This window comes from Pseudomonas sp. PD9R, assembly GCF_019200975.1.
GTDB lineage: Bacteria > Pseudomonadota > Gammaproteobacteria > Pseudomonadales > Pseudomonadaceae > Aquipseudomonas.
In genome coordinates this window covers 457,237-513,667 of record NZ_JAHTMR010000002.1, presented here as the reverse complement: position 1 = coordinate 513,667, position 56,431 = coordinate 457,237, and the positions used below count along the sequence as shown (strand labels likewise).

Annotated in this window: 54 protein-coding genes and 1 tRNA gene (2 of these 55 running past the window's edge); 26 read left to right on the top strand and 29 right to left on the bottom strand. The window is 59.2% G+C overall.

Annotated features, from left to right (window positions below; translation table 11 throughout):
- The 12 genes from uca to KUF73_RS06765 form a co-directional block, all read left to right on the top strand.
- A protein-coding gene (gene uca / locus KUF73_RS06820; RefSeq protein WP_218437283.1) for an urea carboxylase crosses the window boundary here: on the top strand, positions 1–1,311 show its 3' portion. 2,337 nt of this gene lie to the left of the window's left edge; the window shows 1,311 of its 3,648 coding nt (coding positions 2,338–3,648); its start codon lies off the left edge, out of view; the stop codon is at positions 1,309–1,311.
- Between the two features lie 24 nt (positions 1,312–1,335).
- Positions 1,336–3,114, top strand: a complete 1,779-nt coding sequence (atzF, locus tag KUF73_RS06815; RefSeq protein ID WP_218437282.1) for an allophanate hydrolase — start codon at positions 1,336–1,338, stop codon at positions 3,112–3,114.
- A 199-nt stretch (positions 3,115–3,313) separates the two neighbouring features.
- Positions 3,314–4,807, top strand: a complete 1,494-nt coding sequence (locus tag KUF73_RS06810; RefSeq protein WP_218437281.1) for a sensor domain-containing diguanylate cyclase — start codon at positions 3,314–3,316, stop codon at positions 4,805–4,807.
- Complete coding sequence (locus KUF73_RS06805) at positions 4,794–5,012, top strand: cysteine-rich CWC family protein (protein WP_218437280.1); 219 nt, start codon at positions 4,794–4,796, stop codon at positions 5,010–5,012. The genes KUF73_RS06810 and KUF73_RS06805 overlap by 14 nt, the downstream gene beginning before the upstream one ends.
- 33 nt (positions 5,013–5,045) lie before the next feature.
- A complete protein-coding gene (locus KUF73_RS06800) occupies positions 5,046–5,738 on the top strand; it encodes a pseudouridine synthase (protein WP_218437279.1) in 693 nt (230 codons plus the stop codon).
- A gap of 312 nt (positions 5,739–6,050) precedes the next feature.
- Positions 6,051–6,935 carry an alpha/beta fold hydrolase gene (locus tag KUF73_RS06795; protein WP_218437278.1) on the top strand — a complete coding sequence of 295 codons (885 nt, stop codon included), beginning with the start codon at positions 6,051–6,053 and terminating at the stop codon, positions 6,933–6,935.
- Positions 6,936–7,098: 163 nt separating this feature from the next.
- Positions 7,099–7,172, top strand: a tRNA-Gly gene (locus KUF73_RS06790).
- 357 nt (positions 7,173–7,529) lie between these two features.
- The gene (locus tag KUF73_RS06785) at positions 7,530–9,125 is read left to right on the top strand and encodes a glycosyltransferase family 39 protein (protein WP_218437277.1); all 1,596 of its coding nucleotides are present in this window, start codon (positions 7,530–7,532) and stop codon (positions 9,123–9,125) included.
- A gap of 229 nt (positions 9,126–9,354) precedes the next feature.
- Positions 9,355–9,534 carry a type II toxin-antitoxin system HicA family toxin gene (locus tag KUF73_RS06780; RefSeq protein WP_218437276.1) on the top strand — a complete coding sequence of 60 codons (180 nt, stop codon included), beginning with the start codon at positions 9,355–9,357 and terminating at the stop codon, positions 9,532–9,534.
- A 37-nt stretch (positions 9,535–9,571) separates the two neighbouring features.
- Complete coding sequence (locus tag KUF73_RS06775) at positions 9,572–9,979, top strand: type II toxin-antitoxin system HicB family antitoxin (RefSeq protein WP_218437275.1); 408 nt, start codon at positions 9,572–9,574, stop codon at positions 9,977–9,979.
- 432 nt (positions 9,980–10,411) lie between these two features.
- Positions 10,412–10,681 (top strand): short-chain dehydrogenase, encoded by a 270-nt coding sequence (locus KUF73_RS06770; RefSeq protein ID WP_218437274.1) that lies wholly within the window; start codon positions 10,412–10,414, stop codon positions 10,679–10,681.
- Positions 10,682–10,858: 177 nt separating this feature from the next.
- Entirely contained in the window at positions 10,859–11,587 is a 729-nt protein-coding gene (locus KUF73_RS06765) for a bifunctional 2-polyprenyl-6-hydroxyphenol methylase/3-demethylubiquinol 3-O-methyltransferase UbiG (RefSeq protein WP_218437273.1), read from the top strand.
- Positions 11,588–11,876: 289 nt separating this feature from the next.
- On the opposite strand, the gene tam is transcribed toward KUF73_RS06765, so the two are convergent.
- On the bottom strand, positions 11,877–12,647 hold the full coding sequence (gene tam / locus KUF73_RS06760; protein WP_218437272.1) for a trans-aconitate 2-methyltransferase: 771 nt from the start codon (positions 12,645–12,647) through the stop codon (positions 11,877–11,879).
- 239 nt (positions 12,648–12,886) lie between these two features.
- Between tam and KUF73_RS06755 the strand changes: the two genes are divergently transcribed.
- Positions 12,887–13,297, top strand: a complete 411-nt coding sequence (locus KUF73_RS06755) for a low affinity iron permease family protein (RefSeq protein ID WP_218437271.1) — start codon at positions 12,887–12,889, stop codon at positions 13,295–13,297.
- A gap of 36 nt (positions 13,298–13,333) precedes the next feature.
- Here KUF73_RS06755 and KUF73_RS06750 read toward each other — a convergent pair whose 3' ends face one another.
- The 5 genes from KUF73_RS06750 to KUF73_RS06730 all read right to left on the bottom strand — a co-directional run bounded on the left by KUF73_RS06750 (position 13,334) and on the right by KUF73_RS06730 (position 17,310).
- A complete protein-coding gene (locus KUF73_RS06750) occupies positions 13,334–13,837 on the bottom strand; it encodes a DUF4142 domain-containing protein (RefSeq protein WP_218437270.1) in 504 nt (167 codons plus the stop codon).
- A gap of 74 nt (positions 13,838–13,911) precedes the next feature.
- Positions 13,912–14,064: a KGG domain-containing protein gene (locus KUF73_RS06745; RefSeq protein ID WP_218437269.1), complete on the bottom strand. Its 153-nt coding sequence runs from the start codon at positions 14,062–14,064 to the stop codon at positions 13,912–13,914.
- A gap of 116 nt (positions 14,065–14,180) precedes the next feature.
- Positions 14,181–15,527 (bottom strand): sensor domain-containing diguanylate cyclase, encoded by a 1,347-nt coding sequence (locus tag KUF73_RS06740; RefSeq protein ID WP_218437268.1) that lies wholly within the window; start codon positions 15,525–15,527, stop codon positions 14,181–14,183.
- A gap of 90 nt (positions 15,528–15,617) precedes the next feature.
- The gene (locus tag KUF73_RS06735) at positions 15,618–16,256 is read right to left on the bottom strand and encodes a LysE family translocator (protein WP_218437267.1); all 639 of its coding nucleotides are present in this window, start codon (positions 16,254–16,256) and stop codon (positions 15,618–15,620) included.
- 115 nt (positions 16,257–16,371) lie between these two features.
- On the bottom strand, positions 16,372–17,310 hold the full coding sequence (locus KUF73_RS06730; RefSeq protein ID WP_218437266.1) for a LysR substrate-binding domain-containing protein: 939 nt from the start codon (positions 17,308–17,310) through the stop codon (positions 16,372–16,374).
- Between the two features lie 77 nt (positions 17,311–17,387).
- Here KUF73_RS06730 and KUF73_RS06725 point away from each other — a divergent pair, with 77 nt between their 5' ends.
- Positions 17,388–17,876, top strand: a complete 489-nt coding sequence (locus KUF73_RS06725) for a DMT family transporter (protein WP_218437265.1) — start codon at positions 17,388–17,390, stop codon at positions 17,874–17,876.
- Between the two features lie 78 nt (positions 17,877–17,954).
- Here the strand turns inward: KUF73_RS06725 and KUF73_RS06720 are convergent, their stop codons facing one another.
- The 4 genes from KUF73_RS06720 to KUF73_RS06705 all read right to left on the bottom strand — a co-directional run bounded on the left by KUF73_RS06720 (position 17,955) and on the right by KUF73_RS06705 (position 22,692).
- Positions 17,955–19,286: an MFS transporter gene (locus KUF73_RS06720; RefSeq protein WP_218437264.1), complete on the bottom strand. Its 1,332-nt coding sequence runs from the start codon at positions 19,284–19,286 to the stop codon at positions 17,955–17,957.
- A gap of 181 nt (positions 19,287–19,467) precedes the next feature.
- A complete protein-coding gene (locus KUF73_RS06715; RefSeq protein WP_218437263.1) occupies positions 19,468–20,394 on the bottom strand; it encodes a hydroxymethylglutaryl-CoA lyase in 927 nt (308 codons plus the stop codon).
- A complete protein-coding gene (locus tag KUF73_RS06710; protein ID WP_218437262.1) occupies positions 20,391–21,584 on the bottom strand; it encodes a CaiB/BaiF CoA-transferase family protein in 1,194 nt (397 codons plus the stop codon). Before KUF73_RS06710 ends, KUF73_RS06715 begins: the two co-directional genes overlap by 4 nt.
- Positions 21,585–21,771: 187 nt before the next feature.
- Entirely contained in the window at positions 21,772–22,692 is a 921-nt protein-coding gene (locus KUF73_RS06705; RefSeq protein WP_218437261.1) for a LysR family transcriptional regulator, read from the bottom strand.
- Positions 22,693–22,846: 154 nt separating this feature from the next.
- Between KUF73_RS06705 and KUF73_RS06700 the strand changes: the two genes are divergently transcribed.
- Positions 22,847–23,866 carry a DUF4917 family protein gene (locus KUF73_RS06700; RefSeq protein ID WP_218437260.1) on the top strand — a complete coding sequence of 340 codons (1,020 nt, stop codon included), beginning with the start codon at positions 22,847–22,849 and terminating at the stop codon, positions 23,864–23,866.
- Between the two features lie 70 nt (positions 23,867–23,936).
- Here the strand turns inward: KUF73_RS06700 and KUF73_RS06695 are convergent, their stop codons facing one another.
- The 3 genes from KUF73_RS06695 to KUF73_RS06685 all read right to left on the bottom strand — a co-directional run bounded on the left by KUF73_RS06695 (position 23,937) and on the right by KUF73_RS06685 (position 25,281).
- The gene (locus KUF73_RS06695; protein WP_218437259.1) at positions 23,937–24,281 is read right to left on the bottom strand and encodes a YegP family protein; all 345 of its coding nucleotides are present in this window, start codon (positions 24,279–24,281) and stop codon (positions 23,937–23,939) included.
- Between the two features lie 105 nt (positions 24,282–24,386).
- Complete coding sequence (locus tag KUF73_RS06690; protein ID WP_218437258.1) at positions 24,387–24,686, bottom strand: ribbon-helix-helix domain-containing protein; 300 nt, start codon at positions 24,684–24,686, stop codon at positions 24,387–24,389.
- A 13-nt stretch (positions 24,687–24,699) separates the two neighbouring features.
- A complete protein-coding gene (locus KUF73_RS06685; protein WP_218437257.1) occupies positions 24,700–25,281 on the bottom strand; it encodes a DJ-1/PfpI family protein in 582 nt (193 codons plus the stop codon).
- Positions 25,282–25,558: 277 nt separating this feature from the next.
- Between KUF73_RS06685 and KUF73_RS06680 the strand changes: the two genes are divergently transcribed.
- Positions 25,559–26,449, top strand: a complete 891-nt coding sequence (locus KUF73_RS06680) for a DMT family transporter (protein WP_218437256.1) — start codon at positions 25,559–25,561, stop codon at positions 26,447–26,449.
- 30 nt (positions 26,450–26,479) lie between these two features.
- Here the strand turns inward: KUF73_RS06680 and KUF73_RS06675 are convergent, their stop codons facing one another.
- From KUF73_RS06675 to KUF73_RS06660, 4 genes are all read right to left on the bottom strand, one after another.
- Positions 26,480–27,697 (bottom strand): SAM-dependent methyltransferase, encoded by a 1,218-nt coding sequence (locus tag KUF73_RS06675; protein ID WP_218437255.1) that lies wholly within the window; start codon positions 27,695–27,697, stop codon positions 26,480–26,482.
- Between the two features lie 153 nt (positions 27,698–27,850).
- Complete coding sequence (locus tag KUF73_RS06670) at positions 27,851–28,468, bottom strand: TPM domain-containing protein (RefSeq protein ID WP_218437254.1); 618 nt, start codon at positions 28,466–28,468, stop codon at positions 27,851–27,853.
- 32 nt (positions 28,469–28,500) lie between these two features.
- Positions 28,501–29,253 carry a YgcG family protein gene (locus KUF73_RS06665; RefSeq protein ID WP_218437253.1) on the bottom strand — a complete coding sequence of 251 codons (753 nt, stop codon included), beginning with the start codon at positions 29,251–29,253 and terminating at the stop codon, positions 28,501–28,503.
- Positions 29,254–29,393: 140 nt separating this feature from the next.
- Positions 29,394–29,999, bottom strand: a complete 606-nt coding sequence (locus KUF73_RS06660) for a LemA family protein (RefSeq protein WP_218437252.1) — start codon at positions 29,997–29,999, stop codon at positions 29,394–29,396.
- 259 nt (positions 30,000–30,258) lie between these two features.
- Between KUF73_RS06660 and bglX the strand changes: the two genes are divergently transcribed.
- On the top strand, positions 30,259–32,550 hold the full coding sequence (bglX, locus tag KUF73_RS06655; RefSeq protein ID WP_218437251.1) for a beta-glucosidase BglX: 2,292 nt from the start codon (positions 30,259–30,261) through the stop codon (positions 32,548–32,550).
- Positions 32,551–32,638: 88 nt separating this feature from the next.
- Here the strand turns inward: bglX and KUF73_RS06650 are convergent, their stop codons facing one another.
- The 9 genes from KUF73_RS06650 to KUF73_RS06610 form a co-directional block, all read right to left on the bottom strand.
- The gene (locus KUF73_RS06650) at positions 32,639–33,796 is read right to left on the bottom strand and encodes a phosphatidylserine/phosphatidylglycerophosphate/cardiolipin synthase family protein (protein ID WP_218437250.1); all 1,158 of its coding nucleotides are present in this window, start codon (positions 33,794–33,796) and stop codon (positions 32,639–32,641) included.
- Between the two features lies 1 nt (position 33,797).
- On the bottom strand, positions 33,798–34,388 hold the full coding sequence (locus tag KUF73_RS06645) for a YceI family protein (protein ID WP_218437249.1): 591 nt from the start codon (positions 34,386–34,388) through the stop codon (positions 33,798–33,800).
- 178 nt (positions 34,389–34,566) lie between these two features.
- Positions 34,567–35,334, bottom strand: a complete 768-nt coding sequence (locus tag KUF73_RS06640; protein ID WP_218437248.1) for an IclR family transcriptional regulator — start codon at positions 35,332–35,334, stop codon at positions 34,567–34,569.
- Between the two features lie 82 nt (positions 35,335–35,416).
- Positions 35,417–36,868 (bottom strand): amidase, encoded by a 1,452-nt coding sequence (locus KUF73_RS06635; protein WP_256345466.1) that lies wholly within the window; start codon positions 36,866–36,868, stop codon positions 35,417–35,419.
- Positions 36,862–38,172 (bottom strand): citrate-proton symporter, encoded by a 1,311-nt coding sequence (locus KUF73_RS06630; RefSeq protein WP_218437247.1) that lies wholly within the window; start codon positions 38,170–38,172, stop codon positions 36,862–36,864. Before KUF73_RS06630 ends, KUF73_RS06635 begins: the two co-directional genes overlap by 7 nt.
- A 158-nt stretch (positions 38,173–38,330) precedes the next feature.
- On the bottom strand, positions 38,331–39,506 hold the full coding sequence (locus KUF73_RS06625) for a M20 aminoacylase family protein (protein WP_218437246.1): 1,176 nt from the start codon (positions 39,504–39,506) through the stop codon (positions 38,331–38,333).
- 329 nt (positions 39,507–39,835) lie between these two features.
- Complete coding sequence (locus KUF73_RS06620) at positions 39,836–40,165, bottom strand: amidase (RefSeq protein ID WP_218437245.1); 330 nt, start codon at positions 40,163–40,165, stop codon at positions 39,836–39,838.
- Positions 40,162–41,256, bottom strand: coding sequence for a serine hydrolase (locus tag KUF73_RS06615; protein WP_218437244.1), 1,095 nt, complete (start codon positions 41,254–41,256; stop codon positions 40,162–40,164). The genes KUF73_RS06620 and KUF73_RS06615 overlap by 4 nt, the downstream gene beginning before the upstream one ends.
- A gap of 189 nt (positions 41,257–41,445) precedes the next feature.
- On the bottom strand, positions 41,446–42,324 hold the full coding sequence (locus tag KUF73_RS06610; protein WP_218437243.1) for an acyl-CoA dehydrogenase family protein: 879 nt from the start codon (positions 42,322–42,324) through the stop codon (positions 41,446–41,448).
- A 155-nt stretch (positions 42,325–42,479) separates the two neighbouring features.
- Here KUF73_RS06610 and olsB point away from each other — a divergent pair, with 155 nt between their 5' ends.
- Positions 42,480–43,235, top strand: coding sequence for an L-ornithine N(alpha)-acyltransferase (olsB, locus tag KUF73_RS06605; protein ID WP_218437242.1), 756 nt, complete (start codon positions 42,480–42,482; stop codon positions 43,233–43,235).
- On the top strand, positions 43,235–44,029 hold the full coding sequence (locus tag KUF73_RS06600; RefSeq protein ID WP_218437241.1) for a lysophospholipid acyltransferase family protein: 795 nt from the start codon (positions 43,235–43,237) through the stop codon (positions 44,027–44,029). The genes olsB and KUF73_RS06600 overlap by 1 nt, the downstream gene beginning before the upstream one ends.
- Positions 44,030–44,134: 105 nt before the next feature.
- On the opposite strand, the gene KUF73_RS06595 is transcribed toward KUF73_RS06600, so the two are convergent.
- The gene (locus KUF73_RS06595) at positions 44,135–44,704 is read right to left on the bottom strand and encodes an ACP phosphodiesterase (protein WP_218437240.1); all 570 of its coding nucleotides are present in this window, start codon (positions 44,702–44,704) and stop codon (positions 44,135–44,137) included.
- Positions 44,705–44,874: 170 nt separating this feature from the next.
- Between KUF73_RS06595 and KUF73_RS06590 the strand changes: the two genes are divergently transcribed.
- The 3 genes from KUF73_RS06590 to KUF73_RS06580 are packed head-to-tail and all read left to right on the top strand — an operon-like array spanning position 44,875 to position 47,457.
- A complete protein-coding gene (locus KUF73_RS06590) occupies positions 44,875–45,177 on the top strand; it encodes a helix-turn-helix transcriptional regulator (protein ID WP_218437239.1) in 303 nt (100 codons plus the stop codon).
- Between the two features lie 35 nt (positions 45,178–45,212).
- On the top strand, positions 45,213–46,379 hold the full coding sequence (locus tag KUF73_RS06585; RefSeq protein WP_218437238.1) for an MFS transporter: 1,167 nt from the start codon (positions 45,213–45,215) through the stop codon (positions 46,377–46,379).
- A gap of 28 nt (positions 46,380–46,407) precedes the next feature.
- Entirely contained in the window at positions 46,408–47,457 is a 1,050-nt protein-coding gene (locus tag KUF73_RS06580) for an alkene reductase (RefSeq protein WP_218437237.1), read from the top strand.
- A 345-nt stretch (positions 47,458–47,802) separates the two neighbouring features.
- On the opposite strand, the gene emhR is transcribed toward KUF73_RS06580, so the two are convergent.
- Positions 47,803–48,435, bottom strand: coding sequence for an efflux system transcriptional repressor EmhR (gene emhR, locus KUF73_RS06575; RefSeq protein ID WP_218437236.1), 633 nt, complete (start codon positions 48,433–48,435; stop codon positions 47,803–47,805).
- 267 nt (positions 48,436–48,702) lie between these two features.
- Between emhR and emhA the strand changes: the two genes are divergently transcribed.
- The 3 genes from emhA to emhC are packed head-to-tail and all read left to right on the top strand — an operon-like array spanning position 48,703 to position 54,485.
- The gene (emhA, locus tag KUF73_RS06570; RefSeq protein WP_218437235.1) at positions 48,703–49,860 is read left to right on the top strand and encodes an efflux RND transporter periplasmic adaptor subunit EmhA; all 1,158 of its coding nucleotides are present in this window, start codon (positions 48,703–48,705) and stop codon (positions 49,858–49,860) included.
- Positions 49,861–49,863: 3 nt separating this feature from the next.
- Positions 49,864–53,025: an efflux RND transporter permease subunit EmhB gene (emhB, locus tag KUF73_RS06565; RefSeq protein ID WP_218437234.1), complete on the top strand. Its 3,162-nt coding sequence runs from the start codon at positions 49,864–49,866 to the stop codon at positions 53,023–53,025.
- Positions 53,025–54,485: an efflux RND transporter outer membrane subunit EmhC gene (gene emhC / locus KUF73_RS06560; RefSeq protein WP_218437233.1), complete on the top strand. Its 1,461-nt coding sequence runs from the start codon at positions 53,025–53,027 to the stop codon at positions 54,483–54,485. The genes emhB and emhC overlap by 1 nt, the downstream gene beginning before the upstream one ends.
- A gap of 443 nt (positions 54,486–54,928) precedes the next feature.
- Here emhC and KUF73_RS06555 read toward each other — a convergent pair whose 3' ends face one another.
- Positions 54,929–55,159: a hypothetical protein gene (locus KUF73_RS06555; RefSeq protein ID WP_218437232.1), complete on the bottom strand. Its 231-nt coding sequence runs from the start codon at positions 55,157–55,159 to the stop codon at positions 54,929–54,931.
- Positions 55,160–55,579: 420 nt separating this feature from the next.
- Between KUF73_RS06555 and KUF73_RS06550 the strand changes: the two genes are divergently transcribed.
- Positions 55,580–56,431, top strand: partial view of an OprD family porin gene (locus KUF73_RS06550; RefSeq protein WP_218437231.1) — the 5' portion only. The gene runs 408 nt beyond the window's last position; 852 of the gene's 1,260 nt are visible here — the first part of the coding sequence; it begins with the start codon at positions 55,580–55,582; its stop codon lies beyond the right edge, outside the window.

Here is a 56,431-nt window from a genome sequence, read left to right as displayed (position 1 = left end):
TCCGACATCTCTGTGACTGAAACAGCGCAATCGCGAGCAGGCTCGCTCCTACAGGGGATTGTGTCGCCTGTTGTATTGGATATTGGTCAGGGAGATACGCGGCTGGTTGCACGCCTTTCCGGTGACACGCACTTGCTGCTGGAAATCGGTGCCCCAGAACTCGACCTTGTCCTGCGCTTTCGCGCCCACGCCCTGATGCAGGCCCTTGAAAGCAAAACCCTGCACGGCGTGATCGACCTGACACCGGGCATCCGCTCGCTGCAAGTGCACTACCAACCCGAACAATTATCGTTGGCGGATCTGCTCGGTATCGTCGCCGGCCAATGGGACGCCGTGTGCGCCGCCAAGGATCTGCAAGTACCGTCGCGCATCGTGCATCTGCCATTGTCGTGGGACGACCCTGCGTGCCAATTGGCGATCGAAAAATACATGACCACCGTGCGCAAGGACGCACCGTGGTGCCCGAGCAACCTGGAGTTCATCCGCCGCATCAACGACCTGCCGAACCTCGATGAAGTGCAGCGCACGGTGTTCGACGCCAGCTATCTGGTGATGGGCCTGGGCGACGTTTACCTCGGCGCGCCGGTCGCCACCCCGCTCGACCCGCGTCATCGCCTGGTGACCACCAAGTACAACCCGGCCCGCACCTGGACCGCCGAAAATTCGGTGGGTATCGGTGGCGCCTACATGTGCGTATACGGCATGGAAGGCCCCGGTGGTTATCAGTTTGTCGGTCGCACCTTGCAGATGTGGAATCGCTACCGCGAAGTCGCGGCATTCGATGGCAAACCGTGGCTGTTGCGCTTCTTCGACCAGATCCGTTTCTACCCGGTGAGCGCCGAAGAACTGCTGCACATCCGCCGGGATTTCCCCCTCGGGCGCTTCGATTTGAACATCGAGCACAGCCAGCTGAACCTGGCGGACTACCAGGCGTTTCTGGCCAAGGAAGCCGAGAGCATTGCCGCATTTCGCAGCCAACAACAAGGCGCGTTCAACGCCGAGCGCGAGCGCTGGATCGCCAGCGGCCAGGCGCATTTCGACAGTGAGGAACTGGCCCCAGAAGTAACCGAGGATGCGCCGTTGGCCAGCGGTCAGCAGAGTGTCGAGAGCCACATCGCCGGCAACCTCTGGCAGGTTCAGGTCGAAACCGGCAGCCGGGTCGAGGCCGGTGATGTGCTGGTAATTCTGGAGTCGATGAAGATGGAAATCCCGCTGCTCGCGCCGATGGCCGGCGTGGTGCGGGAGATTCGCGTGCAGCCAGGTTCGGCGGTGCGTGCCGGTCAGCGCGTCGTGGTGCTGGAACTCAACTGAACTCATTTCATAAGGACGCACACGATGAACATCAATCTGCAACTCGACGCCCTGCGCAACGCCTACCGCGACGGCAGCACCACGCCTCGGCAATTGCTGCTGAGCTTGCGCGACAAGGCCGCGGCGCTGAACCCGGACTATCACCTGTTCATTCACTTGCTCAGTGTCGAAGAACTGGAACCCTACCTCGCCGCGCTCGACAGTCGCGACATCGATAGCTTGCCGCTGTACGGCGTGCCGTTCGCGATCAAGGACAACATCGACCTGGCGGGCATTCCGACCACGGCAGCCTGCCCTGAGTTTGCTTATGTGCCAGAACGCTCGGCGACCATCGTCGAGCAACTGCTGGCGTTAGGCGCGATCCCGCTGGGCAAGACCAACCTTGATCAGTTCGCCACCGGCCTCAACGGCAGTCGCTCACCGTATGGCGCGTGCCCGAACAGCGTGTTGCCGGAGTATCCGTCGGGCGGTTCCAGTGCCGGTTCGTCGCTGGCGGTGGCACTCGGTGTGGCGAGTTTTTCCTTGGGCACCGACACAGCCGGCTCCGGGCGTGTGCCGGCGGCACTGAACAATCTGGTTGGTTTGAAGGCGACCAAAGGGCTGATCTCCACCGCTGGCGTGGTGCCGGCCTGTCGTACGCTCGATTGCGTGACCACATTTACCACCACCGCGCGCGAGGCCAGTCAGTTGCTGGCGCTCATCGCGCACCTTGATCCACGGGACGAGTACAGCCGCAGCAATCCGCAGTGGAATGATGGTTCGGCGTTTGGTGCGGCTCGTCCATTTCGCTTTGGCGTGCCTCGGGCGCAGGACCTGGAGTTCTTCGGCTGCACGCAAGGCCCAACGTTATTTGCTGATGCCATTGAGCGACTCAAGGCCCTGGGCGGCAAAGCGGTGGAACTCGATCTGTCGCCGTTCCTTGAAGCTGCACGTTTGCTGTACGAAGGCCCGTGGGTAGCCGAGCGCTATAGCGTGGCCGGTGAGCTGATGGAGCAAAATCCCGAAGCCGTGTTGCCGGTGATCCGCGCCGTGCTAGCCAAAGCGCCGGCAGTCAGTGGCGTGCAGACTTTCCGCGCGCAATATCGACTGCAAGCGCTGAAAGCCTTGTGCGACAAGGCACTGGAAAATCTCGATTGCGTGGTGACGCCTACCATCGGCCGCCCCGTTACGCTGGCGGAACTGGAAGCAGAACCGGTGCTGCGCAACTCGGAATTGGGTTATTACACCAACTTCATGAACCTGCTCGACTACGCTGCCGTCGCCGTGCCCAGTGGTTTCATGGGCAATGGCCTGCCGTGGGGCGTGACGCTGTTTGGGCGGGCGTTTACCGACCAGTATCTGCTGAGCGTGGCCGATGGCTTGCAGCGCCAGAAAGCTTCATCCACACCGGCGCCGTCGACTGCCGCGCGCAATGACCGAGCTCGACTGGTGGTCTGCGGGGCGCACCTCGATGGCCTGGCGTTGAACTGGCAACTGAAGCGACGCGGCGCACGACTGATCGAAACCACGCACAGTTCGCCGGACTATCATCTGTACGCCCTGGCCGGCGGCCCGCCGTTTCGTCCGGGCATGGTTCGGGTGAAGGAAGGAGGCGTGGCGATTGCCGTGGAAGTGTGGGAGTTACCGAGCAGCGAACTGGGTTCGTTCCTGACCGGAATCCCGGCACCGCTGGGGCTCGGCAAGGTGCAACTGGCGGATGGTCGCTGGGAGAGCGGGTTTATCTGTGAAGCCTATGGGTTGGAGGGCGCTATGGATATCAGCCATTTGGGCGGGTGGCGTGCCTACCTCAAAGTTTTGGCCTGACACTCCCTTGTAGGAGCTGCCGCAGGCTGCGATCTTTGGATCTTGTTTTTCAGGATCAAGATCAAAAGATCGCAGCCTGCGGTAGCTCCTACAGATCCACAAGGTCAGGGAACGACCATTCGCGCCGCACATAGAGCAGTTATTTCCCCGCCGTGCCATTAGAATGCTTGCCATCGGATGACCTGCCAATGGAATTGCCATGCCGCCCCGCTCGCCGCTGTATTCTCAACGCTCGTTGATTCTCACGCTGATCGCGTTGCTGGGCGCAGGCTTCCTTGCCACTTCCTTCCTCAGTTACTACGCCTCGCGGGCATCGATTCGCGACAACATCGTCAACACCGAACTGCCGCTGACATCCGACACCGTCTACTCGGAAATCCAGAAAGACCTTGTCAGACCGATCCTGATTTCTTCGATGATGTCCCGCGATACCTTCATGCGCGATTGGGTGGTGAACGGTGAGCGCGACGCCGACCAGATGACCCGCTACCTCAACGAGGTCATGACCCACTACGGCGCCTACACGGCGTTTTTTGTCTCCGATGCCAGCCTGACTTACTACCACGCCAAAGGTGTGCTCAAGCAGGTCAAAGCCACTGAGCCGCGTGATGCCTGGTATTTTCGCGTGCGCGACATGAAAGATCCGTACGAGATCAACGTCGATCCGGACCTCGCCAACAAAGACAACCTGACCGTCTTCATCAACTACAAGGTCTACGACTACAACGACCGTTTCATTGGTGCCGCGGGCGTCGGTCTGACGGTCGATGCGGTGGTCAAGCTGATCGACAAGTACCAGCAGCACTACCAGCGCAGCGTGTATTTCGTCGACACCTTTGGCCGCCTGGTGCTCACCGGCGCCGAGGGTGGCCCGCAAGGCGCACTGGCCGGACACGCCCTGAGCGAACTCGACAGCATGAAAAACCTGGTCAGCCAGGTGCCCAAGCCCCACAGCGGCAGCTACGAATATTCCGGCCAGGGCCAGGGACATTTCCTCAATGTGCGGTTTATCCCGGAGCTGAACTGGTACTTGTTCGTCGACAAACTCGAAGACGGCGACCTCAGCGACATCCGCCGCTCGCTGTACCTCAACCTGCTGATCTGCCTGATCGTCACGCTGACCGTGCTGGCCTTGCTCAACCGGGTGATCAAGCGCTATCAGGGCAAAATCCACGCCCAGGCAACCCTCGACAGCCTGACCGAATTGCCCAACCGTCGCGGCTTCGACCTGTTGGCCGCGCAAGCCATGCACGAAGCTCAGCGTGAACCCAAACCACTGACCGCGTTGCTGCTCGATCTGGACCACTTCAAGGCATTGAATGACACCTATGGCCACCTGGCAGGTGATCAGGTGCTGATCGGCTTCGCACGGGATCTGGAGAGCTGCCTGCGGCATTCCGATATCGTCTGCCGCTGGGGGGGTGAAGAATTCATCGTGTTGCTCAAGGACACCGACGGTGAGACCGGTCTGATGATCGCCGAGAAAATTCGTCGGCATGTGGAAGAACAGCGTTATGCCTACAACAGCAGTAGCTTGCAGCTGACAGTCAGCATCGGCCTGACCACTCTGCAAACCGACGATACCTTGCACACACTGCTGTCCCGGGCCGATCATGCGATGTATCGGGCCAAACAAAGTGGCCGCAACCGTACTTGCGTGGAAATGCCTCACTCCAGTTATGAGCCAGCCTGACCTCTGCCCCGCTTGCGGCGCACCCAACGACTGCACCCTGGCCGACCCGCGAACCGTCGATCGAGCGTGTTGGTGCTTCGGCGTCAGCATCGACCCGGCGGTGCTCGAAGCGCTGCCGGCCGAGCTGCGCAACACCTCCTGCCTGTGTCCCCGTTGCGCCGAGGTCGAGGCACAGTTGCAAGCAGCGGTGCGGCCGATCAAGTAAGATGCGCGGCCCTTTTCTTGCCGATTTGTAGCCATGCGCGTCGACCGTTTCCTCAGTAACCTGCCCCGCTTCAACCGTAAGCAGGTGCGCCTGTTGCTGGTGGAAAAGCGCATCAGGATTGACGGAGAAATCGTCTGCGACCCCCACGCCGAAGTCCGCGAGTTCAGCCGTGTCGACGTTGACGATGAGGTACTGCAACTTGGCAAAGCGCTGCGTCACTTCATGCTGCACAAACCGGCCGGTTGCGTGAGCGCGACCCGTGACCCGCAGCATCCGACTGTACTCGACCTGATCCACGAGCCAGACAAGGACGAACTGCACATCGCCGGTCGCCTGGATTTCAACACCACCGGCCTGATGCTGATCACCAACGACGGCAGCTGGTCGCGACGCCTGACCCAACCGCAAACCAAATTGCCAAAGGTCTATTACGTCGAAACCGAACAGGACATCGGCCCCGAATACGCGATCAAATTCGGCGAAGGCCTGTACTTCGCCTTCGAAGACCTCACCACCCAACCCGCCGAGCTAGAGCTGCTGGGGCCGAAATCCGCACGCCTGAGCATCGTCGAGGGTCGTTATCACCAGGTGAAGCGCATGTTCGGCCACTTCGACAACAAAGTGATGCGCCTGCACCGCGAACGCATGGGCCCTTTGGTGCTTGACGACGCGTTGAAACCGGGCGAATACCGCTCGCTGAGCGATGAAGAGATCGGATTGATCTAAGCAGCCTACCGCTGAGCAGAAGTTGTCGAACAATTTGCCATAGGCACTTGCGCGATCGCTCCACCCCTGCTTGAATCAGGACGTCAGCCGAAATGTGACTGACGAGTCACAACATACTTCTAAGAAACTTTTTGTCGGTAGAGAGCCTTAAGGTTCCGCGTTGCACCGGCAGACTGCCCGCCAATAATAATACCCGTCGACCTGCTTTACCGGATCGACATGGGCCTCTCAAATTCCAGGCGTATGCCTACCTGTCACAAAGCTCGTGCAATCTCTTTTGCGCGCATACCCGCTTGCCAGGAGTCTGATGACATGAGGCCAGAAATTGCTGTGCTGGATATACAGGGTCAGTATCGGGTTTACACGGAGTTCTATCGCGCAGACGCCGCAGAGAAGACCATTATTCTGGTCAACGGCTCGATGGCCACGACTGCGTCGTTTGCACAAACCGTGAAAAACCTGCATCCGCAATTCAATGTGGTCTGCTACGACCAGCCCTACGCGGGCAAGTCCAAAGCCCACAACGTGCATGAAAAACCGCTGACCAAGGAAATCGAGGGTCAGATCCTGCTGGAGCTGATCGACCACTTCGCCGCCGAACACGTGATGTCGTTTTCCTGGGGGGGTGCCGCAACGCTAGTCGCGCTCTCGCAACGGCCACGACGCATCGAAAAGGCCGTCATCAGCTCGTTCTCGCCGGAGATCAACGCGCACATGCTCGACTACCTCGAACGCGGCGTGGATTACCTCGGCAGCCGCGATGGCGACCGGGTTGGCAACCTGGTGAACAGCACCATTGGCAAACACTTGCCGACACTGTTCAAGCGCTTCAATTATCGGCACGTCAGCAGCCTGGCAGAGCATGAATACGGGCAGATGCACTTCCATATCAGCGACCTGCTGCACAGTGATCGTCAGTGCTTCTTCCAAGCTGCACAGAAAATCAACGTGCCAGTGCTGTTCATGAACGGCGAATGGGACGAATACACCGCCGCCGATGGCGCCCGGTTGTTCGCCAACCACGTGCAGCACGCCACCTTCACCACCCTGGAGGCCACCGGGCACTTTCTCGACATGGAACACAAAGCCGCCTGCCGCGACAGCCGCAACGCGTTGATGGGTTTCCTGAAACCGGCACAGCACGAAAGCCGGCCACGTTACCACTACGTCCAGGACCACCATGCATTGGCAATCTGAAACAGAGTCATCGCGAGCAAGCCCCGGCCCTGTAGGAGCGAGGCTTGCCCGCGAATGACCGTCACGCGGTCTTTGCTATTTGTTTAATCTGCGCTAAAGCCATAAAGAACAAAGAAAAACTTCATTTCCACGCGCACATCTGGTACAAAGTCAGCCGCTCTGAGCGGGTGTCGTATAATGGCATTACTCCAGCTTCCCAAGCTGATAACGAGGGTTCGATTCCCTTCACCCGCTCCAATCGAATTTGGTCTCACGTCGGATGGTTTTGACGGGGGATGTAGAGACAGAAAAAACCGGTCCACAGTGGCCGGTTTTTTTGTGGGTGGGATTTGGTGGAATCGGGCGCGCGGGAGACTTGGCCATTCAAGTTCGGTGAAGACGCTTACATTTATAAGGCGTGCTCGCTGACGAAACACGACAAGTTAATTTCACGTTATAAATCAAAACATTATGTCTACTTAAGCGGCCGACACTTTTATATTCGAACTCACGGTTTATTCGCAAACCACTGACATTGCCATCACATTTCGCCAGATAGCCTTGATGTTCCAGCCGCTCCCCGACGCCACGGCGAGCGCAAAATGCGAAATAGCCATGAAAGAGTCGTTAGTCAGGTTTTTTAAAAGTGACCGTGGTGCGCTGATACTTCTGCTTGGCGTATCCGCGTTTCTACTGCTATTCGGCTTGGGGTCAAGAGAGCTTTGGGGGGCAGAAACGCGCTGGGCGAACATCGCCCTGCAAATGCTGCAATCAGGCGATTATTTCGACCCTTATCTCAAAGGCTCTCCCTATTACGACAAGCCTCTGCCTTCTTATTGGTTGATTGCTGCCACTGCTCACCTCATGGGCGGCCTCGGACACTGGTCGCTGCGCCTGTCCTCGGTGATGGCTGCCTGGCTGAGCATCTGGCTGGTCTACCTGATTGGCAAACAGTTATATAACAGAGGCACCGGCCTGATTGCCGGCTGGTTTCTGGCAACGACTTTCTTTTATGTTTTCTGGGCTCGGGTCGCAACGGCGGACATCCTGACTGTTTGCGGTGTCCTGGCAGCTGTCTGGTGGTATTGGCGCGGCCCGGATGACACTCGCCTGGGTCGGTACATCGTATTTTTCCTGATTCTGGCACTGACGTCGCTCTTCAAGGGCTTGATCGGGTTCATCCTTCCAGGGCTGATGCTGCTGCCGCATTTGCTGAGCGAGGGACGCTGGAAAAACCATCTCAATCCACGCATGTGCCTGGCGATGCTGGTGGGGGCCGCGTTCTATATGGTGCCGTTCATGCTGTCGCACCGCTATGGCGCGCCTACTTATGGGGAAAGTGGGCTTGGCTTGGTATTTCGGGAAAACGTGGTTCGATTCTTCAAGCCTTTCGACAACATCGGCCCGATCTATACCTATCTGCTCTATCTGCCGATCTACACCCTGCCGTGGGCACCCTGCTGGATACTCGGCCTGTGGGTGGCAATACGCGGCTGGAAGCACACAGAACCCAACATTCGCTGGCTGATCTGGGGCTTGGCGTTGCTGTTCGTTTTCTTCACCGCCAGTGGCAGCCGCCGCAGCTACTACGTATTGCCTCTGGTGCCATTTGCCCAATTGCTGGCCGCCTGGTGGGTCACCCGGCGAGTGGCCGAGCGTCATGCTGCCGGTAAAGTCAGCGGGCCCGGCTGGACGAAGGGTATTGCCGGGGCAGCGGGGATGTTGTTTTTGATACTCGGCATTGCCTATCCCTGGACCAACGGTGGTGGTGGCGTCATACAGTTCACTCAAGAGGTGCGAGCACAAGCCATCAAACGTGCGCCGTGGAACGAATGGCGCATGGTGCTGGTGGATGTCGACAATAAGGTACCCATGTACCTGCAAAATAATGGCTCACCGTTCTACTACGTTCTCCCGAATTCGGACATTCCACGCGAAGGCGGCAGTGCAGCACTCATGGCATGGCTGGAAAAAGAAAGCGGCGAGGCCTGGAACCCTGAACGCACGATCATCGTGGAACAGTACAAAGACATCAAACAACTGCCCTTGGCTTATCTGACTGCCGACTATCAGTTGATCACCACCAAGCCAGACAACGGCACCCGGTTGTTTCACGCTAATGAATCCGGCAGCGCCGCGTTCATTCCCAACGTGAAAACGACGGATAACCCTGTGGCCGGACAAGCTGCAACGCAAGCGTCGGTTCAATAGGTGTATTGAGGTGGCAGATTTTTATGTCTGAATTGCTGTACCTCACGGCAAAACCTCGCAACACACAAAACACTTCAATTCAGGCTTGCCCAGAGCCATTGCCATAGCGCACTCCTAGACTCGACCGATACCACGCACTTTACCGAATCCAGGAGGGCTCGGTGGTTATAGTGTTGATTAGTAAAAATCAGTAGGTATAGTAACCACAAGCACACCACAAGGAGGTGATGTGAATAGCCGATTTTTGATAAGCCAAATTATTGCGGACGGCTGGTATCTGGTGCGAATCAGAGGCAGCCATCATCACTTCAAGCACTCAATTAAGCCGGGGCTGGTGACAGTTCCACATCCCAAAAAAGACCTGCTCAAGAAAACGGCCATCAGTATTTTGCAACAGGCGCTGCTCTAGAGAGACCGACGCGCGACGTCCTTGGAGGACAACGAACATGCTTTACCCGATTTCGATTTCAATGGGCGATGACGAACACGCCTGGGGCGTGGAAGTCCCCGACATTCCAGGATGCTTTTCCGCCGGGGAAGATCTGGATGACGCGATGGCGATGGCTCGGGAAGCCATAGAAGGCCACTTCGAGATTCTCGCCGAAGACGGTTCGCCGATTCCGCCCGCCAACAAAGTGACCTTGCATGCAGCCAACCCAAAATACGCGGGCTGTGCATGGGCATTGGTGGACATCGACGTTACCAAATATTTGGGCAAGGCCCAGAAGCTGAACATCACCCTGCCTGGCTATCTGCTTAACCGGATTGACGAGTACGTGCTGCATCACCCGGAAGAGAAAAGCCGTTCGGGTTTTCTGGCTTCGGCGGCGCTCAAGGTGTTGCAGCAGGGCTGATGACTCTATTGCAGAGGCGTATCAACCGGTCCCGAGCGACCGGTTTTTTTATGGGTGGGATTTGGGTGGTTCGGAGCGCGGATTGTACCCGTCCTAAGTCAAAAGCAACTCGTACCTTCAAACAAGCCGCGTCCTACACGACGTTAGGAAATGTCCGTACACTTGCGCATTGCTGTGCTTTTTCCACGAGGCCTATAGTCCGAGCACGCCCAAATGGCGTGTCGGGTTTGGCGACCTGAAGTGGAATGCAAAAGCGCACTGGCTTGCTTGCAGGCGTTTTTGCATCTGTAGAGTTGTCCTTTTGTGGCGACTGTACGCGGGAGATCTTCGGATCTGCCGGCTTCCACTCCGGTTCGCCAACCTGCGTACAGTTGCCTCCCTTTCGTTTGGCGACGATCGGCTGGTAAACCTCAACTAAGTGGAGCTTTACTCATGCAAGAGTTCATGGCTTTAACCAGCAACGCCGACGATCTCCCCACGTTTTACGTCAACACCACCCAACCCCTGCACTCCCTGCTCAGCAGCGCCAGCTACCGAATCAGCGCCGTGACGCAGGTCCTTGAAAACCTCGCCATGCGCGGTGAAATCAGCACAGACTCCGTCATCCTCAGCGACTTCGCATTGCTGTGTGCCATACCGTTGCGCGACGGTTGCGATGTGCTGGATGTCATTGCACGGCGCATGGATGCCGAACCATCCTGACGTAACGCGCAAAACCTGTGGGAGCGAGCTTGCTCGCGAAGGCGGTGTGCCAGTCAGCATTAAAGTCGACTGACACGCCCTCTTCGCGAGCAAGCTCGCTCCCACAATTGCGGTGTTCAAAGCCATCCGCCCCCCAAGTAGCTGGTTTTAAGACGAACTAAACAGGGCACTCCGAACATGACCCAAAACATCTACGACGATCCCGAATTTTTCCAGGGTTACAGCCAGATGGCCCGCTCCGTTTCCGGTCTTGATGCAGCACCGGAATGGCCTGCGTTGAAGGCGATGTTGCCGCCGATGCAAGGCTTGAAAGTAGTGGACCTCGGCTGCGGGTACGGCTGGTTCTGCCGTTGGGCCAGTGACCAAGGCGCCAGCAATGTGCTCGGGCTCGACGTATCGGAAAAAATGCTGCAGCAGGCGCGAAAAACAACCACCGCCTCCAACATCCAATACGCCCGGGCCGACCTGGAACAGCTCAACCTGCCTGCCAGCGATTTCGACCTGGCCTACAGTTCTCTGGCGCTGCACTACATCAAGGATTTGCCGGGTCTGTTCGGCAAGATTCATGCGGCGCTTAAACCAGGCTCACGCTTCGTGTTTTCCATCGAGCATCCGATCTTCATGGCACCGCGAAATCCGGGCTGGCTGATCGACAGCGAGGGCCGCAAGCGCTGGCCGGTGGACAGTTATCAAATGGAGGGTGAGCGCGTGACTAATTGGCTGGCGGACGGTGTGATCAAGCAGCACCGCACCGTTGGCACCTTGCTCAACGCGCTGATTGGCGCAGGTTTCAGCATCCGGCATGTCAACGAGTGGGGACCGAGTGATGCCGAGGTTGCGGCGCAACCGGCACTGGCCGAGGAACGGGAACGTCCGATGATGATGTTGATCGGTGTGCAGCGCTGAAGGCCGTTCGTATATTTTGCGTAAGGATCTTCACGACCCAGTAAAGAAGCCGTAGCAAGGCGTCTAACCCGCAAATAGATGCCTTATTCTCCCGGCTCACCCTTCGCACAGAGATCAACATGGACAGTTCAGAGTTGGGAATCATGATCGTTTCAATGATCGGGTTGTTCGGCTTTGCTTCATTTGCTTTTGAATACTTGAGTGCCAGACGCTCAAAAAAAAGCAAACCGCAGTGATGGTTCACAGCGCTCAAGAAAGGGACAGATGACACATCGGTCCCTTTTTCGCATCAGCGAGTTGCCACCAGAAACAACCGCGGAAACGGCAACAGCACCGAACCATCAGCCAGCGCCGGATAAGCCTGCTCAATGGCCGCCTGATACTGCGCCAAATACTCAGAACGTTCAGCCTCATCCAGCGGATCGAGGAACGGCCGTAACCCGCTCCCCTTGAACCACTCGACCACGCCTGAGGCGCCACCGGCTAGCGGATGATGATAGGTGGTGCGCCACACATCAACGCGAGCGCAGTGCGGCTTCAGCATCGAATAGTAGGCCGCGGCATCGGCCATTTCGGTGCGTAATCCAGCGGCACCGGCCAATTTTTCAGCCCATGGACCTTGCGCCGCCACTTCGCGCATCAAACGGTGAGAGGGTTCATTGAGGTTGTCCGGCATCTGAATCGCCAGGCTGCCGCCGGGTGCAAGTTTGTTTACCAGCGAAGGCAGCAACGTGGCGTGATCGGGCAACCACTGCAGCACCGCGTTAGAAAAAATCACATCGAAGGGGCCAGTGTCGCTCCAGCTATCAATGTCAGCGATGTCGAAACGCACCTGCGGCAAGCGCTTGCGCGCGGCTTCGATCATGTCGGTTGAACTGTCCAGCCCACGCACCGTGGCATCGGCAAAACGCTCTACCAGCAACTCGGTCGAGTTACCGGGGCCGCAACCGATGTCGATGGCCGAGCGCACATTCGCGGCGGGGATCGACGCCAGCAGGTCACGGGCGGGACGGGTGCGTTCATCTTCAAAAGCGACGTACTGTTTGGCGGACCAACTCATTGCGTTCTCCTGTCGGTGTGTATTTCACAACGGGCAAAACTTCAGCCGCAACAATACAGCGCCTGTGCTGATTTGCGTGCCTTCAATTTTCAAGATCAAAAGATCGCAGCCTTCGGCAGCGCCTACACGGATCGATGTAGGAGCTGCCGAAGGCTGCGATCTTTTGATCTGAAAAAAGCCGAATTTTCATCCCGCTGTCGCTGTCACACATTCAGGCGCCACCCATAAGGAACACGGCCATGAAATTCGCAAAAGTCGCGCAGAAACTCGCCCTCTGGACCGGCAGTCCCAAGACGTTTCTAGGGGCGATCATTCTCATTTTTCTGTGGGGGTTGAGCGGGCCGATTTTTCATTTCAACGATACCTGGCAACTGATCATCAACACCTCGACCACCATCATCACGTTCCTGATGGTGTTCCTGATTCAGAACACCCAGAACCGCGACACGGACATTTTGCATTTGAAGGTCGATGAGTTGTTGCGGGTAACGAAGGAAGCACAAAACGCGATGCTCGGACTTGAGGCGCTGGACCTCAAAGAGCTGGAAGCGCTGAGAAAGCAATATCGCAGCCTTGGCGAAGGCCAGACCGTTGATCTTGATGGCACGGTCGTCGAGGAAAAGCATAAACAGGATTTGAATAAGTGCTGACGAAAAATGCGCGGGCTGACCCGCGCATTTCGATGATTAGCGACTGGCCTGCAGGGCCTTGGCCATTTGCAGGTGATTTTGCAGTTTAGGCAGGGTTTCTTCGGCGTACGCCTTGATTTCCGGCACGTCGGTAGTCTGTGCCGCTTGCTGAAGTTGATCGATGGCTTCCTGGGTGGTTTTGACCTGGCTGGCCGCGTAGGCTTCATCGAAGGTCGTCCCTTCCATGACTTGCGGCATCAAGGCTTTCGCCTTACCCACCACTTCTTCGCGTGGGGCCACCGGTAAATCCAGTTGCTTGGCGATTTTTGCCAGGTGCTGGTTGGCGGTGGTGCGGTCGTTGATCACGACGATGGTGTAGTCCTTGACCTCTTTGGATTCGGACTTCTGGTGCGCCAGGCGACTGGCTTCGATTTCGGCCACGCCTTGGGCCGAAGCATCGTTGATGAATTCGGTGGGGGTCTGGGCGAAGGCAGTGCCAACATACAGGCCCAGTAACACGGCAAAACCGGTGTTGCGTAATCGGGTGGCCATCCGGCTCATGGTCGCGCCCTCCTCAGTAAAAATTCAAACGGGAGCTTTCGCCCCCGCTTCTCAATCAAAACTACCCACATCCATTACTTGGATTTCTGTGCGGGCTTACGACCCATGTCGGGCTTAGGCTCTTTATCGACAGTCGTGGTGGTAGTTTTCCCACCTTTGCGACCAGCTTCAGACGCCTTGGTTCGATCGTTGGAGTGTCCTGAGTTCGAGTTTCTTGAGTTAGGCATGATTCTCTACCTCTTGAGAATGATCGCGGGAGCTTACGCCCGCATAGAATCAGAATTTTCGCGAAGCAAAAGGTTTAGAAAACCTGAAATCGTCACGACGAACGGTGACGATATGTTCAGACGAGCCGCAGGTGATTCTCGCGCTTGGCGGCGTACATCGCTTCGTCGGCGTGCCTGAACAGCTGTTTTTCTTCAGTGCCATGCTCGGGGTATTGCGCCACGCCAATGCTCGGCTGGATGTTCAGACTATGCCCGTCCAGACGCAGGGGCTGGGCCAGGACCTGACGGATTTTCATCGCCACGCAATCGGCGTCTCCCGAGGCATGGATGCTGTGCAGCAACACCACAAACTCATCACCGCCAATGCGCGCCACGGTGTCGGTTTCGCGCACACAACCCTTGAGCCGATTGGCGACGGTCTGCAACAGCATGTCGCCGACCGCATGGCCGTGGGTGTCGTTGACCTCTTTGAAGCGGTCGAGATCGACATACAACAGCGCCATGCGTCCGCGATCTACACGGGCAGCCTCGATTGAAATCTTCAGCCGGTCACGCAGCAACTCGCGGTTGGGCAGTTGAGTTAACTGGTCGTACTGAGCCATCTGTTGCAGGCGCGCGTGCAATTGCTTGCGTTCGATGGCAGTGGCGACCTGGGCGCAGACGTACTGCAACAGCTCTTTGTCCTGCTCGGTGTAGCGCTCGGCACCCGGCATGCTTTTGACGATCAACGCGCCGATGGTGCCCTTTTGCGAGTTCAGTGGCACGCCTAGCCAGCACGGCGAATTCTCACCGATCACCAGCGCCTCGAACCCCTCTGGCCGTTCATGCTGGTCCGGGGTCAGCAGAATCGGCAGACCGCTGTGGATCACCTCGGCACACAGGCGCCCGGTGATCGTGCCGGGTTGCTCGGGCTGCGGCTCGTGGTCGTCGACGTGGTAAGGGAAATTCAATTTCGCGCAATGTTCATCGTACAAGGCGACGGAGAAATTCAGCGCTGGCAGCCATTCACCGATAATCAGGTGGATACGCTTGAACAACGCCAGTAAGTCTTCCGCTGCATGCGCCGCTTCGGAAATCGCATACAGCGCCGCTTGTCGGGACTCGGCTTGCTTGCGTTCGGTAATGTCGCGGGCTACGGCGATACGCAGTTGATCGACCTCCGACCAGCGCGCCGACCAGAGGATATGCACCACCCGGCCATCCTTGCGCAGGTAGCGGTTTTCGAAATTGAGCTTGGGCTCGCCGCCCATGATCTCTCGCGCAGCGTCGAGGGTGCGCTGGCGATCGGCAGGGTGCACCATCTCGATCATCGGCTGGCCGATCAATTCGTCGGGGCTGTAGCCGAAAATGCGCTCGCAAGCAGCACTGACAAAAACGAAGCGACCTTGTTTGTCGACCGCGCAAACGGCGTCCAGCAAAAGGTCGATGTAGCTCGCCAACGGAGCGGAGTTTCTGGTGGTCATGGTGCCGATAACGAGCCCGAACAATACCGCGATAAAAAACCATCCCTGACCCATTTTATGTGTGCAACTGAAGCATCCCTGCGATCAGCTTCAAGCCTTGTTCGCCACCAGTCCCGGCAACGCATGCGCCAGGGCGTTGATGGCGAAACCGATAAACATGACGCCGCACAACCGGGTGATCGCCAGCTCATGGCGCTGATACAAGGTGCGCACTCGTTGCGCCCCGACCACGCCGATGAGGATAGCGTAGGCGAAAAGCCCACCGACGAAGCTCAGGAAGATCAGCCACGGCAGCATCGACCAGGTCAGCAACTCTGCGCGACTCGATAACAACGCCGTGAACGTGGCCACCGCCACCGGGTACGCCTTGGGGTTGGTCAGGCCAAACAGGATGCCATGCCAGAACGGCTGACGCGCCGGGCCCTGCGGTGCATCGGCACCACTGCGGCGTGCGCGTACCGCACGCCAACCGAGCCAGAACAGGTAGAGCCCGCTGAGCACCCCGAGGACATCGAATGCGGTGCTGCCGATTTCCCGCGCACCGACAATCGCCACCAACGCGGTGCTGCACCAGACCACATCGCCCAGCAAATGCCCACAAAGAAACCCCGCTCCCGCCCGCCGGCCATGCGCCGCACCAATGCCGAACACCGCCAGTACACCCGGCCCGGGCGTGATGCCATAGATGAAGCCGGAAGCGAGAACGGCCATAAGCAGCGACGGGGTCATGGATAGTCCTTTTTGAACTGCTGGGTGAATGGGGGCCAGTCTATAACAGGTTTTTGGGGATCGATTGACTGATCGTCGATGGACGCCGGGATTTGACCAAGCAGAACATAGAAGATCAAAAGATCGCGGCCTTCGGCAGCTCCTGCAGGGGGGTTGTGGTTTTTTCGATTTTTTTGTTCAACCAGTTCAGCGCCTGATCCCCACCCCGTCGCTTGTGCCACGCCGATACAAAGGTGAACGAGGGAATCTGGAACGGTGGTGGGACGACGACCAGTAACGACTGGTCAATGTTGCGCAAGGCGCGGGACGCAACGGTAAGGATCAAGTCAGTGCCGCTGATGAGTTCCGGGGCAACGCGCCAATGAGGCAGGCTGATGGCGACGCGACGGCGTTCACGCAAGGACGTGAGCGCTCGTTCTATTTCCGGTGTGCCGCTGCCACGCATTTCCAGCAGGACGTGGGGGCGGGACAGGTAGGTTGGCAGGTCGAGAACGCCGTCGTCGGGCACGCTATTTCGGTCAACCAGGCAGGCGTAGTGCTCTTCGAACAGCACTGTGCTACGCAGTTCGTTGGGTAGCTCGGGAAACACGCCGACGGCGATATCGATATCACCGTTGATTAGGCCTTCGAGCATGCCTTCGCGGCTGGCGTGGCTGATTTGCAGGTCGATGGCCGGCGCTTCGCGGCGCAAGGTACGGATCAAACCCGGCAAGACGATGGCGGCACCGTAGTCGGACATTGCCAGGCGAAAGGTACGTTTGGCGGTGGCCGGGTCGAAAATGTTGGGCGCCAGCAACGATTGCACCTGGGCCAAGGCTTCGGCCAGCGGCGCGATCAATTCCAGTGCTCGCGGTGTCGGCGCGAGGCCGGCGCCAGCACGCACCAGTAGCTGATCGCCGAGCAGATCCCGCAAGCGTGCCAAGGCATGGCTGACGGCCGGCTGACTCAGGTGTAAGCGCTCGGCCGCGCGGGTCACGTGTTGCTCGCTGAGCAAGGCGTCGAGGATCACCAGCAGATTAAGGTCGATGCGGCGTAGATCATTCATCTGATGCATGTTCTGAATAGCAAAACGGAATTTAAATCTGCGCGACGAATACTCTAGAGTCCAGCAAAACCTGTTGGAGACTAAACATGAGTACGTTGCATTGGGCTGGCCTGTTGTTGCTGGCGGTAATTGCCGGGGCGGTGGTGCCGTTTCAGAGTGCAATCAACGCCAATCTCGGACGCGGTTTGGGCCATCCGTTGTGGGCAACCCTGGCATCGTTGCTGGTGAGTATCGTGGTGTTGTTGCCGATCATGCTGGCGCTGCGCTTGCCGTTGCCGTCGCTGGCGTTTATCAGTAAGGCGCCGATGTGGATGTGGGCTGGCGGGGCGTTTGGGGTGTGCTTTATTTCGTTGGCGCTGGTGTTGCTGCCCAGGCTTGGGGCTTCGGGGTTCATGGCCCTGGCGTTGACGGGGCAAGTGGTTGCGTCGCTGTTGATGGACCACTTTGGCTGGTTTGGGTTGATGGAGCGGCAGATGACGTTGTCGCGGGTGTTGGGGGCGTTGTTATTGATTGGCGGGGTGGTGTTGATTCAGTTTGGTTCTGCGTCGGGTAAAGCGGTGATTGCGGCTTCTTGAAGGTCAAAAGATCGCAGCCTTCGGCAGCTCCTACAGGGATGCGTGGTCCTTGTGGGAGCTGCCGTAGTCTACGAATCGTTAGAACTTGTCGAGTGTGCGCAGCTTCTGCGGCAAGCCCCACATCAGCAGTGCTACGGCGATCAACGCGCAGACGCCAATGACATACAGCGCTGGCGTGGTACTGCCGGTCAGGTCTTTGATCCGTCCGACCATGACCGGGCTGACGATACCGCCGAACTGGCCCAAGGTGTTGATCACCGCGATCCCGCCCGCAGCCCCTGCGCCTGCACCGGCCAGCAGTTTCGGTGGCAACGTCCAGAAGCTCGGGATAGACGCAATGATGCCGGCACCGAGCAAGCCCAGCGCGACAATCAGGAACGTCGTGTGGTTGGCGAAAATTCCCGCACAGAAAAACCCGATCGCACCCACCGCCACCAGGCCGGCGACAAACTTGCGCCGCTCGCCAGAGGCATCGGACAAGCGCCCGATGACCACCATGCTGATGGCGCCGCAGATATACGGGATGGCCGTCAGCAAACCAATCATCACCGGGCTCTCGGTGCCAGCGCTGCGGATCAGTTGCGGTGCCCAGAAATTCAAGCCGTAGGACGCCACCTGAATCAGGAAGTAGATCAGGCCGAGGGTCAGGAAACCCGGAATCTTCAGCGCCGCGAGCAACGAGCCTCCACCCTTGTGCGGTTCATGGTGAGCGATGCGGCTTGCCAGCAAAGTCTTCTCCGATGACGTCAGCCAATGGGCGTCTTCGATGCGGTCCTTGAGCAAGGTCAGCACCAGCAAACCGAGGCCGATGCACGGCACGCCACCGAGCAGGAACAGCCAGTGCCAGCCGCGCATGTCCAAAAAGCCGTCGAGGTGTTGCAGCACCAGGCCAGAGAACGGCGCCCCCACCAGACCGGCAAAGGCCGACGACAGAAACAGCATTGAGGTGATGCGACCGCGATAGTGCTGCGGGAACCACAGCGTCAGGTAATACAGCACGCCCGGCGCAAAACCGGCTTCCATCGCACCGATCACAAAACGCAAGGTATAGAACTGCCATTCGCTGTTGACGAAAACCATCAACGCGGTAGCGAGGCCCCAGGACATCATGATCCGGGCGATCCAGCGCCGGGCGCCGACCTTATACAGCATCATGTTGCTCGGCACTTCGAAGATCACATAGCCGACCACGAACAACCCGGCACCGAGACCGTAGGCGGTGTCGCTCAGGCTCAGGTCGGTCTGCAACTGGAACTTGGCGAAGCTGATGTTGATGCGGTCGAAAAAAGCGAACAGGTAGCAGACCATGATCAGCGGCATCAGGCGCCAGGCGACCTTGCTGACCAGGGTTTTTTCTTCGTCGTGGCTAACGGACGGGCTCGCGCTCGCCTCCAGTGTATTCAGGCTCATTGCGGTTCTCCAGGCGGACTTCCCGTGGGTGTCCGATTGTTTTTGTTGTCTGGTTAAAGTGGTCAACGAAATGCTTTTCTGTAGGAGCCGAGCTTGCTCGCGATAGCGGTGGGTCAGTCGACATCTATGTTGAATGTCACTCCGCTATCGCGAGCAGGCTCGCTCCTACAGGGGATTAGTGTCAGGTAGGGATCGGGTGCAAATCACAATTGCGTCCCGCCTTGGCCAACTGGCCGGGTACTTCGTGGCCTAGCAGCGCCGGCAGTCCCCGCGACAAAGTCAGCAACAGCGGCAAATCGATGCCGGTGTGAATGCCGATTTCATCGCACAAATTCACCAGGTCTTCAGTGCAGATATTGCCCGAGGCACCCGGCGCAAATGGGCATCCACCGAGACCGCCCAAAGCCGCATCGAAACGTCGGGCACCGGCCTCGTAGGCGGCCAGCACGTTGCACAAACCGAGGCCACGGGTGTTGTGGAAATGCAGGGTCAAATCTGCGGGCGATACCCGCTGCAACACCCGCCGCACCAACCGGTCGACCTGTCGTGGGTTGGCCATGCCGGTGGTGTCGGCCAGGGTGATGCCCTGGATGCCGAGTTCCTGATAGGCGTCGACGATCTGCAGCACCCGGTCCTCATCGATCTTGCCTTCGAATGGGCAACCAAAGGTTGTGGCGATGCTGGCGTTGAGTCGCACCTTTGATCCGTTCACGAACCGGACGATCTCGCCGAACGCGCCCAATGAGTCTTCGCAACGCATGCGCATGTTCGCCAGGTTGTGGGTCTGGCTGGCGGACATCACCAGATTCAACTCATCGGCGCTGCACGCCAGCGCCCGTTGCGCGCCCTTGAGGTTCGGGATCAACGCCACGTAGATCACCCCCGGTTGCCGGGTGATGCCTTTGAACACCAATTCGCCATCGCGCAATGCCGGAATGGCTTTAGGCGAGACGAACGAACCGGCTTCAATGCGGCTGAACCCGGCCAGCGACAGCTGATCGATCAGGGCAATCTTGTCGACGGTCTCGACCCAGGTCGGCTCAATCTGCAAGCCGTCACGCGGGGAGACTTCCTGAACGATCAGGCGGTCGGAATAGTCAGTGATCATTGCACCACTCCTTCGAGTTTCAGGCGTTCGATGTCCGCCGCGGTGAGGCCCAGCTGCGCGAGGATGCCATCGGTGTGCTGGCCCAAACCTGGGCCCGACCAGTTCACGCCACCGGGGGTTTCCGAGAGTTTCGGCACGATGCCCGGCATCTTCACCGTGGCGCCGCCAGGCAGCTCGGCGCTGAGCAACATGTCCCGGGCCTGATAGTGCGGATCGGCAACGATGTCGGCCACCGAATAGATGCGCCCGGCCGGCACTTCGGCAGTTTCCAGCGCCGCCAGCACATCATCGATTGGCAGGCTGCTGGTCCAGTGGGTGATTGCCGCGTCGAGCAAACCGCTCTTGGCCGCGCGTCCGTCGTTGTGGGCGAATTCCGGGGCGTCGGCAAGATCCGCGCGGCCGATCACGTTCATCAACCGCTTGTAGATCGGGTCACTGTTACCAGCGATGACCACATAAGCGCCATCGGCCGTCAGGTAAGTATTGGAAGGCGCGATGCCCGGCAAGGCACCACCGCTGCGTTCACGCACATGGCCGAGCATGTCGTATTCCGGCACCAGGCTTTCCATGACGTTGAACACGCTTTCGGCCAGTGACACATCAACGATTTGGCCGCCACCCTGCCCTGTCTTGACCCGCAGCAGCGACATCAGCGCGCCGATCACCGCGTGCAGCGACGCCAGCGAATCGCCGAGGCTGACGCCGACCCGCGCCGGCGGTGAGCCTGGGGTGCCGGTGGTGTAGCGGATTCCGCCCATGGCCTCACCGATGGCACCGAAGCCCGGACGATCGCGGTACGGGCCAGTCTGGCCATAACCGGAAATCCGCACCAGCGTCAGGTTAGGGTTCAGGGCGTGCAGCACGTCCCAGCCCAGACCGAGTTTCTCCAGTGCGCCGGGGCGCAGGTTTTCGATCAGCACATCAGCACTGGTCGCCAGTTGCTTGACCAGCTCAATGCCTTCAGGGGATTTCAGATTCAGCGCCAACGATTTCTTGTTGCGCGATTGCAGGTACCACCACAGCGAAGTGCCTTCGTGCAGCTTGCGCCATTTGCGCAGCGGGTCGCCCTGACCCATGGCTTCGATCTTGATCACCTCGGCGCCGAACTCGGCCAGCATGCGCGCGGCGAACGGCGCGGCGATCAGCGTGCCGATCTCGATCACTTTGATTGCACTCAGGGGGGCAGTCATCGCGGGGGTACCTCTTGTTCTTGGAATAGGTGCCAAGGCTAGAGGACGACCGGGTGAGGAATCCAACCTTCAGTTGGCAACGGGCGTTCGCGAAACGCGAATGCTCCCTGTAGGCGCTGCCGAAGGCTGCAATCTTTTGATTGTGTTTTTAAAAGCAAAATCAAAAGATTGCAGCCTTCGGCAGCGCCTACAGGGTGTGGGTCGGTGATCCACGCAGATGCTCAAACAACATCCGGCTCACCGGCGACAGCAACGCTTCATCGCGGACCACCACGATCAAGGCGCGATCCGACCAGTCATCGGTCAACGGCACGGCCGTCAGCCCCAGCGCCCGACCAAATAATTCATAGGCCCGCTGCGGGAGGATGCCGATGCCCATGTTGGCCTGCACCATGCGACACACCGCATCGAAACCGGGCACATGGATGCGGATGCGCAAAACCTTGCCGGCCTGACGCGCTGCCGCGTGGGTGCGCATGTTGATCGAACTGGCGGCGTGCAGGCCGACGTAATCACTGTCCAGACTCTCGGCGAACGCCACCGATTCGCGCGCGGCCAATGGATGCTCGGGCAGCATCACCACCACCAGTTTGTCCTGGCGATACAGCACGCTGTGCAGGCCCTTGACGTCGCTGTCGATGGAACAGATCCCGAGATCGGCCACGCCATCCAGCACACCCTGAATCACCCCGCTGCTGGGCCGTTCTTCGAGGTCGGTCTTGACCTGTGGATGGCGTTCGGAAAAGTCCCTCAGGTCTTCCGGCAGAAACTGGATGATCGCCGACAGGTTGGCGAGCATCCGTACATAACCCCGCACCCCGTGGCTGTGCTCGCCCAGCTCAAGGCCCATTTTTTCCACGTTGAACAGCATCTGCCGGGCATGGTGCAGCAAGGTTTCACCCGCCGGCGTCAGCGTCATGCCCTTGGCCTGACGCACGAAAAGACTGATGCCCAGCGCTTCTTCCAACTCCATCAAACGCTTGCTCGCCGCCGACACCGCAATCGCTTCACGCGCGGCGGCACGGGTCAGCGTGCCCTCTTCGTGGACAGCGACAAACAGTTGCAGAGTGATCAGGTCGAGGCGGCGGATCAGGCTTTTTTGCAGCATCAGGAACTCGGTAGTGTCGGCTCGGACGAAGTCGCAGCATAACGTTCTTCACCGACGTCGTGCCTGGGGTTAAAACGCGCGGCGGAAATTTTCCTGGCACGCTCGTGATAAAGTCGCCGCCCATCAGCCCTTTCGCTTTGAGACGACAAACGCAATGACCGATTTCCAGGATGTCGACGCCCAACTTGAAGACTGGAACGTCTTGCGCACCAGCGCAGCGTTCGGCGGCCTGCTGGTGGGCAACGGCGCCAGCCGCGCGGTGTGGGACGATTTCGGCTACGACTCGCTGTTCGAGAACGCCCGTACCGTGGAAGAAAAACCGCTGAGCCAATCGGAACTGAGCGTTTTTGACGCCCTGCAGACGCGCAGTTTCGAACAAGTGCTGAGCGCGTTGAAAACCACCAGCCGCGTCAACAAGGCCCTGGCGGTCAGCTCTGCCGCACCGCGCAATCGTTACTACGCGATCAAGGAAGCGCTGATCAACAGCGTGCATGCGGTGCACATTCCGTGGCGACTGGTCCAGGCCTCGAGCCTGACAACGATCAGTCAGGAACTGGCCACCTATCGCACGGTGTTCACCACCAATTACGACTTGCTTAATTATTGGGCCATTCAGCAGCAACCTGACGCGATCAGCGATCTGTTCCAGGGGAACGAACCCGGCTTCGACCTGAGCGCCACTGCTACCGATAAAACCCGTTTGTTGTACTTGCACGGCGGCCTGCACCTGGTGCGCAATCAGGACGGCACGGCGCGCAAACTGATGTCGACCGAAGGCACATTGCTGGGCAGTTTCGCCATCAACAACACGATCAAGACCCTGGACGACGTGCCGCTGTTCGTCAACGAAGGCCCGAGCGCAGACAAGCTCAAGACCATCCGCAGCTCGGATTATTTGTCGTTCTGCTACGACCAGTTACTCGGTCATGGTGATGGCTTGTGCATCTTCGGTCATGCGTTGGGCGAGCAGGACAGCCACATCGTGCATGCCTTGCGTCAGGCGCAACCGAAGGTGGTGGCGATATCCATCTACCCGCGCAGCAAGGCTTTTATCCAGCATCAGAAGCGGCATTACGCGAAGGTGTTTGAGGGGACTGGCGCCGAGTTGCGGTTTTTTGATTCGAAGAGCCATGGGCTGGGCAGCCCGAAGCTGACCGTTCCTGTAGAGGTCTGAAGCGAGATCAGAAGATCGCAGCCTGCGGCAGCTCCTACAGGGATTGATGCAGGCTGCGATCTTTTGATTTTTAGAGTACCGGCAAGGTCTTGTCCTTGATAACGGTAGTGTGACCGGTGGCCTTGACGCTGGCGATGCCTTTTTCCATTGCGGCATCGGAGGCATAGGCTTCGCTGCTGCCGATGATTTCGTGGTTACCGGCCTTGAGATTGAAATAAGGATGGCCATCTTTGGTCGTTTTCTTTTCAAAACGCTCATCCAGCGGGCTGTTGGCCTGGACCGAGGCGATGCCTTTATCGGCGGCGGCGCGGGTGGTGTACAGCTCGCTGGTCAGAATGGTTTCGGCATTCGCCGCTTTCAACACAAACCTGAACTGACCGTTGATGCTTTTGCTCACTTCATACCATCCGGACATGCTCTTTCTCCTGGGCGATTGAGAGTTGCGCGCTTCAGAGTAAAGACCACCAGGCCAGCAAGATCAAAGGACCGTTCGGGCCGCGTTCGGACGATCTTTTGCTTTTCACGCTGTTCGAACCACCGCCATCTGAGTCACCGAAGCCCGCCGCTGACTCAAATACCGCGTACAACTCACCCGCAAAAACGAGGCGAAATTCACCACCTCGCCGCGGTAGTCCATCACCTCTTCATACAGCTTGGCGATCAACTGGTTAGTGGTCATGCCGTCGACCTCGGCGATTTCGCTGAGGATGTCCCAGAACTGATTCTCCAGCCGCAGGGTGGTCACCACCCCGCAGATGCGCAGCGAGCGAGAGCGCGATTCGTAGAGAATCGGGTCGGCTTTGACGTAGAGCTCGCACATGGAAGGTCCCTCGTTACAGCGTGATTTTGGTGCCCAGCAACCCGAGGAAACCCGCGAGCCATTTCGGGTGGGCGGGCCATGCCGGCGCTGTGGCCAGATTGCCTTGAACGTGGCCGTCCGTCACCGGGATATCGATGAACGTACCGCCCGCCAGGCGTACTTCCGGCGCGCAGGCCGGGTAGGCGCTGCACTCACGCCCTTCGAGGATCCCTGCCGCTGCCAGCAGTTGCGCACCGTGGCACACGGCGGCGATCGGCTTGCCGGCCTTGTCGAAGTCCCGCACCAGTTCCAGGACTTTTTCGTTCAAGCGCAGGTACTCCGGCGCACGACCGCCGGGTACTAGCAGTGCGTCGTAATCCGCCGCTGCAACCTTGGAAAAATCGAAGTTCAGGGCAAACAGGTGACCGGGTTTTTCGCTGTAGGTCTGATCGCCTTCGAAGTCATGAATCGCCGTGCGCACAGTCTGGCCTGCGGTTTTGTCCGGGCAAACGGCATGCACCGTATGGCCGACCATCAGCAGCGCCTGGAATGGCACCATCACTTCGTAGTCTTCGACGTAATCGCCAACCAGCATCAGAATTTTTTTAGCAGCCATGGGGAGGACTCCTCTGGAAAAACGTGGGCATGCGGGAGTATTCAAGGTAGTCCTTAATCAGCCAGGCAGGTAATAACCGCCTACTACGCCGATCAATGTAGGAGCTGCCGAAGGCTGCGATCTTTTGATCTTGATGTTAAAAATAAAATCAAAAGATCGCAGCCTTCGGCAGCTCCATAACTGTACGGATATTTCTGTGAACAGCTGTAAGCGAGAAAATCAGCGGTTTATGGCTAGATGAGGACTCTTCCCGTCATCCTGAATTCTGGTTGCCATCATGTCCTCCCGCGAAAACACCGGCATGGCCCTGGGCCTGCTCGGCGTTGTGATCTTCAGCCTCACCCTGCCCTTCACACGGATCGTCGTGCAGGAACTTCATCCGCTGCTCAACGGCCTTGGCCGTGCGCTGTTCGCGGCGGTTCCGGCGGCGTTGCTGTTGCTCTGGCGCCGTGAGAAATGGCCGACCTGGAAACAGATCAAAGGCCTGACGCTGGTGATTGCCGGGGTGATTCTCGGCTTCCCGGTGTTGTCGGCCTGGGCCATGCAGACGCTGCCGGCGTCCCACGGCGCATTGGTCAACGGTTTGCAGCCGCTGTGCGTGGCGTTGTACGCCGCGTGGCTGTCCCATGAACGTCCATCGAAAGCGTTCTGGGCCTGCGCCGCGTTGGGCAGTGCGCTGGTACTGGGTTATGCGCTGATCAGCGGTGCCGGCAGCATTCAGGCCGGTGACTTACTGATGCTCGGAGCGATTGCGGTGGGCGGCCTGGGGTACGCCGAGGGCGGCCGGCTGGCCAAGGAAATGGGCGGCTGGCAGGTGATCTGCTGGGCGCTGGTGCTGTCGACGCCGTTATTGATCGGACCGGTGGTGTACCTAGCACTGCAACATCAGGGCGAGATCTCCACCAAAACCTGGTGGGCGTTTGGTTATGTCTCGCTGTTCTCGCAGTTCATCGGTTTCTTCGCCTGGTATGCCGGGCTGGCCATGGGTGGCATTGCCCGGGTCAGTCAGATCCAGTTGTTGCAGATCTTCTTCACCATCGCTTTTTCAGCGTTGTTCTTCGGCGAGCACGTCGAGCCGATTACCTGGCTGTTTGCTGGCGGGGTGATTTTGACTGTGATGCTGGGGCGAAAAACCGCAATCAAACCCGCCCGCGTAGCCACCGCCTAACCTGTAGGCGCTGCTGCAGGGGTTGTGTCGTTAACTCAAATAGCCGTCAGCACGCAGTAACGTTTCCAGGCAATGGTCGGTGATCTGGTAGAAATCCTTCAGTTCCTGGATTTTCGCCAACAGCTGGGCCGGATCGATCAGCTCGGCGCGTTTGACCGCCAGGATCATCTTGTTCTTGTTGGTATGGTCCAATGAGATGAACTCGAACACTTTGGTCTCGTAACCACAGGCTTCGAGGAACAGCGCACGCAGACTGTCGGTGACCATTTCCGCCTGCTGGCCCAAGTGCAGCCCGTATTGCAGCATCGGTTTGAGCAGCGCCGGGCTCTGGATTTGCAGGCGAATCTGTTTGTGGCAGCACGGCGAGCACATGATGATCGAGGCGCCGGAGCGGATGCCGGTGTGGATCGCGTAGTCGGTGGCGATGTCGCAGGCATGCAACGCGATCATTACGTCCAGCTCGCTCGGTGCCACGCTGCGCACGTCACCACACTTGAACACCAGCCCCGGATGCTCAAGTTTTGCCGCCGCTGCGTTGCACAAGGTGACCATGTCTTCACGCAGCTCGACGCCGGTCACTTCGCCTTCGGCCTTCAAGGTATTGCGCAGGTAGTCGTGAATGGCGAAGGTCAGGTAGCCCTTGCCCGAACCGAAGTCCGCCACACGTACCGGTTTGTCCAGCGCCAGCGGCGACGAGGTCAGGGCATGGCTGAAGACTTCGATGAACTTGTTGATCTGCTTCCACTTGCGCGACATGGCCGGGATCAGCTCATGTTGCTTGTTGGTCACGCCAAGGTCGGCGAGAAATGGCCGGCTCAAGTCGAGGAAGCGGTTTTTCTCGCGGTTGTGCTCGGCGGACGGCACTTCGCGCAATTGCTGAGGTTTGCTCTTGAACAGCGATGGCTTGCCCTTTTTGCTGTATTCGAGCTGGGCTTCATCGGTCAACGCCAGCAAATGCGCATTTTTGAACGACGCTGGCAGCAATGAGGCAATGGTCTCGACGCCTTCGGCCAGCGGCAGGTTTTTGGTGATGTCGCGGGTCTTGTAGCGATAAACGAAAGACAGGCACGGCTGCGCCTTGACCGTGACCGGTTTGATGATGATCCGCTGCAAGTCCGCTTCGGTGCCTGCGTACTTGGCCAGCACGAGCTTTATGAAGGCGTTGGCATCGAGGCTGGTTTGCAACAGGTCGATGAACTGGGCGTGTTGATCCGGCGCGAGGCTGGCGGGAGTGGCGGTGACAGACATGGAAGAACGGCCTCAGGGCGGTGCGGATCGGGGAATGGCGGGTATTTTAGGGGGGATGCGGGTTTGGAACACGCAGTTATTTACGAACGGTGCAGAATCAAAAGATCGCAGCCTGCGGCAGCTCCTACAGGAGGCCGAGTTCGATCTTTTGATCTACCCCAACACCACCAACCGATTCGGCAACTCATTACGTACGTGCGTGACGGGCACATGCACCTTGAGCAACTCACCGCACGCTTCGACGCAGCTGACAAAGCCTTGCAGGGTCTGCCCTTGCCGCACTTGCTGGGTGAATGCCGCGACAATCACGTCCCAGTTTTTGTTGTCCAGGCGGCTGGAAATCCCCTCATCCACCAGGATCTCCACATAGCGCTCGGCTTCGCAGACGAAAATCAGCACGCCGGTGCTGCCCACGGTGTGATGCAGGTTTTGCTCCAGGAACTGCCGACGCGCCAGGTTTGAGGCGCGCCAGTGGCGTACGGAACGCGGGATCAGGTGGGTGGTGATTTTCGGCAGCCGGAACACCAGGCACAGGACGATGAAACTGACCCACTGCACCAGCAACAGACTGTGCAGGGTCAGCCAGCCTGTCAGGTAATGCACGATTCCCGGCACCACCAGCGCCAGCAGGCTGGCCCAGAGCAGCGGGATGTACGCGTAGTCGTCGGCGCGGGCCGCGAGTACGGTCACCAGTTCGGCGTCGGTGTCGCGTTCGACCCGGGCAATCGCCTCGGCAACTTTGCGTTGTTCGTGTTCAGTCAGTAATGCCATGTCTTGAAAATGCCTGTTCGCTATTGTTTTTATCACCAGCCGCCCGACGAACCACCGCCACCGAAACTGCCCCCGCCGCCGCTGAAGCCGCCTCCACCGCCGCCGCCAAAACCGCCACCGCCGAAACCACCTCCGGAACCGCCCGAACCACCGCGACCGGCGGGAAGGATACCGATCATCTGGCAAACAAAAACAGTCAGGATGAACAACAGCACCAAAAATACGAACAAGCCAGGATGCCGCGAGACGAAATCGTCGCCAGGGTCGCCGTTGGAGTCATACACCGTCGACGGCTCGTCCAGGGGATTGCCGCCCAGCACCACCAGCATCGCCGCAACGCCGTCGCTGATGCCTTTGCTGTAATTGCCGGCCTTGAATGCCGGGGTGATTACCTGATTAAGGATCACCGAACTCTGCGCATCGGTCAGGCGATCTTCCAGGCCATAGCCGACTTCGATGCGCAGTTTGCGCTCGTCCCGGGCGACGATCAGCAGTGCGCCGTTATTCTTGTCCTTCTGCCCGATGCCCCAGTAGCGCCCCAGTTGATAGCCGAAATCGGCAATGTCTGTGCCCTGCAAGTCTGGCAACGTAACGACTACCAACTGTTCGCCGGTGGTTTTTTCGTGGGCCTGAAGCTGTTGAGCAAGCTGCTCGCGCACCGCCGGCTCGATCATCTGGGCGTTATCCACCACCCGTCCGGTCAGCTCCGGGAACTTCAATTCGGCCTGGGCCGTCAGGGCAAACACCCAGAGCCACAGCACCAGGCCCACTTTCAATATGCGCATCGGCAACACATCTCCCAAGCCCGGCCCGGTAGGAGCTGCCGCAGGCTGCGATCTTTTGATCCTAATCTTTTGATCTTTTCTCAATCGTTGAAAAACAAGATCAAAAGATCGCAGCCTTCGGCAACTCCTACAGTGTTCATTCAGAATTTCACTTGCGGTGCCTTTTCCGAACCCGGCGTGGCTTCGAAGGTCTCGCGAACCGGCAGGTTGCTGTACATCACGCTGTGCCAAAGGCGGCCGGGGAACGTGCGGATTTCAGTGTTGTAGTTCTGCACGGCCAGGATGAAATCGCGCCGGGCCACGCTGATCCGGTTTTCAGTGCCTTCCAGTTGCGATTGCAGCGCGAGGAAGTTCTGGTTGGCTTTCAGGTCCGGATAACGCTCGGACACCACCATCAAGCGACTCAAGGCACCACTGAGCTGATCCTGAGCCTGCTGGTACTGTTTGAGTTTCTCGGGATTATCCAACGTAGACGCATCGACCTGGATCGAAGTGGCCTTGGCCCGGGCCTCGATCACTGCGGTCAGGGTCTCTTCTTCGTGTTTGGCGTAGCCCTTGACGGTTTCCACCAGGTTGGGAATCAGGTCGGCACGACGCTGATACTGGTTCTGCACCTGCCCCCAAGCGGCCTTGGCCTGCTCATCGAGGGTCGGGATGTTGTTGATGCCGCAGGCGGTCAGCAACGTCGCCAGCACCAGCAACGTGGCAATTTGCAGCCTCGACCGGTGGGTCTGTCGTACATTCATCAGAGTGATGCTCCCTACACATTTCATGGAAAAAACAACCGGCAACCCTCTCGGCCGGCTCTTCGGGCATAATCGGCCGCGCCACTGGATTGCATCGGGGCAATGGGCTAAAAGATGCCCTGCGCGAAACGTATCCGGACTTCGGCTGACGTTTTTTTGCTGGCGTTTTTTGAGTCAGCACCCGAACAACAATAGACGCTCCCTAAATTTTGGCTGGCCGGCGTGTACATCGCCGTTTGGGCCCTTGAGAAAACTATTCATGAAGAAGCTGTGTTTGCTGGGCCTGTTCGTCAGCCTGGCCAGTCATAACGTATTGGCCGCCACGACGCCCGCACCCCTGGAGAACAAGGACGCCTTCATCAGCAACCTGATGAAGCAAATGACCCTCGATGAAAAAATCGGCCAGTTGCGCCTGATCAGCATCGGCCCGGAAATGCCCCGTGAGCTGATCCGCAAGGAAATCGCCGCCGGCAACATCGGCGGTACGTTCAACTCGATCACCCGCCCGGAAAACCGTCCGATGCAGGACGCGGCCATGCGCAGCCGGTTGAAGATCCCGATGTTCTTCGCCTATGACGTGATCCACGGCCACCGCACCATTTTCCCGATCCCGCTGGCCCTGGCGTCGAGCTGGGACATGGACGCCATCGGCCTGTCCGGGCGCATCGCCGCTAAAGAAGCCGCGGCTGACAGCCTCGACCTGACGTTCGCGCCAATGGTCGACATCTCCCGCGACCCACGCTGGGGCCGCACGTCCGAAGGTTTCGGTGAAGACACTTACCTGGTGTCGCGGATTGCCGGCGTGATGGTCAAGGCGTTTCAGGGCTCTGGCCCGAACGCGGCCGACAGCATCATGGCCAGCGTCAAACACTTCGCCTTGTACGGCGCAGTCGAGGGCGGCCGCGACTACAACGTGGTCGACATGAGCCCGGTCAAGATGTACCAGGACTACCTGCCACCGTACCGCGCGGCGATTGATGCCGGTGCTGGCGGGGTAATGGTTGCGCTGAACTCGATCAACGGCGTGCCGGCCACCGCCAACACCTGGCTGATGAACGACCTGCTGCGCAAGGAGTGGGGCTTCAAGGGCCTGGCGGTCAGTGACCACGGGGCGATCTTCGAGCTGATCAAGCATGGCGTCGCCGCTGACGGTCGCGAAGCCGCGAAGCTGGCGATCAAGGCTGGCATCCACATGAGCATGAACGACACCCTGTATGGCAAGGAACTGCCGGGGTTGTTGAAGGCTGGCGAGATCAAGCAGAGCGACATCGACAACGCTGTACGTGCAGTGTTGGACGCCAAATACGACATGGGCCTGTTCAAAGACCCGTACCTGCGCATCGGCAAGGCTGAGGATGATCCGGTCGACACCTACGCCGACAGCCGCCTGCACCGCACCGAGGCCCGTGATGTCGCCCGTCGCAGCCAGGTGTTGCTGAAGAACCAGAACGAAACCCTGCCACTGAAGAAAACCGCGAAGATCGCCTTGGTCGGTCCGCTGGCCAAGGCGCCAATCGACATGATGGGCAGTTGGGCCGCTGCGGGTAAACCGGCGCAATCGGTCACCCTGTTCGACGGCATGACCAACGCCCTCGGTGCGCAATCGACGCTGATTTACGCCCGTGGTGCCAACATCACCAGCGACAAGAAAATCCTCGGTTACCTGAACTTCCTCAACTTCGATGCCCCGGAAGTGGTCGATGACCCGCGTTCGGCGGATGTGCTGATCGACGAGGCTGTGAAAGCGGCCAAGGATGCCGACGTGGTGGTTGCAGCCGTGGGCGAGTCCCGTGGCATGTCCCACGAATCGTCGAGCCGTACCGACCTGAACATCCCGGAAAACCAGCGAGCGCTGATCCGCGCCCTGAAAGCCACCGGCAAGCCGCTGGTACTGGTATTGATGAACGGCCGTCCGCTGTCGATTCTCGAAGAGAAAGAACAGGCTGACGCAATCCTGGAAACCTGGTTCAGCGGCACCGAAGGCGGCAACGCCATTGCTGACGTGCTGTTTGGCGACTACAACCCGTCGGGCAAACTGCCGATCACCATCCCGCGCTCGGTGGGGCAGATTCCGACTTACTACAACCACCTGAGCATTGGCCGGCCATTCACGCCGGGCAAACCGGGCAACTACACCTCGCAGTACTTTGATGACACCACCGGCCCGCTGTTCCCGTTCGGTTTCGGCCTGAGCTACACCGACTTCAGCCTGAGCGAGATGGCCCTGTCGTCGACCACGCTGAACAAGACCGGCAAGCTCGACGCCAGCGTCACGGTGAAAAATACCGGCAAGCGTGACGGCGAAACCGTGGTGCAGCTGTACATCCAGGACCTGACCGGCTCGATGATCCGCCCGATCAAGGAACTGAAAAACTTCCAGAAAGTGATGCTCAAGGCCGGCGAAGAGAAAGTCGTGCACTTCACCATCACTGAGGACGACTTGAAGTTCTACAACACCCAGCTCAAGTACGCGGCGGAACCGGGCAAGTTCAACGTACAGATCGGCCTGGATTCTCAGGACGTGACGCAGCAGAGTTTTGAGTTGCTGTAACCGTTAAAAGCAAAAGATCGCAGCCTGCGGCAGCTCCTACAGAGATCAATGTAGGAGCTGCCGCAGGCTGCGATCTCTTGATCTTGCTCTACCCCCTCCGATCCAGCAGATTCACCACCAGCCGATCCACCCATCCCCACACCCTCTGCTTCACCCGCCGCCACAATGGCCGGCGCTGCCACGCCTCCAGGCTAACCTCCTGGCTCAGCGCAAAGTCATGCTCGAAACTCGCCGCCACCGCCCGGGTCAGCCCAGGGTCCAGCGCTTCGAGGTTGGCTTCCAGGTTGAAGCGCAGGTTCCAGTGATCGAAATTGCACGAGCCAATGCTCACCCAATCATCGATCAGGACCATTTTCAGGTGCAGGAAACACGGCTGGTACTCGAAAATCTTCACCCCGGACTTGAGCAAGCGCGGGTAGTAGCGATGCCCGGCGTAGCGCACGGAAGGGTGATCGGTGCGTGGCCCGGTCAGCAGCAAACGCACATCCACACCTCGACCGGCCGCGCGGCGCAGTGAGCGGCGGACTTTCCAGGTCGGCAGGAAATACGGCGTGGCCAGCCAGACTCGCCGCTGCCCGCTGTTCAAGGCACGCACCAGCGATTGCAGGATGTCCCGGTGCTGACGGGCGTCGGCATAGGCGACCCGACCCATGCCCTCGCCCGCCGATGGCACGCGGGGCAAACGCGGCAAGCCAAAATGCGAGGCGGGTTTCCAGGCGCGGCGATGGCGGTTGGCGATCCATTGGCGGTCGAACAGCAACTGCCAGTCGAGCACCAGCGGGCCGGTGATTTCCACCATCACTTCGTGCCACTCACTGACGTCCTCGCCCGGCGTCCAGAACTCATCGGTAACGCCAGTGCCGCCGACCACGGCCATGCATTGGTCGACCAACAGCAGCTTGCGGTGATCGCGGTAGAAGTTACCGACCCAGCGCCGCCAGTTCAGGCGATTGTAAAAACGCAGTTCCACCCCGGCGGCCATCAGGCGCTGCCGCAGGTTCAGGGTAAAGGCGAGGCTGCCGTAATCATCGAACAGGCAACGTACCCGCACGCCACGTTCGGCGGCCTGGGTCAGTGCCTGGACCATGGCCTCGGCACAGGCGCCCGCCTCTACTAGATACAGTTCCAATTCGACTTGTTCTTCGGCGCGAGCAATCGCTACCAGCATGCGCGGGAAGAATTGCGGGCCGTCGATCAGCAACTCGAAGCTGTTGCCTTCCCGCCAGGGAAAAACCGGGCCGGCCATGTCAACGCGCCGTGAAAATCAGGACGGCACCCACCGGCACCGACAAGCTGATGGCCGACAGACCGGCCACCTTGCGCAACGACTCCAGAGCCGGCACCAGGTCAAAGTCTTCGGCATTGATCACCAGCGGCTCCAGGGTCACCACCTGAAAGCGTCGATCATCGAGGCGAGTCGCCAGCAGTTCGGCGTCGTAGGTGTGTTGCTTGCCGTGCAGGTCGACGGTCAACGGCAAGCGCAGTTCCAGTTGCGCACCGGGGGCGAGGTCGTTGATCGGGCGCAGATCAATCTGCGTGGTGATCAGCGCTTCAGGAAATTTTTCAATCTCGAACAGCTCTTTGCGCATGCGTTCATCGCGCAACGGGACGCCGCTGTTGATCGAATCGAGCTCGACTTCCACCTCGGCGACGCCTTTGGGATCGACTTTGCCGTGTAACACCAGAAAGCGCTGCACTTCGGAAACATTGGCGTTTTTGGTGCTGACGAACGACAGCCGCGAGGATTCGCCATCGAGGTACCAATCGGCATGGGCCGACAGCGAAGCGCTGGCCAACAGCAGAATAGCGAGGGTTTGGGAGACGGACCGCTTGAACATAAAGACTCGTGAGGCAGATGAACCTGTGCTGAACCTTAACTGCCCGTAGCGCTATTGCAAACCGAAGATCAAAAGATCGCAGCCTGCGGCAGCTCCTGCAGGGATTTGTATCGCGATCAAAATTTTGCGGCGTGATCCGATCCTGTAGGAGCTGCCGGAGGCTGCGATCTTTTAAATGTCACATCATCTGTTGCACATCACCAATGGTCGCGGCCAGGCTGCTCAGGTGCAGGCTCAGCACCCGTTCCACCGGCGCCTGGTCCATTGGCCAATGCAGCGCCATGCTGCCGACCAATCGGCCGTCGGCATGAATGGGCAAGGCCACTGCGCGAATCAGAAACGGCAAGCGCACCGGGTATTCCCAGTGACCTTCGGTGCGCTGGCCAAAGCCCTGATGCAGGGCCTGTTCAGCGGTGCTGTACAGATGTTCATCGGTCAGCCGTTCACGTTCTGCCAGCCGCTCCACTTCATGACTGTCCAGCTCGCCCAGACAGGCACGGCCCATGGCCGAATGAAACAGGCTGGCATGGTGGCCGACGATCTGGCAGTTGTTTGGATAACGCTTGCGCAGGGCCGTAGGGATCGCACTTTCCATGACTTCGATTCGCTCGCCGTCGAAGCACGACAGGTCGGCCACCAGCCCGGTGCGCTCACTCAACTCCAATAACAACGGCGCGGCATTCTCCACCAGCCGCCGCTTGAAACGCTGCTGGCTGTCGCCGAACAAGCGCTTGGCGCACAACCGGTAACGCCGGTCGCTCAACCCCCGATAGACCCAGCCCTGCTCCTGCAAGGTCAGCAACATCCGCGAGACCGTGGCCTTGGGCAGGCTCGTCAGATAGTGCAACTCCTCCAGGCCCAACGCCTGATGCTCGCCCAGCAACTCGACGATCGCGAGGGCGCGCTCGACGGAACGTACGCTGCCGGTTTCTGCCTTGCTGTCCATGTGTTCGATCTCCCTAAGCCCGGATGGATGATCACTTGCTGTTTATAAAATGCAAAGCAAGTTACGCGCCCGTCCGGCACGCTCAGGCTTTTTGCAGACAGCCGGGCGGTCGACGCTTCACCCATTGCGTCAGTTGCTCATGGGCATAAGCCAGTTGCAGCACGGCGCGGTCGGCCTGGGCCGGGCCAATGATTTGCAGGCCCATCGGCAACCCGGCCGGATTGAAACCCACCGGCACATTCATGCTCGGCAAACCGGCCAGGGTCGGTCCGATCACCACCTCCATCCAGCGGTGATAGGTGTCCATGGTCTGCCCGCCGACGACGCGCGGCCAAGGGGTTTGTGCATCAAAAGGGAACACTTGCGCGGTGGGCAACAGCAGAAAATCGTAACGTTCGAACAACTCGGCCAAGGCTCTATACCAGTGGCTGCGAGCGAGCGACGCCTGATACACATCCGCCGCCGTCAGGTGCAGTCCGCCTTCGATTTCCCACTGGGCTTCGGGTTTGAGCTGCTCACGTTTCTGCGGATCGGCATATAACGCACCGAGGCTGCCTTGCACCAACCAGTGCCGGTGCACCAGCCAGGTTTGCCACAGGCGTTCCATGGAGAAATCCGGCTGGCAGGCTTCAACCTTGCACCCCAGCGCCGCAAAGTCCTGCAACGCCGACTCGCACAGGCTCAATACGCCGGGGTCCATCGGCAGGTAGCCGTTGTAGTCGCCCAGCCAACCCAGGCGCACATCGTTGAAGTCCTGCAGCAGCGACTGGTAAAAAATTTCCGGGTCTTGGGTCAATGACAACGGCACGCGCGGATCGTAACCGGCCTGGGTGCCGAGCAACCGCGCGACATCGATCACGCTGCGGCCCATCGGCCCTTCGGTGGCCAGTTGCTGAACGAACACCTCCGGTGCCGGACCATGGGGCACGCGGCCCTGGGACGGGCGAAAACCGAAGACGTTGTTGAACGCCGCCGGGTTGCGCAGCGAGCCCATCATGTCGCTGCCGTCGGCCACCGGCAGCATGCGCAATGCCAACGCCACTGCCGCGCCGCCGCTGCTGCCGCCGGCAATCAATGTCGGATCGTAGGCATTGGTGGTGGTGCCGAAGACGCTGTTGTAGGTCTGCGAGCCGAGGCCGAATTCCGGGACGTTGGTCTTGCCAATGATGATCGCCCCACAGTCGCGAACCCGCGCCACGCTGATGGCGTCGTGTTGCGGAACTTGCTCGGTGAACAGCGGCGAGCCCAGGGTGGTGCGCAATCCGGCGGTCGCCGCCAGGTCCTTGATGGCTTGCGGCATACCGTGCATCCAGCCCCGGGACTGGCCTTGGTCCAGTTGTCGGTCGCAGATGTCGGCCTCTGCCAACAGTTCCTCGGCCGAACGCAGGGACACCAGCGCGTTGACCTGCGGGTTGAACCGCTCGATCTGCGCCAGATACGCCTGCATCACTTCACGGCACGACACTTGCCGCGAGTGGATGGCCCAGGACAATGAATCGGCGTCCATTTCAACAATCGGATGGATGCTCAAGATTTCACCTCAAGGTTAAGTTCGACGGATTTCCTGGCACGCGGTGCCTCCTGCATGCAGTAAGTACCCAGCAGCGTCAGCAGGCAAGCGAACAACACGTAGAAGGACGGCGCCACCGGCGTTGCCAACGCCTTGCTCAGCCAGGTGACGATTAGCGGCGCGAAACCGCCGAACACCATGACGGCGACGTTGTACGCCACCGACACTCCGGTGGAGCGCACTTCGATCGGAAACTGCTCGGCCAGCGCCGTTGGTGCCGGGCCAAAAAAACCGCCAATCGCGCTGCACAACAATAGTTGCATCACCAGCAAACGTTCGACCGATGGCGCGGCCGCCACCCACACGTACAGCGGATACACCATGACGAAAAACGCCAGGGTGAAGGCCATCAACACCGGGCGCCGGCCGAGGCGGTCCGACAGCGCGCCGGACAACGGAATGACCACGGTCATCACCGCCACTGCGATCATCTGCACCAGCAGCACCTTGTCCAGCGGCAACCCAAGGTTCTTGTGGGCGAACGTCGGCATGTTCACCAGCACTACGTAAAACGACACCGTCGCGCCGCACGCCAGGCCCATCGACACCAGAATACTGCGCCGGTGTTCGCGGATCACTTGCAGCAAACCCGGGCTCTCGCCTTTGGCCAGTTTACGCGCTTCGAGAAACTCCTCCGGTTCCTCCATGTGTTTGCGAATCCACAGCCCCACCGGGCCGATCAACAAACCGATCATGAAAGGGATCCGCCAGCCCCAACTGTCCAGTGCTTCGGCGGAAAGCAGATGGGTGAACAACGCCACCATCCCTGCCCCGGCAAACACCGCCAGGCATTGCCCGACCAACTGCCACGAGCCATACAACCCCTTGCGATGAGCCGGTGCGCTTTCCACCAGGAACGCCGTGGCGCTGGCGTATTCGCCGCCGGTGGCGAAGCCCTGGAGCATCCGCGCAACCACGATCAACAACGGCGCGCCCATGCCGATGGCGGCATAGTTCGGCGCAAAGGCGATCAGTGCGATGGACACCGTCATCAGGCGGATGATCATCTGCATCGCCGCTTTACGGCCTTTGCGGTCCGAATACATGCCTAACAATATGCCGCCAACGGGGCGCATGAAAAAGCCGACGCCGAAAGTCGCCAGGGCCATCAGCAGGGACGCGTATTCGTCCTCGGACGGGAAAAACTGCCGGGCAATGATGCTCGCCAAAAAGCCGTAAACGATGAAGTCATACCATTCCAGGGCATTGCCGATAACGGCCGCGATCACCTGCCGGGTACGCGAAACGCCTGAGCTCGAAGTCTGCATAGGGAACTCTCCAAAAACCTGTTGGGTGACAGCGGGCGCAACGTGCAGGAAATTTGTAGGAGCGAGCCTGCTCGCGATGGACCAGAGCGCGACGCGTTTATCCGACAAACACGCGTCATCGTTAACGTCCATCGCGAGCAGCCTCGCTACCACAGGGGTCAGGCCGGCTTGAGCCAGCTCTCGGTCAGCGCGCCCCAGTACGCCGCGCCGGTCAGCAGGATGTCGTCGTTGAAGTCATACGCGGGGTTATGCACCATCGGCCGCGACACGCCGTTGCCGATGAACAGGTAGGCGCCGGGACAGCGTTGCAGCATCCAGGCGAAGTCTTCGCTGCCCATGAGTTTGGGTGTGTTGCCATCCACCGCCTCGGCACCGACCAGCTCGACACCGACCTGGCGGGCGAACTCGGTTTCTACGGCGTGGTTGACCAGCACCGGATAGGCCGGACGGTGTTCGATTTTCGAGCTGCAACCGAAACTGTGGGCCTGGGATTCGATGATTGCGCGCACTCGTTCGAGGGTCTGTTCACGCACCTGGGCATTCAACGCCCGCAGGCTCAAGCGCAAGATCGCCTGTTGCGGAATGACGTTGGCCGCTTCCCCGGCCTGCAAAGCACCGACCGTCACCACCGCTGCCTGCTGCGCATCAATGTTGCGCGCGACCACGGTTTGCAGGGCCATGACCACACTGGCTGCCGCCACCAGCGGATCGACCGCCAAGTGCGGCATTGAGCCGTGACCACCGACGCCTTCGATCGTCACCGTGAGCAAATCCTGCGAGGCCATCATCGGTCCTTCGCGAAAGCCCAGATGCCCCGCTGGCAGGCCTGGCATGTTGTGCATGCCGAAAAGCGCATCGCACGGGAAACGTTCGAGCAGGCCGTCGGCGAGCATCGCTTCGGCGCCACCCTGGCCTTCTTCGGCGGGCTGGAAAATCAGGGTCAGGGTGCCATCGAACTGACGGGTCGCCGCCAGGTAACGCGCCGCGCCGAGCAACATCGTGGTGTGGCCGTCATGCCCGCAGGCGTGCATGCAGCCTTGATGCTGGCTGCTATAGGCCGCGCCGGTATTCTCGATGATCGGCAGCGCGTCCATGTCGGCTCGTATCCCGAGTTTGCGCGAGCTGTCGCCATTGCGCAGCACGCCAACCACGCCGGTCTTGCCGATCCCGGTATGCACCTCGTAACCCCATTCAGAAAGGGATTTGGCCACCAGCGCCGAGGTACGGTTTTCCTCGAAGCCGAGTTCCGGGTGGGCGTGGATGTCATGGCGGGTGGCGTGCAGGTCGCTGGCCACGTCGCTGAGCCAGGCAAGGATGTGCTGATGTCGGGTCATGTCGAATGTCCTCGGGCCGGGTGTATTCCCGTTCTTTTTGTTCGCTGTGATTTCGCGACACATCAAGGCAGGTCGCGCTCACCGCCAGATAACCGCGAGTCGCGCGCGAGGACAATCGAATGTGGTTCCACGGTGTGGAACCTGAGGAAAGGGAGCTGTGGCAATGGGGACTCTGTGGCGAGGGAGCTTGCTCCCGCTGGAGCGCAAAGCGCTCCCAAACCCAGGCGCTGGATTACTTCAGGTAAAACTTATGATTAGGTATTGCGACTGCTGCGCAGCCGAGCGGGAGCAAGCTCCCTCGCCACAAAAGTGTACTTTGCACCAAAATATCAATTCTCCAGGCGGCAACCCTGATGCTCGCCAATCCACACGGCGCTATTGCTGCGCCCCAAGCCGCTGACGGTGATGCGCTTGCTCGCGGCGTCATCGGTGAAGCCGCTGGTGGGCACCCACTGTTTCACGTACCCGTGGCAGTACTCGGCGTTGTTGTGCATCACGTAACGACATGAGCAATATTCCTTGGCGGTGTAGGCGCTGATGATGTCCGGGAACGCCCCCAACGCCACCCGTTCCTGCCAGATCCAGCCGAACAGGACGATCAGCAAAATCAGCAGCAACGTGCTGAACGGCCGGCGTAGAACAAAGTGGCGTCGGTTCATGGCTGCACCTTGCGGGCAAAGACTTTGAGCACAAGTTTGAGCAACTCGTTGTCCTGGTAACTGTCGTCTCGGTCATCGCCATAACGCACGATCACCAGGTTTTCGCTAGGGATCACATACATCGCCTGCCCCCAATGACCCAGCGCGGCGAAGGTATCGGCAGGCGCGTCAGGCCAGGGTCGTTTTGCGCCCTCGACCTCACGGTTGAGCCACCATTGACCGCCGGGAGCGGCGTCGTCTTCATTGGCGTGGTAGCGGGCGAACGGTTGAAGGTTGAAGGAGACCCAGTCTTTGGGCAGCAATTGGCGCTCGCCCCAGCGACCGTCACGGGCCATCAACAACCCGACCCGCGCCAGATCCCGCGCGGTGAGATAGGCATAGGACGAGGCAACGAAGGTCCCCGTGGCGTCGCTTTCCCAGACGGCATGACGAATGCCCAGCGGATCAAACAGCGCGGTCCATGGATAATCCGCATAGCGATTCGGGCCGACGATGGTTTTCAAGGCGGCGGACAACAGACCGCTATCACCGCTGGAATAACGAAACCTCTGTCCCGGCGTGGCATACGCCTCGTGATCGGCGGTGAATGCCGCCATGTCGTGGTGCCCACGGGTGTAAAGCATGGCGACAACAGAGGACTTCAACGGTGCGTATTCATAGTCTTCCTGCCAGTCCAGGCCCGAGGCCCAGTGCAGCAGGTCGGCCATGGTGATGTCCGGGTGTTTTTGCAGCGCAGGGTAGAACTTGACCGCCGGGTCCTGCAGTTGGAACCGGCCTTCGCCATAGGCCACGCCGAGGATCGTGGCCATCAGGCTCTTGCTGATAGACCAGGTCAGGTGCGGCGTTTCGGCAGTCGTCGGGCCGGCGTAACGTTCGAAAATCAACTGACCGTCGCGGATCACCAACAAGGCATCGGTGCGAATGCCCTGGCGGGTCGTGTCATTGCGCGGTGGGAAGGCGTACCGCTCCAGGGCCTGAAGCGCCGGCCCGGTGACCATCGGGCCGTTTGCCCATTGCTCGGCGGGCCAGTTTTCAGCGTGGGCCGCGAGACTGAGCAGCAGCAGGAAAAACAGGGGCAAGCCTTTGGACATGGCGTGGGCTCGTGGGGGGTAACTTGCTGAGCCTAGCCCATCTAAATGACGGTCCCTGTAGGAGCTGCCGAAGGCTGCGATCTTTTGATCTTTTTTTTCGAGGCAATCAAGATCAAAAGATCGCAGCCTTCGACAGCTCAGGGGAATGCGTTTCAAATGTGGGAGGGAGCTTGCTCGCGATGAGGCCTGTCAGATCGCCGCCAACGCCTTGGCCAACCGCTTGCCCCGCGCGCCCGCCGCCAAATCCATCACCGCCTGATCGCGCTGCCACATCTCGGCCCACAACGGCGGGCCTTCGACCAGCGCGTCATGGATTTCAGCCTTGAGCCCCTCAAACTGCGCAAACAATCCGCCCAGCAACACATGCCCCGCCGGATTGCTCGGTGCCTGCCGGCTGACTTCCGCACAACCGGCCAGCAGCGCCAGCAAACGCAATTGCAAACTTTGCGACCAATCGCTGTCCTGACCGACGCCATACAGCCAGGCCGTCATGGCGCTCAGCACATAGATGTCTTCCAGGGTACGGAACGGTTTGACGTACGCATCCCAACCATCCCCCGCCAGCAATTCACACAATGCGTTATCCAGAAACAACCGGCCGTGGCTGATGTCCGGCATCAAAGGAATCGCTGGAAGCTTTTCCACCCGCACGCCGGGCTCGTCGGGATACACCACCGCCAGGCTCAGGCGCGGTTCGCCGCCGGGCTCTTCACTGCGGGCGGCAACCAGTAGCCAATCGGCGGCATCACCCGCAGTGACGAAATCCTTGCGCCCGCTCAGGCGCAAACCGCTCAGCCGCGTTTGCATGTCAGCCGGGCGCAGGCTGCGCTGCTCAGTCGCGCACAGCGCGCCCAGGCTCAGCGGCGCGCTCGGCCACAGCATGCGCAACGCCGCCTGATACCCCACCAGAAACGCCAGCCCCGGCGTCGCCATCATTCGTGCACCGGCCACCGCCAGTTCGAACGGGGTGACGCTACCCAAGTGGTGCAGCAGGGTGGCAAAGCCTTCGCCCAAGTCCGGGTTGGCGGGCAAGCGCTCGCGGCGATTCAACAGGTTTTGCCAGGGCATAAGAGGCTCCTTGTGGGCTGTCATATAAGCATCACCAAAGCTTAACGGCGATGACACCGGGGCTACATAGCCTGACTTTGCACAACAAGGCTGGATAAAGAAAGTCGATCCGCTGTAACCCTGAGACGGGTGAGCAGCCCGCACGGAGATTCGCCATGACTCAGATCGCCCGCATCAGCGACACCGCCAACGAACGCCGCCTGCAAGCCGAACGTCTGATAGGCGCCGAGGCTTTGCAGGAAGCCCAGGCCTTGCGCTTCAACGTGTTCAGCGGCGAATTCAACGCCAAACTCAAAGGCGCGGAACTGGGTCTGGACATGGATGACTACGATGTTCACTGCGCCCACATCGGCGTGCGTGACTTGAACACCGGGCGTTTGGTAGCGACCACCCGTTTACTCGATCACACCGCCGCCAGCAGCCTGGGCAAGTTTTACAGCGAAGAAGAATTCAGCCTGCATGGTCTGGTCCATCTGCAAGGCCCGATCCTGGAAATCGGTCGCACCTGCGTCGATCCGGCTTACCGCAACGGCGGCACCATCGCCGTACTCTGGGGCGAATTGGCCGAAGTCCTGAATCAGGGCGGCTACAGCTATTTGATGGGTTGCGCGAGCATCCCGATGCAGGACGGTGGCATCCAGGCCCACGCGATCATGCAGCGTCTGCGCGAGCGCTACCTGTGCACCGAACACCTGCGGGCCGAGCCGAAAAAACCGCTGCCGACGCTGGATATTCCCTCGAACGTGATCGCTGAAATGCCGCCGCTGCTCAAGGCCTACATGCGCCTGGGTGCGAAGATCTGCGGCGAGCCGTGCTGGGACGAAGACTTCCAGGTCGCCGATGTGTTCATCCTGCTCAAGCGCGACGAGCTCTGCCCGCGTTACGCCAAACACTTCAAGGCGGCTGTGTAATGAGTCGATTGCGCGTGTACGCGCGAATTGCGCGAGTGCTGCTGGTAGTCGCGCTCGGCCTGAGCATGGCCACTCTGTTCGGCGTGTTTGAGCGCTTGGGGCTGGCCCATTCGATGGTGCGTCGCCAGCGCTGGTCACGGTTTTTCATGGCGCGGTTGAGCAATGCCCTGCCCTTCAACGTAACCGTTCACGGTGAGCTGCCGAAGACGCCGATGCTGTGGGTCAGCAATCATGTGTCCTGGACCGATATCCCGTTGCTGGGAATGCTCACGCCGTTGTCGTTCCTGTCCAAGGCCGAAGTGCGCACCTGGCCGGTGGCTGGCTGGTTGGCGGCCAAGGCCGGCAGTCTGTTTATTCGCCGCGGCTCGGGCGACAGTCAGTTGATTCGCAAACAGATGACCCGTCACCTGGAGCAGGAACATCCGCTGCTGATGTTCCCGGAAGGCACCACCACTGATGGCCGTTCGTTGCGTACTTTCCACGGTCGTTTGTTGTCAGCGGCCATCGACTCTGAAGTGGCACTGCAACCGGTGGCGATCCGTTATGTGCGCGACGGTGAACCCGACACGCTGGCACCGTTCATTGGCGATGATGATTTGTTGTCGCACCTGATGCGCTTGTTTGCCAACGACCGCGGCGAGGTGGAGATTCATCTGCTCAAGCCGATCGAATGCCAAGGACGGGAGCGTGCGGCGCTGGCGTTCGAAGCGCAGCAGGCGGTGCAGAAAGTGTTGTTTGGTGATGTTGCCAAACCTGCTGAACCACGGCGTACCGGCGAGCTGATCGCCGCATAAGGCTCTTGTAGGAGCGAGGCTTGCCCGCGAAGAACGATAACGCGGTGTCTCATTACACCGAGGCGTTCCCTTCGCGGGCAAGCCTCGCTCCTACAGAGATTGATGTCATCGGTTCCTGGCAAAATCCTGCAGTTGCGGATAGAACAATCTGAAATCCTCGCTCAACGGCTCATACAACGTCCGCAATTCCTGCATCGCAGCAGCCAGTTCTTCCGGCCGGGTCAGGCGCCGGGAAATCCCCCGCAACACCTGATCCAGCACTTCAAACGCCTGGTACGACCCCAACCAGTCATTGGCCACCATGTGCGGCACAATCTTCGCCAGGCGCTCCGGCAGTTGCGGTTGGTTGGACAGCACCCGGTACACGTCCGAGGTGAATTGCTCCAGCGGCCGGTCCGCATACAGCGCCCAGTCCCGCGCCAGGCAATGGTCGAAGAACACGTCGAGGACGATCCCGGCATAGCGCCGACGCGTCAGGGAAAACCGCGACAACGAAACATCCACCAACGGATGGCGGTCGGTGAATACGTCGATGCTGCGATGCAACTGGATGGCCGCCTCGATCTCGGGATCGAACTGCCCTTGCAGCCGTCCTTTGACGAAGTCGCCATACAGACTGCCGAGCCATTGACCGGGACGCTGGCCACCGAGGTGTAGATGTGCGAGATAGTTCATGGGCGCAGCTTAGCACTGCCCTCTTGCATCGTTACAATCCATGTATCGTTATAACTCGATATATCGAATTATGAGTTGGTCAGAGCCAAATCATATTTGTATATCGCGAAATACCGATTTAAAGTTCGCCCCATCGCGATATAGCGTTTTACTCATCACGAGCCCACACCATGACCCTCAATCTCGACGAAATAATAAAAGCCCTGGCGCACCCGGTACGGCGAGAAATCCTGCACTGGCTCAAGGACCCGGACGTCGAATTTCCAGACCAGTCCCACAGCAACGAGCACGGCGTTTGCGCCGGGCAGATCGATCAACGTTGCGGTCTGTCGCAGTCCACGGTGTCCGCACACCTGGCGACGCTGCAACGCGCCGGCCTGATTAGCAGCCGCAAAGTCGGCCAGTGGCATTTTTTCAAGCGCAATGAAGAAACCATTCAGGCGTTCCTCGAAACCTTCAGCAAAGAGCTCTGACCCTTTACGTCAGTCAGCCGAAAAGGAATTACACAATGCCCCTCTCGCTACTCATTCTGGCCTTGAGCGCCTTCGCCATCGGCACCACCGAGTTCGTCATCATGGGCTTGCTGCCTGATGTGGCGGCGGACCTTGGTGTGTCGATCCCCGGTGCCGGCTGGCTGGTGACCGTTTACGCCTTGGGCGTGGCCATCGGCGCGCCGTTCATGGCGCTGGCCACCGCCAAACTGCCGCGCAAGGCCGCTTTGGTCGCGCTGATGGGCATCTTCATTATCGGCAACCTGCTTTGTGCGGTAGCCAGCGATTACAACGTGCTGATGATCGCCCGCGTGGTGACGGCCCTGTGCCACGGTGCCTTCTTCGGTATTGGCTCTGTGGTGGCGGCAGGCCTGGTGCCGGCCAACAAACGCGCTTCCGCCGTGGCCCTGATGTTCACCGGCCTGACCCTGGCCAACGTGCTTGGCGTTCCACTGGGCACCGCGCTCGGTCAGCAAGCGGGCTGGCGCTCGACCTTCTGGGCCGTGACAGTGATTGGTGTGATTGCACTGATCGGCCTGATCCGCTTCCTGCCCGCCAAGCGTGATGAAGAGAAACTCGACATGCGCGCCGAACTGGCAGCGCTCAAGGGGGCTGGCATCTGGTTGTCCCTCAGCATGACGGCACTGTTCGCGGCCTCAGTGTTCACCCTCTTTACCTACGTCGCGCCGCTGCTGGGCGAAGTCACCGGCGTCTCGCCCCGTGGCGTGACCTGGACCCTGATGCTCATCGGCCTGGGCCTGACCGTCGGCAACATCATCGGCGGCAAGCTGGCAGACAAAGGTTTGGCGGCAACGCTGATTGGCGTGTTCATCGCCATGGCGGTGATCTCCACCGTATTGACCTGGACCAGCGTCGCGCTCATCCCAACCGAAATCACTCTGTTCCTCTGGGCCACCGCTTGTTTCGCCGCCGTGCCGGCGCTGCAAGTCAACGTAGTGACCTATGGCAAGGCTGCACCGAACCTGGTTTCGACCCTGAATATCGGCGCTTTCAACGTCGGCAACGCCTTGGGCGCCTGGGTCGGCGGCAGCGTCATCGCCCACGGTTTCGGCCTGACCAGCGTGCCGCTCGCGGCAGGCGCACTGGCGGTGCTCGCCCTGCTGCTGACCCTGATCACTTTCCGCCAGAGCGGCGATCCCGAACTGGCCCCGGCTACTAACTGATTCACTTACCTCACAAGGGTTGTATTGCATGACGACTATTTTCGATCCGATCAAACTGGGCGACCTCGAGTTGGCCAACCGCATCATCATGGCTCCGCTGACCCGCTGCCGCGCCGACGAAGGCCGCGTGCCGAACGCGCTGATGGCCGAGTACTACGTACAACGCGCCTCCGCCGGCCTGATCCTCAGCGAGGCCACTTCGGTCACGCCGATGGGCGTCGGCTACCCGGACACCCCGGGCATCTGGTCCAACGACCAGGTGCGTGGCTGGGCCAACGTGACCAAAGCAATCCACGGCGCGGGCGGCAAGATTTTCCTGCAACTGTGGCACGTGGGCCGGGTATCGCACTCGTCGTACCTGGGCGGTGAAGCGCCGGTCGCACCGAGCGCCATCCAGCCAAAAGGCCACGTCAGCCTGGTTCGCCCACTGTCTGACTACCCGACGCCGCGCGCGCTGGAAACCGCTGAAATCGCCGACATCGTCGACGCTTACCGCGTGGGTGCCGAGAACGCCAAGGCTGCCGGTTTCGATGGCGTGGAAATCCACGGCGCCAACGGCTACTTGCTCGACCAGTTCCTGCAAAGCAGCACCAACCAGCGCACCGACAACTACGGCGGCTCCCTGGAAAACCGTGCGCGCCTGTTGCTGGAAGTGACCGACGCCGCCATCGAAATCTGGGGTGCCGGCCGCGTTGGCGTGCACCTGTCGCCGCGTGCCGACTCCCACGACATGGGCGACGACAACCTGGCGGAAACCTTCACCTACGTGGCTCGTGAGCTGGGTAAGCGCGGCATCGCGTTTATCTGCTCCCGCGAAAAAGAAGGCGCTGATAGCCTCGGCCCGCAAATCAAAGAAGCCTTCGGCGGCCCGTACATCATCAACGAACGCTTCTCCAAAGACAGCGCCAACGCCTGGCTGGCCGCTGGCAAGGCTGATGCCGTCGCCTTCGGCGTGCCATTTATTGCCAACCCGGATCTGCCGGCGCGCCTGAAAGCCGATGCACCGCTGAACGAAGCACATCCGGAACTGTTCTACGCAAAAGGCCCGGTCGGCTACATCGATTATCCGACGCTGTAAGCTTCACCCGTTGAAATGCAAAAAGCCCCGACTCGAAAGAGCCGGGGCTTTTTGTTGAACACGGCCCCTGTAGGAGCTGCCGCAAGCTGCGATCTTTTGATCTTGATTTGGTGATATGGCCATTGCTGAAGATCAAAATATCGCAGCCTTCGGCAGCTCCTACAGGGGCGGCGCAATGATTCGCCACACTGGCGACACAAAATTCCTACAAAATACTGAGCTTGCTACCTGTAAACCCGGCGAGTGTGCGTATATAAAAGCACCCCATCACCTCAGAACGGGTGAAGAACTGTTCATTTACAGAACCAGCGGTTGACACACGCGAAACCGATTAAGCATTTTGTTTCACTTACGCAGGCTGGGGCTCAGGCGCAGCATGTCCAACCCGGCATCGACCCAACGTTCTGCCTCGGTATGCAGTTCAAAACTGTCGGGGGCCAATAGCCACTGATACAACATGCCATCAATGTAACCATGCAAGCAGATGGCCGCACGGGCGGTGTCGAGGTTTTCCGGCAGTTGCCCGCGATTCACCGCATTGGTCAGGGCCAGGGCGATGCGTACGTTGCAGTCGAGGCTGACCTCGCGGCGCTGCTGGCGCAGGTCGCACATTTCATCGGTGAATTCGCACTTATGAAAAAGAATCTCATTGATGCGTCGGGTTTTCGGGTCCATGGCAACTTGATGAAACAAATGAATCAACAGTTCGCGCATGCAACCCAGTGGGTCGAGTTCATCCTCGCTCTCGCTGGCCTTGGCCATTTCGTCCAGTGGCTCATGCAAGGAATCCAGCATGGCCTGGACCAGGTCCGCCTTGTTGCTGAAATGCCAATAGATAGCCCCGCGAGTGACGCCGGCCAGGGTCGCGATGTCCGCCAGTGTCGTGCGCGCCACGCCCCTTTCATAAAAGGCTTTTTCGGCCGCTTCGAGTATCTGACTGCGGGTTTCTTGAGCTTCCTCTTTGGTACGACGGACCATGGCAGTACAACCTCAATCAGGATGCTTCAGCGATGTCTGAATATCAGCTGAATAAAAGTGGGGCGAGCGCTCTTGGGTATCGTCCCCGGGCCTACAATTCCAACCTTCCAGCGGCGTCTGTAACGGCGTGCATACACAGTCAAGGTATTTACAAACAGCCGTGAACGTAAGTATATTCATTAGCATGCTACTTATCCACCCGGCACCCATTTTTTAACCTTCCATCTTTTCTTGTGCGTGTTTTGCGCGCCTGACCCGAGGATCTTCATGCAATTCAAGCCAGCTGTTACCGCCCTGGTCGCCGCCGTCGCCCTGGCATCGCTGCTCAGTGGATGTAAAAAAGAAGAGGCAGCTCCGGCCGCACCACCGCCTCAGGTCGGCGTCGTTACCCTGCAACCCCAAGCCTTCACCCTGACTTCCGAGCTTCCGGGACGTACCAGTGCGTTCCGCATTGCTGAAGTTCGCCCGCAGGTCAACGGCATCATTCTCAAGCGCCTGTTCAAGGAAGGCAGCGACGTCAAGTCTGGCCAGCAGCTGTACCAGATCGATCCGTCGGTCTACGAGGCGACGCAGAAGAGTGCCGAAGCCAACCTGCGTTCGACCAAGTCGATTTCCGACCGCTACAAGCAACTGGTCGATGAGCAGGCCGTCAGCCGTCAGGAATACGACACCGCCGTGGCCAACCGCCTGCAATCGGAAGCCGCGCTGCAAACCGCCCAGATCAATGTGCGCTACACCAAAGTCTACGCCCCGCTCACCGGCCGCATCGGCCGTTCTTCGGTCACCGAAGGCGCGCTGGTCAGCAATGCCCAAGTCGACGCAATGGCGGTGATTCAGCAAATCGACCCGATCTACGTTGACGTCACTCAGTCCTCGGTCGAGCTGCTTGAGCTGCGCCGGGAGCTGGAAAGCGGCCGCCTGCAAAAGGCCGGCGACAACGCCGCGACAGTCAAGTTGACCCTCGAAGACGGCAGCCAGTACAAACTGGACGGCAAACTCGAATTCTCCGAAGTCTCGGTCGATCAGACCACCGGCTCCGTAACTCTGCGCGCTGTGTTCCCGAACCCGGACCATACCCTGCTGCCAGGCATGTTTGTGCATGCTCAATTGCAAGCCGGTGTAAACAGCGCCGCGATTCTGGCTCCACAGCAAGGCGTGACCCGCGATCTAAAAGGCGCCCCGACCGCACTGGTCGTTGGCCCGGACAACAAAGTCGAACTGCGTCAGCTCAAGGCCAGCCGCACCGTCGGCAGCCAATGGCTGATCGAGGACGGCCTGAAGGCCGGCGATCGCCTGATCACCGAAGGGCTGCAATTCGTCAAACCTGGCATCGAAGTCAAAGCCAGTGAGGCGACCAACGTTGGCGCAAAGAACCCGGCCCCCGCACAGGCAGCTGACAAGGCTTCCAGCGGCAAAGGGGAGTAAACCATGTCGAAATTTTTTATCGACCGTCCGATTTTCGCCTGGGTAATTGCCCTGGTGATCATGCTGGTCGGGGCACTCTCGATTCTCAGACTGCCAATCAACCAATACCCGAGCATTGCGCCACCGGCCATTGCGATTCAGGTGACTTACCCAGGCGCGTCCGCACAAACCGTGCAGGACACCGTGGTGCAAGTGATCGAGCAACAGCTCAACGGTATCGACAACCTGCGTTATGTCTCGTCGGAAAGTAACTCCGACGGCACCATGACCATCACCGCGACCTTCGAGCAAGGCACCAACTCCGATACCGCGCAGGTTCAGGTCCAGAACAAACTGAACCTGGCCACCCCGCTGCTGCCGCAAGAAGTGCAGCAACAGGGTATCCGCGTGACCAAGGCAGTGAAAAACTTCCTGCTGGTAATCGGCGTGGTATCGCGTGACGGCAGCATGACCAAGGACGACCTGTCCAACTACATCGTGTCCAACATGCAGGACCCGATCTCGCGGACCGCCGGTGTCGGTGACTTCCAGGTGTTCGGCTCCCAGTACGCCATGCGTATCTGGCTCGACCCGGCCAAGTTGAACAACTTCAACCTGACTCCGGTGGATGTGAAAACCGCAATCGCCGCACAAAACGTGCAGATCTCGTCCGGCCAACTCGGCGGCCTGCCCGCCCTGCCTGGCACACAGCTGAACGCGACGATCATCGGCAAGACCCGCCTGCAGACCGCTGAGCAGTTCAATAAAATCCTGCTCAAGGTCAACAAGGACGGCTCTCAGGTTCGCTTGAAAGATGTCGCCGATGTCGGTCTGGGTGGTGAGAACTACAGCATCAACGCTCAGTTCAACGGCGCCCCGGCTTCCGGTCTGGCAGTGAAACTGGCCAACGGTGCCAACGCCCTCGACACCGCCAAAGCCCTGCGCAAAACCATCGACAACCTCAAGCCGTTCTTCCCGCAAGGGATGGAAGTGGTGTTCCCGTACGACACCACTCCAGTGGTGACCGAATCGATCAAGGGTGTGGTTGAAACCCTGGTCGAAGCGATCGTGCTGGTGTTCCTGGTGATGTTCCTGTTCCTGCAAAACTTCCGCGCCACCGTCATCACCACGATGACCGTGCCAGTGGTGTTGCTGGGTACGTTCGGCATCCTCGCGGCAGCCGGTTTCAGCATCAACACCCTGACCATGTTCGGTATGGTCCTGGCTATCGGCTTGCTGGTGGACGACGCCATCGTCGTGGTGGAAAACGTCGAACGGGTGATGAGTGAGGAAGGCCTGTCACCCAAGGAGGCCACCAAGAAATCCATGGGGCAGATCCAGGGTGCACTGGTCGGTATCGCCCTGGTGCTGTCGGCGGTATTGCTGCCAATGGCGTTCTTCAGCGGGTCCACCGGTGTGATCTACAAGCAGTTCTCGATCACCATCGTCTCGGCCATGGCCCTGTCGGTAATGGTTGCGCTGATCTTCACCCCGGCGCTCTGCGCCACCCTGCTCAAGCCGATTCCGAAAGGTGAGCACGGTACGCCGAAACGCGGTTTCTTCGGCTGGTTCAACCGTAACTTTGACCGAGGCGTGCGCAGCTACGAGCGCGGCGTGGGCAATATGCTCGCGCACAAGGCCCCGTATCTGCTGGCGTACTTGCTCATCATCGTTGGCATGATCTGGCTGTTCACCCGCATTCCAACGGCGTTCCTGCCGGAAGAAGACCAAGGTGTACTGTTCGCCCAAGTGCAGACCCCGGCCGGTTCGACTGCCCAGCGTACTCAAGTGGTCGTCGACCAGATGCGTGAATTCCTGCTGCGTCCGGGCAAGGATGGCGGTGAAGGCGATGCGGTGAACTCGGTGTTTACCGTGACCGGCTTCAACTTCGCCGGCCGTGGCCAGAGCTCGGGTATGGCGTTCATCATGCTCAAGCCGTGGGGCGAACGTAATGCCGACAACAACGTGTTCAAAGTAGCGGCCCGTGCCCAGCAGCACTTCTTCACCTTCCGTGATGCCATGGTGTTCGCTTTCGCACCACCGGCGGTACTGGAACTGGGTAACGCCACCGGTTTCGACGTGTTCCTGCAAGACCGCGCCGGTATCGGTCACGACAAACTGATGGCTGCTCGCAACCAGTTTCTCGGCATGGCGGCGCAGAGCAAAGTCCTGTCGCAGGTGCGCCCGAACGGTCTGAACGACGAACCGCAATATCAATTGGAAATCGACGACGAGAAGGCCAGTGCCCTGGGCATTACCATCGCCGACATCAACAACACCTTGTCGATCGCACTGGGCAGTAGCTACGTCAACGACTTCATCGACCGCGGTCGGGTGAAGAAGGTTTACGTGCAAGGTCAGCCCGGCGCTCGTATGAGCCCCGAAGACCTGAAGAAGTGGTACGTGCGCAACCGCGAAGGCACCATGGTTCCGTTCTCGGCGTTCGCCAAGGGTGAGTGGATCTACGGTTCACCGAAACTGGCCCGATACAACGGTGTGGAAGCGATGGAAATCCTCGGTGCCCCGGCACCCGGTTATTCCACCGGTGAAGCCATGCTTGAAGTCGAAGCCATTGCCAAGAAATTGCCTGCAGGCGTGGGCATTTCCTGGACGGGCCTGTCGTACGAGGAACGTCTGTCCGGTTCGCAAGCGCCAGCGCTGTATGCCCTGTCGCTGCTGATGGTGTTCCTGTGCCTGGCGGCGTTGTATGAAAGTTGGTCGATTCCGATCGCGGTGATGTTGGTGGTGCCGCTGGGGATCATCGGTGCACTGATGGCCACCAGCCTGCGCGGCTTGTCCAACGACGTGTACTTCCAGGTGGGCCTGTTGACGACCATCGGTCTGGCGGCGAAAAACGCCATTCTGATCGTCGAATTCGCCAAGGAACTGCACGAGCAAGGACGAAGCCTGCGCGATGCGGCAATCGAAGCCTGCCGCATGCGTCTGCGACCGATCATCATGACCTCGCTCGCGTTCGTCCTCGGCGTGGTACCACTGGCGATATCCACCGGCGCAGGCTCGGGTAGCCAGCATGCGATCGGTACCGGGGTAATCGGCGGTATGATCACCGCCACCGTACTGGCGATCTTCTGGGTCCCACTGTTCTTCGTCACCGTGTCGGCCATGGGTCAGCGTAAAAAAGCCGACCAGGATGACACCACTGAAACTCCTAAAGAGGCTGGCTAATGAGCAAGTCGCTACTCTCCCTGGCAATCGCCGCGTTCGTGCTCGGTGGCTGCTCGCTGATACCTGATTATCAGCAGCCTGAAGCACCGGTGGCAGGCCAATACCCGCAGGGCCCGGCGTACTCGCCGGCCCAGGCGCCCGCCCAGGCGGCTGCGGAGCAAGGCTGGAAGCAGTTTTTCCATGACCCGGCGCTGCAACAGCTGATTCAGGTCGCCCTGGAAAACAACCGTGACCTGCGTGTCGCGGCCCTGAACATCGATGCCTTTGCGGCTCAGTACCGCATTCAGCGCGCCGATCTGTTCCCGGCCGTTTCGGCCAATGGCACCGGCAGCCGTCAGCGCGTTCCGGCCGACGTTTCACAGACCGGTCAGGCGGGCATCACCAGTTCCTACTCGGCCACGGTCGGTATCAGCGCTTATGAACTCGACCTGTTCGGTCGGGTTCGCAGCCTGAGCGAACAAGCACTGCAACAGTACTTCTCGACTGAAGAAGCGCGTCGCAGTACCCAGCTCAGCCTGGTGGCCAGCGTTGCCAACGCTTACCTGACCTGGCAGGCCGACAAGGAACTGCTGAAAGTCACTCAGGACACGCTTGGTGCCTTCGAGGAGAGCTACAAGCTCACCGCCCGCAGCAACGAAGTGGGTGTGGCCTCGGCACTGGACCTGGCGCAGTCGCGTACCTCGGTGGAAAACGCCCGTGCGCAACTGGCCCGTTACACTCGCCAGGTCGCCCAGGATGAAAACAGTCTGGTCCTGCTGCTCGGCACCGGCGTCCCCGCCAACCTGGCAGCGGCTAAACCGCTGAGCGACGACCTGCTGAGCGACGTGCCGGCCGGTTTGCCATCGGACTTGCTGCAACGTCGCCCGGATATCCTCCAGGCCGAATACAACCTCAAGGCGGCTAACGCCAACATTGGTGCAGCACGCGCGGCGTTCTTCCCGAGTATCAGCCTGACCGCCAATGCCGGGACCCTGAGCCCGGACCTGTCCGGTCTGTTCAAGGGTGGTTCGGGCACCTGGTTGTTCCAGCCACAGATCAACCTGCCGATCTTCAACGCCGGCAGCCTGCGCGCCAGCCTGGATTACTCGAAAATCCAGAAAGACATCGGCGTGGCGAACTACGAGAAATCCATCCAGACCGCCTTCCAGGAAGTCGCCGATGGCCTGGCCTCACGCGGGACCTACACCGATCAGGTGCAAGCCCAGCGTAATCTGGTCAGCGCCAACCAGGACTACTACCGTCTGGCCGAGCGGCGTTACCGCATCGGGGTCGACAGCAACCTGACGTTCCTCGATGCCCAGCGCCAGTTGTTCGCATCTCAACAGTCGCTAATCACCGACCGTCTGGCGCAATTGATCAGCCAGGTCAATCTGTACAAGGCACTGGGTGGTGGCTGGAATGAACAGACGGCGAAGAATGAGCCGTTGAAAGAAGAAGCGCCGAAGATGAGAATGTTTTGATCAAGTAGCAAAACAAAACGCACCAAAGAACTGTTCCTTGGTGCGTTTTTTATAACACTTTCTTCTTGCATAAAAAACCTGTACTCACCATGCTTGACAAGCTCTAGCCTAGAGCTGCCACATCAACCGAACAAAATACTTCCAGCAACTAAAACCCGCCTAATCACTAATATTCAACGAGAACACATTACATATAAAAGTAATCTCTCGCTTATCATCCGACGCGTTATTTTTAAAGCCAAACGAAAAATAACCACTTATTGAATTCTTAGTAGCCTCCCGGACATGTAAAGTACCCTGTGGTACGTAATGCGGCCATGCAGTCACCCCTTCTATATCAAACAATACATCTACATCAGAAGAATCTGCTGAAATATGATAAGACTTATTCGTCTCCAATTCATCACCGGAGATGCGTAACCTCCCGCCCTCGTACGTAACCTCTAAAAAAAACCGACAACACCAGGGTTTTTTTCACTCCAGACAAAATACAAGGCTTGCGATTCAATTGATTTAAAAATCTCGCCATCAATTTTGATATCTCCGTGGGCCCTTCCCTTTGTGAGCGCTAACGGGATATCAGACCCGGACAAACTTACTGTCTTGGGCTTACCATCCTCATAGATAACCCGTTCATCTATCTCAGTGACCAACTTGCTCGTTTTAGTACTCATCACAATCTCCCGATTCAAAATAACAATAAATCTGTCTTAACACGCCGAAAAACCTTAATACCAAAAACACATCCCAACAACTGTCACATATGACAGATTGACATCCACGCGATATAGGTTCAGGGCTTTCTTAACCCTAAAATAGAATGCTTATTTGGCGTATTCCAACCTAGAAAAACTCCATTGTCTCTTCTGTTCGATAATCGCCCAAAACCCGCTTTCACCAATTGAACCATCTAGTCCATTCCCCGCACCATTCGGCGCACAAGACCAATAACAACAGGTTCGTCACCATGCTCCCGCGCCCCGCTATGTCCGGTTGACTCCCAAGCCTTACCGCAAAACATCCGATTGCATGTCTGCACCTCACGGTTGCGGCAGTACCCGTTTCATCCCCAAGAATTAGAGAGACCCGAGCACATGAAGCCTTCCACCGCGCAGTATTTCGTCCCCAGTCTGATTGCCGTCGCCCTGGCCAGCGCAGCCCTGCCCGCCCAGGCAGAAGAGGCTGGTTTTGTCGAAGGCGCCAAGGTCAATCTCAACCTGCGCAACTTCTACATCAACCGCAACTTCACCAACCCGACCAAGGCTCAAGGCAAGGCTGAAGAGTGGACGCAAAACTTCATTCTCGATGCCAAGTCCGGGTTTACCCAAGGCACGGTCGGTTTCGGCATGGATGTGCTGGGGCTGTACTCGGTGAAACTCGATGGCGGCAAAGGCACCGGCGGTACGCAGTTGCTGCCGCTGGATCACGACGGTCGACCGGCGGACAACTTCGGCCGCACCAACGTAGCGTTCAAGGCCAAGCTGTCGCAGACCGAAGCGAAGGTCGGCGAATGGATGCCGGTATTGCCGATTTTGCGTTCGGACGACGGTCGCTCACTGCCGCAAACGTTCCGTGGCGGTCAGGTCACGTCAAAGGAAATCAACGGCCTGACGCTCTATGGCGGCCAGTTCCGCGCCAACAGCCCGCGGGACGACAGCAGCATGAGCGACATGTCGATGACCGGCAAAGCAGCGTTCACCTCTGACCGTTTCAACTTCGAGGGTGGCGAGTATCTGTTCAACGAAAAACGCACGCAGATCGGTGTGTGGAACGCCGAGCTCAAAGACATCTACAGCCAGCAATTCATCAACCTGGTGCACAGCCAGCCCCTCGGCGACTGGACCTTGGGTGCCAACCTCGGCTTCTTCTACGGCAAGGATGACGGCAGCGCCCGCGCCGGCGAGTTGGACAACAAAACCTTGTACGGCCTGCTCTCGGCCAAGTAT

What these genes read in the sequence shown, in the direction of transcription:
- atzF (WP_218437282.1), top strand. Translation starts at nt 1,336, where the DNA reads ATGAACATCAATCTGCAACTCGACGCCCTGCGCAACGCCTACCGCGAC.
- KUF73_RS06810 (WP_218437281.1), top strand. Translation starts at nt 3,314, where the DNA reads ATGCCGCCCCGCTCGCCGCTGTATTCTCAACGCTCGTTGATTCTCACG.
- KUF73_RS06805 (WP_218437280.1), top strand. Translation starts at nt 4,794, where the DNA reads ATGAGCCAGCCTGACCTCTGCCCCGCTTGCGGCGCACCCAACGACTGC.
- KUF73_RS06800 (WP_218437279.1), top strand. Translation starts at nt 5,046, where the DNA reads ATGCGCGTCGACCGTTTCCTCAGTAACCTGCCCCGCTTCAACCGTAAG.
- KUF73_RS06795 (WP_218437278.1), top strand. Translation starts at nt 6,051, where the DNA reads ATGAGGCCAGAAATTGCTGTGCTGGATATACAGGGTCAGTATCGGGTT.
- KUF73_RS06785 (WP_218437277.1), top strand. Translation starts at nt 7,530, where the DNA reads ATGAAAGAGTCGTTAGTCAGGTTTTTTAAAAGTGACCGTGGTGCGCTG.
- KUF73_RS06775 (WP_218437275.1), top strand. Translation starts at nt 9,572, where the DNA reads ATGCTTTACCCGATTTCGATTTCAATGGGCGATGACGAACACGCCTGG.
- KUF73_RS06770 (WP_218437274.1), top strand. Translation starts at nt 10,412, where the DNA reads ATGCAAGAGTTCATGGCTTTAACCAGCAACGCCGACGATCTCCCCACG.
- KUF73_RS06765 (WP_218437273.1), top strand. Translation starts at nt 10,859, where the DNA reads ATGACCCAAAACATCTACGACGATCCCGAATTTTTCCAGGGTTACAGC.
- tam (WP_218437272.1), bottom strand. Translation starts at nt 12,647, where the DNA reads ATGAGTTGGTCCGCCAAACAGTACGTCGCTTTTGAAGATGAACGCACC.
- KUF73_RS06755 (WP_218437271.1), top strand. Translation starts at nt 12,887, where the DNA reads ATGAAATTCGCAAAAGTCGCGCAGAAACTCGCCCTCTGGACCGGCAGT.
- KUF73_RS06750 (WP_218437270.1), bottom strand. Translation starts at nt 13,837, where the DNA reads ATGAGCCGGATGGCCACCCGATTACGCAACACCGGTTTTGCCGTGTTA.
- KUF73_RS06745 (WP_218437269.1), bottom strand. Translation starts at nt 14,064, where the DNA reads ATGCCTAACTCAAGAAACTCGAACTCAGGACACTCCAACGATCGAACC.
- KUF73_RS06740 (WP_218437268.1), bottom strand. Translation starts at nt 15,527, where the DNA reads ATGACCACCAGAAACTCCGCTCCGTTGGCGAGCTACATCGACCTTTTG.
- KUF73_RS06735 (WP_218437267.1), bottom strand. Translation starts at nt 16,256, where the DNA reads ATGACCCCGTCGCTGCTTATGGCCGTTCTCGCTTCCGGCTTCATCTAT.
- KUF73_RS06730 (WP_218437266.1), bottom strand. Translation starts at nt 17,310, where the DNA reads ATGCATCAGATGAATGATCTACGCCGCATCGACCTTAATCTGCTGGTG.
- KUF73_RS06725 (WP_218437265.1), top strand. Translation starts at nt 17,388, where the DNA reads ATGAGTACGTTGCATTGGGCTGGCCTGTTGTTGCTGGCGGTAATTGCC.
- KUF73_RS06720 (WP_218437264.1), bottom strand. Translation starts at nt 19,286, where the DNA reads ATGAGCCTGAATACACTGGAGGCGAGCGCGAGCCCGTCCGTTAGCCAC.
- KUF73_RS06715 (WP_218437263.1), bottom strand. Translation starts at nt 20,394, where the DNA reads ATGATCACTGACTATTCCGACCGCCTGATCGTTCAGGAAGTCTCCCCG.
- KUF73_RS06710 (WP_218437262.1), bottom strand. Translation starts at nt 21,584, where the DNA reads ATGACTGCCCCCCTGAGTGCAATCAAAGTGATCGAGATCGGCACGCTG.
- KUF73_RS06705 (WP_218437261.1), bottom strand. Translation starts at nt 22,692, where the DNA reads ATGCTGCAAAAAAGCCTGATCCGCCGCCTCGACCTGATCACTCTGCAA.
- KUF73_RS06700 (WP_218437260.1), top strand. Translation starts at nt 22,847, where the DNA reads ATGACCGATTTCCAGGATGTCGACGCCCAACTTGAAGACTGGAACGTC.
- KUF73_RS06695 (WP_218437259.1), bottom strand. Translation starts at nt 24,281, where the DNA reads ATGTCCGGATGGTATGAAGTGAGCAAAAGCATCAACGGTCAGTTCAGG.
- KUF73_RS06690 (WP_218437258.1), bottom strand. Translation starts at nt 24,686, where the DNA reads ATGTGCGAGCTCTACGTCAAAGCCGACCCGATTCTCTACGAATCGCGC.
- KUF73_RS06685 (WP_218437257.1), bottom strand. Translation starts at nt 25,281, where the DNA reads ATGGCTGCTAAAAAAATTCTGATGCTGGTTGGCGATTACGTCGAAGAC.
- KUF73_RS06680 (WP_218437256.1), top strand. Translation starts at nt 25,559, where the DNA reads ATGTCCTCCCGCGAAAACACCGGCATGGCCCTGGGCCTGCTCGGCGTT.
- KUF73_RS06675 (WP_218437255.1), bottom strand. Translation starts at nt 27,697, where the DNA reads ATGTCTGTCACCGCCACTCCCGCCAGCCTCGCGCCGGATCAACACGCC.
- KUF73_RS06670 (WP_218437254.1), bottom strand. Translation starts at nt 28,468, where the DNA reads ATGGCATTACTGACTGAACACGAACAACGCAAAGTTGCCGAGGCGATT.
- KUF73_RS06665 (WP_218437253.1), bottom strand. Translation starts at nt 29,253, where the DNA reads ATGCGCATATTGAAAGTGGGCCTGGTGCTGTGGCTCTGGGTGTTTGCC.
- KUF73_RS06660 (WP_218437252.1), bottom strand. Translation starts at nt 29,999, where the DNA reads ATGAATGTACGACAGACCCACCGGTCGAGGCTGCAAATTGCCACGTTG.
- bglX (WP_218437251.1), top strand. Translation starts at nt 30,259, where the DNA reads ATGAAGAAGCTGTGTTTGCTGGGCCTGTTCGTCAGCCTGGCCAGTCAT.
- KUF73_RS06650 (WP_218437250.1), bottom strand. Translation starts at nt 33,796, where the DNA reads ATGGCCGGCCCGGTTTTTCCCTGGCGGGAAGGCAACAGCTTCGAGTTG.
- KUF73_RS06645 (WP_218437249.1), bottom strand. Translation starts at nt 34,388, where the DNA reads ATGTTCAAGCGGTCCGTCTCCCAAACCCTCGCTATTCTGCTGTTGGCC.
- KUF73_RS06640 (WP_218437248.1), bottom strand. Translation starts at nt 35,334, where the DNA reads ATGGACAGCAAGGCAGAAACCGGCAGCGTACGTTCCGTCGAGCGCGCC.
- KUF73_RS06630 (WP_218437247.1), bottom strand. Translation starts at nt 38,172, where the DNA reads ATGCAGACTTCGAGCTCAGGCGTTTCGCGTACCCGGCAGGTGATCGCG.
- KUF73_RS06625 (WP_218437246.1), bottom strand. Translation starts at nt 39,506, where the DNA reads ATGACCCGACATCAGCACATCCTTGCCTGGCTCAGCGACGTGGCCAGC.
- KUF73_RS06620 (WP_218437245.1), bottom strand. Translation starts at nt 40,165, where the DNA reads ATGAACCGACGCCACTTTGTTCTACGCCGGCCGTTCAGCACGTTGCTG.
- KUF73_RS06615 (WP_218437244.1), bottom strand. Translation starts at nt 41,256, where the DNA reads ATGTCCAAAGGCTTGCCCCTGTTTTTCCTGCTGCTGCTCAGTCTCGCG.
- KUF73_RS06610 (WP_218437243.1), bottom strand. Translation starts at nt 42,324, where the DNA reads ATGCCCTGGCAAAACCTGTTGAATCGCCGCGAGCGCTTGCCCGCCAAC.
- olsB (WP_218437242.1), top strand. Translation starts at nt 42,480, where the DNA reads ATGACTCAGATCGCCCGCATCAGCGACACCGCCAACGAACGCCGCCTG.
- KUF73_RS06600 (WP_218437241.1), top strand. Translation starts at nt 43,235, where the DNA reads ATGAGTCGATTGCGCGTGTACGCGCGAATTGCGCGAGTGCTGCTGGTA.
- KUF73_RS06595 (WP_218437240.1), bottom strand. Translation starts at nt 44,704, where the DNA reads ATGAACTATCTCGCACATCTACACCTCGGTGGCCAGCGTCCCGGTCAA.
- KUF73_RS06590 (WP_218437239.1), top strand. Translation starts at nt 44,875, where the DNA reads ATGACCCTCAATCTCGACGAAATAATAAAAGCCCTGGCGCACCCGGTA.
- KUF73_RS06585 (WP_218437238.1), top strand. Translation starts at nt 45,213, where the DNA reads ATGCCCCTCTCGCTACTCATTCTGGCCTTGAGCGCCTTCGCCATCGGC.
- KUF73_RS06580 (WP_218437237.1), top strand. Translation starts at nt 46,408, where the DNA reads ATGACGACTATTTTCGATCCGATCAAACTGGGCGACCTCGAGTTGGCC.
- emhR (WP_218437236.1), bottom strand. Translation starts at nt 48,435, where the DNA reads ATGGTCCGTCGTACCAAAGAGGAAGCTCAAGAAACCCGCAGTCAGATA.
- emhA (WP_218437235.1), top strand. Translation starts at nt 48,703, where the DNA reads ATGCAATTCAAGCCAGCTGTTACCGCCCTGGTCGCCGCCGTCGCCCTG.
- emhB (WP_218437234.1), top strand. Translation starts at nt 49,864, where the DNA reads ATGTCGAAATTTTTTATCGACCGTCCGATTTTCGCCTGGGTAATTGCC.
- emhC (WP_218437233.1), top strand. Translation starts at nt 53,025, where the DNA reads ATGAGCAAGTCGCTACTCTCCCTGGCAATCGCCGCGTTCGTGCTCGGT.
- KUF73_RS06555 (WP_218437232.1), bottom strand. Translation starts at nt 55,159, where the DNA reads ATGAGTACTAAAACGAGCAAGTTGGTCACTGAGATAGATGAACGGGTT.